The following is a 57,671-nucleotide window of genomic DNA, read 5'->3' on the forward strand; positions in this document are numbered from 1 at the left end:
AATTCCCGCATCTGGTCGTCCAGCGTCGTGGTTTCGGGCACAAAGTAAGGGTCGTTTGCCACCTTTCCGATGTCAAAGCTTGCCAAACGGTCGGTCCCGCCGTCGCTGCTGCCTGCCTGCGCATACATGGCGCGAAAGAGGTCCTTGGCGTGGACAACGCCCACGATGTTTTCCGGCTCGTCCCGGAACACAGGCAGACGGGTGTGGGGGCTTTGCAGACATTGTTTCAGGATTTCCTCTGGGGCGGCATTGGCGTCGATCATCTCGATATTCGATCGGTGCAGCATGATCTCTTCCACCGTCCGGTCGCCCAGATCCAGCGCACCCAAGATGCGGTCGCGGTCTTCCTTTTCGACCACGCCTTCGGAATGACCAAGTTGCAAGGCGCCGGCAATCTCTTCGCGTACAGCCAGAATGTTGCTGTCGGGATCGATCTGCACGCCGAACAGACGCAACACACCGCGCACCAGCAACCGCACCGCGGCCACAATGGGTGAAAACACCGTCACGACGACGCTGATGATCGGCGCGACAGCCGCCGCGGCCTTTTCGGAATTGGTGATGGCGTAGGTCTTTGGCAGCACTTCGGCAAAGATCAGAACCAGCAAAGTCATGACCAGGGTCGCCAACGCCACGCCGCTTTCGCCGAACAAACGGGTGAACAAGGCCGTCGCCAGCGAGGCCGCCAGGATGTTGACAAGGTTGTTGCCCAGAAGAACCGAGCCGATCAGGCGTTCATTGTCATCGGTGATTTCTAGCGCCTTTTTTGCGCCCCGTGATCCCTTGTCGGCCTGCGCCCGCAGTTTTCCGCGAGAAGAGGCTGTAAGCGCCGTTTCCGAACCCGAGAAAAAGCCGGACAAAACGAGCAACAAGAGGATCGCGCCTGACGTAAACCAGAATGCGCTGTCGATCAGAGAAGATGAGGGTTCCATTGGTCCTTGGTGGGTTAGGGTGACGCATCCGTTATGGGGATGCCGCGCTGCTGGATCAAGGGCTTAGCCCCGGTCTTCGTCAGGGTCTTTGCTCAGCGGGTGGTGTTGCAACACCAGTTCCGACAGCCGTTCATCCAGAACATGAGTATAAATCTCGGTCGTTGCAACGTCGGCATGACCCAACAAGGTCTGGATCGAACGCAGATCAGCGCCGTTGGCCAGCAGATGCGTGGCAAAGGCATGGCGCAGGGTATGCGGGGTGACTTTCTCGGGTGAAACGCCACCCTGAACGGCCAGTTCCTTGACCAGCAGAAAAAACCTGTGCCGTGTCAGGTGGCCGGACTTGCCGCGCGACGGAAACAGAAAACGAGACCTTTGACCGCCTTTCTCGACGGTCTGGTCTTCGGCTTCGTCCCGCGCGGTCAACCAGGCAGCCAAAGCATCCCGCGCCGGTGGGGACAGGGGCACCATGCGTTCCTTGCCGCCTTTGCCCATCACCAACAGCATACGCGGATCGCCACGGGCCGAGGAAACAGGCAGGGACACAAGTTCGGTCACACGCATCCCGGTGGCGTAGAGCACTTCCATCAAACAGGTATTGCGTACGCGATCAGCCTTGCTGCGCCCGGTTTGTCGGGCGGCTGCCAGAAGACGGTCGACTTCGGGCACGTCCAGCGTTTTGGGCAGTCGCTTCTGTCGCCCCGGACCTTTGATCTGGATGGCGGGGTTCGTCTCGCTCCAGCCTTCCTCGAACGCAAAGCGGTACAGCTGTTTTATCGCCGACAATCGCCGCGCGCGGGTGGAACGTGACAAGCCCTGTGCCTGGCAGTCGATCAGATAGGCCTCGATCTGACCACGATCTGCCTGATCGAATCCGGATCCCATGCGCTGCAACCAGGACGCAAAGTCTTTCAGATCGCGGCCATAGGCCAGTAAGGTATTTGTCGCCGCGCCAAGTTCCGCTGCCTGGGCCTGTAGAAAGGTCGAAATCCATAGCTCATTTGTCGCCGGAATTGCCATCTTCAACGCTCTTGCAGGATCAACAGGCTCAGCGCAGCACGCCGCGCGGTGTCTTCCAGGCCCCCGCGTCGGAAGGTTGCAATTGCTGCGGTCAGATCCACCAGATTGCCCCGTGCACCATGCGCAAACAGCTGCATGGCTTCCAGTATGGCTTCACCAAGCTGACCGTTGTCCAGTAAGGCGTCAATGTCGTTGGGTACGGGTGCCGCCCATGCAAACCCCTGAGAAACAGCGTCGGCCAACGGAGAAGGAGAAACCGCCCGCCCCGGATCACCCTGCGCCAGCGCCGCAAGAAACAGGGTATCGATCGAGTTGTCCGGTGCTGATTGCGCAGCCTGTTCGTACAGGCCAGACAGCATCAGAATGCGCCAGCGCAGGTTTTCAGTCGCCGGCACCGACAGCGAAACCTTCGACAGACGCTCGGCGAACAATTCGGCGAAGGGCACTTCAAGCCCGACGCTGCGCATCTGCTGCCAGACTGGTGGCAGCGTTTTTCCGATGGCTTCAGCGTTTCGCGTATCCAACGCGCTTTCAAATCGTTGGATGGCCGCGACCCTGTCCCAAACTGCGCCGGACGCTGCCGGGGACCTCTCGGTATAAAGTCCAAGCAATTGATTGGGCGTCAAAGCGCCAATGCGTGTAAGCCGTTCGGCAGCTTCGATCTGCGCTTTCCATCCGGCCACATCCCGAAGATCCGCGTTGGCGAAAGCGCGTGGCAACGAGGCGGAAGGAAGCCGTTCTCCGATCGCTTCGAACAGTCGGAAACTCAATGGATCCGGGTTTTCAGGTTGGGGCAGATAAGCCGCGCCTTCATAGAGTTCAGGGCTTAGAAAACGATCCAGAACCGCCAGCTCTTCCGGCGGCAGGATGTCCAGGGCATGCGCTGCCTCAAGCGTCAACGCTGCCGATGCCCAATCTCCGCGTCGGGCTTTGCAGAACACTTGCGCGGCGTAGTCTTTTGACAGATGCGGTTCGGCGATAAGGGCGGTGCAGCTGCGATCCTCATCACCGGTCAGCAGCGTTGCGTCAAACCAGCGCTGAAACCGATCCTGTGTATCGGTCGGCCCGGCCAGTTGAACCAGCGATTGCACGGGATCAGCCGCGCCCAGTTGCATCAGACGGTCCAGCCGCGCCAGCAGCATAATCTCTTGCGCATCAGGGCCCGCTGGCGCCCGGGTTTCCGACAGAAGCAATGTAAACAACAGGCGTTGCATGGCCGGGTTGTCGCGAACGGGCGTCTTCGCGATCAGCTCCGCCAGCCGGTTCGCATCGCTGCCTTGCCACAAATCCATGGGCAAACCGGTGACGGATGATGCGACCAGGCCTAAAGGTTGCGACAACGCTTCAAGCGGCGTGACCTCAATTTCGGGCAATCCGCCGTTCTGTGCCACCGGCGGTTCCAACAATACGGTTCCGGGCAGGTTTTCCGGCGGATCCGCAAGCCACTCGATCGCGGATAACGGGGTCTGCGCATGTGCCGATCCCGCCAGAAAGACCGCCAACAGCGCCTGTTTAGTTGACATCCAATACGACCGGTTCGCGGATTTCACTTTGAGGCGCAGAAAAATCCGCGCCAAAGAATGGGCCAACATAGGCGTAGGCGACCAGCCCAATGAATACCAGGCAAAGAACATATATCAGGAATTTGATCAGTCGGCCCATGGCCCCACGCTGCCTCAATTTTTGATTTTGGCCAAGTTATAACTGGCATTTTTCCCAAGATCACGTCATTCACGTTTAAATGAGCGAAATTAAGCATAACACACATTCAACAGACACACAGGGTGGTTTTGATCTGCACAAAACCGTGGTTCTGGTGGGGATGATGGGGGCTGGCAAAACTGCGGTGGGTCGCGCGTTGGCCGCACGTCTGGGTGTTCCGTTTCTGGACAGCGATGCCGAGATCGAATCAGCCGCCAACATGACCATTCCTGAAATCTTTGAGCGTGACGGCGAACCTTTCTTTCGCACCAAGGAATCGCAGGTCATCGGGCGCTTGCTGGATGAACAAAAAGGCATTCTTTCAACGGGTGGGGGGGCGTTTCTCCAGCCGGAAAACCGTCGCATCATCGCCGAAAAGGGCGCTGCCGTCTGGCTGCGCGCGGACCTGAATGTTCTGTGGAACCGTGTGCGCCACAAGGACACCCGTCCTCTGCTGCGCACCGCCGATCCCTATGCGACGCTGAAATCCCTCTACGAGGCCCGCGTGCCGGTTTATGCTCAGGCCGATCTGACAGTGGATTCGGATGGTGAGACCTCGATCGAAAATATGGTAGGCCGCGTTGTCGACGCTCTGTTGGCGCGCCCTGATGTTTTGGAACTCAAATAAATGCACCAAACAGTACATGTGGACCTGGGTGACCGATCCTATGATGTTGAAATCGGTCCGGATCTTCTGACGCGGGCGGGGGGCTGGATATCACCACTTTTGGCCCGGCCAAAAGTCGCGGTTCTGACGGATGAAAACGTGGCCGGTCTGCATCTTGAGGCATTGCGCGCCGGGCTGAATGCCGCGGGGATCGAGATGACCGCGCTGGCGCTGCCCGCCGGAGAGGCAACCAAAAGCTGGCCGCATTTCGAGCGCGCTGTCGAGTGGCTGCTCGCAGAAAAAGTCGAACGCCGGGATGTCGTCGTGGCCTTGGGGGGCGGCGTCATCGGAGACCTGGCAGGCTTTGCAGCGGCGGTCTTGCGGCGCGGTGTTCGCTTTGTGCAGATTCCAACGTCATTGCTGGCTCAAGTGGACAGTTCGGTCGGTGGAAAGACCGGGATCAACGCACCACAGGGCAAAAACCTGATCGGCGCGTTTCATCAACCCTCGCTGGTTCTGGCGGATACCTCTGTTCTGGGGACCATGACCCAAAGAGACTTCTTGTCAGGCTATGGCGAGGTCGTGAAATACGGATTGCTTGGCGATGCGAAATTCTTTGATTGGCTTGAGGCGCACGGGCCAAGCGTTTCCTCGGGTGACATGGCGGCCCGGGTACACGCGGTGACGCGCTCGGTGCAAATGAAGGCCGACATCGTCGCGCGGGATGAAACCGAACAAGGTGACAGGGCTCTTCTCAATCTGGGGCACACCTTCTGCCACGCCCTGGAGGCCGCGACGGGTTATTCCGACCGCCTTCTGCATGGCGAAGGTGTGGCAATTGGCTGCGCGCTGGCGTTTGAGTTGTCATCGCGCCTGGGTTTGTGTTCGCAAGAGGACCCAAGCCGGGTGCGCGCGCATTTGCGCGCGATGGGGATGAAGACGGATCTGGCCGATATTCCGGGCGAATTGCCAAGCGCCGAGGCGCTGGTGGATCTTATGGGACAGGACAAGAAAGTCGTGGATGGCCAGCTTCGGTTTATTCTGGCGCGTGGGATCGGAGAAGCGTTCGTGACCTCAGATGTGCCGAAAGATGCGGTTCTTTCGGTCCTGTCGGATGCGCTTGCCACGGCTTGACCTGAAGGCCTAGCGCCCCTGAATGACCATCAGTTCACCGATGTTCTCGCGCGTGATGTAACCCATCATGCGACCACCCCGAGTGACCACAGCGATGGCCGGAGCGCCGTTGTGCAAGTGCTCCAGAACGGTTTCGAGCCCGGTGGTGAGCGAAACCGAGGGGACCGCCGCGTCCATGATCGACGTGGCGGGTGCTGATCTGGGTTGGTCACTTGCCAGCGCAGCAAACAGCCGTTCACGCGTGACGAATCCCAACAGGGCCTGGCTTGAGTCCAATACAGGGAATTCGTGTTGCGTGGTGTGGATCACGGCTTGCGCCGCCGTGCTCAGCGTATCGTCGGGGGAAAGCGCGTGAAACTCGGTGATCATCGCGTCCCGGGCCAGTACCCGGCGCGCTGCGGAGCGCAGGGCGACGTCCTGGCTTTCGGCGTTGGCGGCGATGAACACGAACACGGCGATGAGCACGAGAAACGGGTTGCCTGAACTCAGCCCCAAAAAACCCAGACCCACCGCAACGATCTGACCTCCGACCGCAGCAACGCGTGTTGCTTTGACGCGGTCCATGCGCAGGCACAGAAGGGCGCGGAATACGCGCCCTCCGTCCATGGGGAAGGCCGGGATCATGTTGAATACGGCCAGCAGCAGGTTGATGTAGGCCAGCCTGTTCAGAAACCCGATACCCGGTGAATCGATCTGGGAAAGCGTCTCGATCGGCACTCCCGCTCCGAAGGCGACCAGTATGACCCAGATCACGATGTTCACCGCCGGACCTGCAAGTGCCACAAGCACTTCTTGCATCGGTTTTTCCGGCATCCTTTCAAGTCGGGCCAACCCGCCGATCGGCAACAGTGTTATGTCTGGGGTCTTGATTCCAAAGCGCCGCGCCATGAGGGCATGACCGAATTCATGCGCGACCACACAGGCAAACAAGGCCAGAACAAACAACAGGTTGTCTATAGCGGCCGGCAGGCCACCGGCGGAATAGGCCGCAAAGCCCACCCAGGCCAGAAGCAGGAAAAACGTGACATGGACCCTCAGTTCGGACCCGAGCAACCGGCCGAGAGAAAAGGACCATGTCATGTCGTGTCTCCGAATTTTCTAGAACGGAATCTCGTCGTCGTCGATTCCACCCGATGCCGGTGCCGGGGAACTGGACGGACCGCCGTAAGGATCTCCGTACCCGCTGCCACCGGCTTGGCCGCCGCCGTAACCACCGCCGCTGCCGCCGCCTTCGCTGCGGCTGTCGAGCAAGGTCAATTCACCGCGGTAGGGGCGCAGAACAACCTCGGTTGTATAACGGTCTTGCCCGGACTGATCCTGCCATTTTCGGGTTTCCAGCTGGCCTTCGATATAAACCTTGCTGCCTTTGCGCAGGTATTGCTCTGCAATACGGGCCAGCGGTTCCGAGAAGATTGCGACCGAGTGCCATTCCGTGCGTTCGCGGCGTTCGCCCGTGTTGCGGTCTTTCCAGTTCTCTGACGTGGCAATGCGCAGATTGCAAACCTTTCCGCCGTTCTGGAACGACCGGACCTCGGGGTCGCGGCCAAGATTACCTACCAGAATGACCTTGTTGACTGAACCCGCCATGTAATTCCTCGTTCTGTTTTCGCGTATGTGCGCCGAATCTGGCGCGACTTGTTTCGTGAGACCCTATACGGCCTGCATCATGGATGAAAACAGTAGATACAACAGTGTTGGGCAAGAGTCTTACTTTGGCCTTTACCAAGCTTTCATTTTTCGTGGGAATACCTATAATCCGACTGGTTTCTTATCGAGCAGGATAGGCATTGATGCGTTCTTGGGTTGCTGGGTTTTCTGTTGTCTGCCTTGTGCTGGCCGTTTTGCCTGTGCAGGCGCAAACTCTATCTACCAAAAGCCGCAAGGATATCTTCCTCAAGCAGTCCAAGATTCTGGATTCCCGTGCGGCGACGCAGTATCGCGACTCCGCGAGGTTGAAACCCAAGACATCCCGTGCGCATACCGGCAAGCGATATACTGGCAAGTATCGCGGCCAGTATATGGATCTGGCTAAACAGGCTGCCCGCCTTCACAACATTCCCGAAGACTTGTTCCTGCGCCTTGTTCAGCAGGAAAGCGGATGGAACCCGCACGCGAAGTCTCACAAGGGTGCTCTGGGATTGGCGCAATTGATGCCTCAGACCGCCGAGCTTCTGGGGGTCAACCCGCATGACCCCAAGCAGAATCTCGAAGGTGGGGCCAGATACCTGTCCTGGCAGTATCGCAAGTTCAAATCCTGGCCACTGGCTTTGGCCGCCTACAATGCCGGCCCAAAAGCGGTGGAAAAGCATGGCGGCATACCGCCATACAAGGAAACCCAGAACTACGTGAAGGTAATCTGGGGCGGTTAAACCCGATGCCGCGGCGCAGAACGTCCGGTTCTTGATCAGGCTCAACCAGTCCAACTAATCTGAAAGGGTATCGTCCAGTAACTGGTGAGGTCTCCTCATGCCTGTTGACCACCCTGAGATTCCGCAAGAAACGCTGGCCAATTGGCAGCAACTGGTCGATCTGGTCGCGGAATTGGCGGATGTGCCCGCAAGCCTGATCATGAAAACCGACGCACCGGATCACGCGGTGCTGATCACCTCGGATCATCCCGAAAACCCGTATCCGGTTGGTTTGAGTTTCCAGTTGAATCCCAAACTTTATTGTCAGGGCGTCTTGCAGCGGGACGGAGAGCTGGTGGTTGAGGATGCAGCCTGCGATCCGGATTGGGCCGACAATGACGATCTGGAACATGGGATGACATTTTACATCGGCCTGCCGCTGAAATGGCCCGATGGATCGGTGTTCGGAACGATTTGTGTTCTGGATCGAAAGCAGAACCGGCGTGCCTTGTTGTTCCGCGAAGGGTTGGCGCAGTTCGCACGCATGGTCGAGTCGGATTTGGCTTTGTTGCAAGAGGTTTACCTGCGCCGCGCGCTGGAAGAGAAGCTCAACGAAACCCTGGCGCAGCTTGAAACCCGTGTCGCGGATCGCACCCGTGAACTGCAGGAGACCAACACGGCGCTGCGCGTCCTGCTGTCCAGTCTGGATGACGAACGCAAAGGCCGCGATCACGAAATTTTCGAACAGGTGCGCGGCCGAGTTCTGCCCTATCTGGAAAAGGTTCGAACGCAGCTTTCCGGGGACGAAGCGCAGTATGTCTATCTTGAGTTGGCCGAGAAGAACCTGAACGAGATCACGTCTTCATTGTCGGACAAACTGACGGATGCGTTTGCAGCAATGACCCCGACCGAGATCGAGATTGCGCAGATGGTCATGTTTGGAAAAACAACCAAGGACATCGCCAAGGCCCTGTCCCGAGAAACATCGACAATCGATTTTCACCGCAACAACATTCGCCGCAAGCTGGGCCTTGAAGGGCGCAGCCAGAACCTGCGCAGTCATTTGCTCTCGATTTCGTGAACACGGAATATGGGGTTTTCCCCCATAATCCGCCCCCATTTTTTCGGTCTGAGCCAAGATGCCTTGGCTTGTTACCTTTGGTTGGGACGTGCGGAAAACCTGCACGTGTCCAACAGAGAGGTACACAAAAATGGATCGCAAAGATCTGAAACCAACCATCCTGAACGGGGACAAGGATCATCTGGCGCCGGGGCTGTCTCGCCGGTCTTTCTTTATGGCGGCGGGGGCTGTCGGTGTCGGCGCGACTGCTTCCGTACTGGGCGCAAGATCGGCTCATGCGCAGTCTCAGGCGTGGCTACAGCCGGGCAACAACAACCATGTGATCGATCTGCAAGGCGCAACGGGTCAGGCCAGCACCGGGACGGTTGGCATCGACTATTATGGTCATTGTGCGATCAAGATCACCTCGCCCAATGGCGCAACAGTGCTGTTTGATCCCTGGCGCGATGATCCGTCGGGCGCATGGGGGCTTTGGTTCCGCAACGAATTCCCGCAAATCCCGGTGGATATCACCCTGTCGACCCATTCCCATTTTGATCACGATGCGATTGAACGCCCAAGTTCGACCATGGTGCTGGATCGCATGGTGGGCAATTTTGAGTTTGCAGACGTCAAGATCACCGGTTTTGCCGACAAGCACGCCTGTGTCGCGCCGGGATGGTATGACTGGACCAATGCGCTGGCCGAGTTCGGCGTGGAAGCCTGCCCGCCGAACAATGTGGGCCACATGGATATGGTCGTCTATCTGGTCGAGACCGGCGGCATTCGAACGCTGATCTGGGGCGACAACCGCCACAACCCGCCACAGGAGTTCTGGGACGCGATCGGACGGGTGGATGTTCTGACGCTGCCGGTTGATGGCTCGGAACATATCCTCAGCTTCGATCAGGGCAACGACATCGTATCCAAGCTCAAGCCCAAGGTGATCATCCCCACACATTACCTGAATGACGTCACATCCTATACGTTGACCACTCTGCAATCCGCCGACGACTGGGTGAAGGGGCAGCAGAGTTACAAGATGCTCGACAGTGCCAGCCTTCAGCTTGAAGCCGGTGACATTGCCGGAATGAGCCAGGAATTCATGCATTTCGGCAACAACGTCATGACCGGCTGACGAATTCCCGGGATCGCCACTCACGCCACTCCCAAGCGCCGCCTGTCTCCCCAAGAAACCACGGCGCCAAAAGAAAGGGCCGGTCCCTGACCGGCCCTTTTTCAAGGTTCAGAAACGGGTTTACTCCGCCGCGACTTTGATTACCGGCTCCATCCGGGCCAGAATGTCTTCGGCCAGGTGGCATTTGATCTGGTGCCCATCCGCCAGCGTCTGCACCGGCGGCACATGGGATTCGCACCGACCGTCAGGCACCTCGGATTTCCATCGGCAACGCGTCTGGAACGGACAGCCTGGTGGCGGGTTCATGGCCGAGGGAATATCGCCTTCCAGAACGATATGCTGCTTTTCGATCGAGGTATCCGCAATCGGAACCGCGCTCAGCAGCGCCTCGGTGTAGGGGTGATAGGGCGGGGCAAAGACCTGATCCGTGGTGCCCAACTCTACGACATGGCCCAGATACATCACCATGACCCGGTCACTGAGGTAACGCACGATGGACAGATCGTGGCTGATGAACAGCAGCGTGGTCTTGTGCTGTCGCTGTATCTCCATCAACAGATCCGTCACGGCAGCCTGAACCGACACATCCAGCGCCGAGACGGGTTCGTCCGCCACAACGATACGCGCGTCGCCGGCAAAGGCGCGCGCGATACCCACGCGCTGTTTCTGACCACCGGACAGCTGTCGCGGCATCCTGTCTGCAAAGGCGCGCGGCAGCTTCACCAGATCAAGCAGTTCCAGCATCCGCTTCTTGCGCTCGGCTTCAGAGTTTCCGACACCGAAGATTTCAAGCGCCCGGATGATCTGACGGCCAACGGTCATCGATGGATTCAGCGTGTCGAACGGGTTCTGGAAAACCATCTGAACTTCGCCGATCGTCTTGGCATCGCGTTCTTCGATGGGCACCTGTTCGATGTTGCGGTTGTCTAGTAGGATCTGCCCGTCTGTGGCCGTCTCCAACCCCATAAGGACCTTGGCGAAGGTGGACTTGCCGCAGCCGGATTCCCCCACGATGGCTAGTGTCTCGGATTCGTGCGCCTCGAAGCTGAGCGTTTCGTTGGCCTTCACTACCTTCTTCTCACCGCCGCCAAACAAGGCATTTGCCGCAACCTCGTAATATTTCTTGAGGTTGTCCATTTTCAGAACCGTTCGGCCGATTTCACCCTTTTCTTTCTGATCGGCCAGCGCAAGTGGGGCGTTCCAGTCGATTTCCTGGAATTTAAGGCAGCGGGTGTGGTGCCGGTCATTTCCCGGAACGGCCTCCATCAGGATTTCCTTCGCGTCACAGCGCCCCTCTTCGAAATAGTCGCACCGCGGTCCAAAGTTGCAACCCGGAGGCCGCTCGTGGGGCAATGGGAAGTTCCCCGGAATAGCCACCAGCGGACGCGTGTTCTTGTCTGCCCCCGGCAGCGGTATCGAACGGAACAGCGCCTGTGTATAAGGGTGCTGCATCTCGTCGAACACATCCTTGATCGAGCCGCGCTCGACCGCTTCACCCGAATACATCACGCACAGACGGTCGCAGGTTTCCAGAACCAGCCCGAGATTGTGCGAGATGAACAACATCGAGGTGCCGTATTTCTTGCCCAGATCCTTGACCAGTTCGACCACGGCGGCCTCGACGGTCACGTCCAAAGCCGTTGTCGGCTCGTCCAGGATCAACAGCGCCGGTTTCGACATCAGCGCCATCGCAATCACGATCCGCTGCTGCTGACCACCCGACAGTTGGTGCGGAAACGAATTCAACATCCGCTCGGGGTCTGGCAGGCGAACATCCGTCACCACTTCCAGCGCGCGGGAATAAGCCTCTTCCTGACTTACCCCCTCGTGGATCATCGGCACTTCCATCAATTGTTTGCCGATCTTCATCGCCGGATTCAGCGATGCCATCGGTTCCTGATAGATCATCGCGATTTCATTGCCGCGAATGTCGCGCAACTCTTCGGCCGACATCTCTGCCAGATCGCGGCCCTTGAATTTTATCGTGCCTCCGACGATGCGACCGTTCTTGCCAAGATCCTGCATCACGCCCAGTGCCACGGTCGATTTGCCACAACCGGATTCACCAACCAGCCCCACGGCTTCGCCGGGCTCTACGCTGACCGAGAAATCCATCACGGCGGGGATTTCCCGCAGGCGGGTAAAGAATGAGATGGACAGCTTGTCGATCTCCAGGATCGGGCCGTCATAATCCGCCATTTTGCTCATTTTGCTTACTCCTCACCAAATGCGGGGATCCCCTTCATCTGGCCAAAAATATCCCGGGGGGTCCGGGGGGCTGGCCCCCCGGCCTCGATCACATCAGTCCTTCAGGCTTTCCTCGCGAAGTCCGTCAGCCAGCAGGTTCAGACCAAGAACCAGCGACAGCAGGGCAAAGGCAGGAGGAAGGGCAGGGTGCAGGTAGATCGACAGCAGCTTGCGCCCCTCGTTGATCGTGGATCCCCAGTCCGGGCTTTCCGGCGGAAGGCCCAGTCCGAAGAAGCCCAAAGTCCCCAGAAGAATGGTGGTGTAACCGATGCGCAGACAGAAATCGACGATCAGAGGGCCACGGGCGTTGGGCAGGATTTCCCAAAGCATGATGTACCACGGCCCTTCGCCGCGTGTCTGGGCTGCAGCCACGTAATCGCGGGTTTTGATGTCCAGCGCCAAGCCGCGCACGATACGGAAGACCGTGGGCGAGTTGACGAACACCACCGAGACGAACACCACCAGAATACCGCCGGGGATATCGAACAGGTCCAGATAGGTCGGCAGACCCCAGATCCGGTAGGCCTCGGTATTGATGATGTAGCCACCGGTCGAAATCAGCGACAGATACAGCCAGATCGCAACACCCAGAACACCGATAAGCAATGGCGTGCGGAAATTCGGGCGCGTGTAATAGCGCGAATTCAGCAATACGCCGATGAACAGGATCGGGAACACGAACAACACGGCCGCCATGTAGTTCGGCACCCCGGTCGCCACGATTTCCGGCGTCACCAGCAGGTAGAACAGCAGGATCACGGGGAAGGCGAGGATCAGGTTGGCGAGGAAGGACAGGAACGTATCAAAACGTCCCCCATAGTAGCCGGCGGGAAGCCCCAGCGTAATGCCGACCATAAAGGCGAACATCGTTGCCAGCGGTGCAATCTGCACCACAACCCAGGCCCCCTTGACCATCCGGCTGAATACGTCACGCGCCAGATTGTCACCGCCCAGAAGATACCAGGCATACTCGCCGTCCTCCAGATTTGGCAGAGGCGTTCCCGGCACTTTGTTCTTCATGCCAGAGATCTGTGTCAGCGGGTCATGTGTCACGATCAGATCAAGCGCGCCGAAGATGCCGGTAAAGACCCAGAACATCACAAGGCCAAAGCCGATCATGCCAATGGGACTGTCATACAGTTTGCCGTACAACCCCAACCGTCGTTTGAAGGCGATGGACATGGCGAACATGATGATCAGCGCGACCCATACAGGCAGGAATTGCTGGGAAATGGCGCCGATGATCCCTGCGCCAGTGCCCATCAGGATGCCCAGCACCAGATAAGCCACGGCCAATCCCACGCTGGCAAGGAAACTGTAATGCAGCGCAAGCTGGATCAATCCACGGACACCGCCGCCAGAACTGACGGATCCATCCGGATTCACGACAATCTGCTGTTCAGGCAAAAAGATACTGGCGATGATCCAGACCAGGATCGACAGCAAAAGTGCAGCCAGTGCGATCATCAGAAGCGGGTTCAGGAAGGCGATAGAGCCGGTCCAGGTTAGTGGTTCCATAATCTCACCCTCCTTATGAAATGCGAATGCGCGGGTTGAGGTAAACGTAGCCGATATCCGAGATCAGCTGCGTTATCAGAACCACGAAGACCGACACGACCGAGATCGCCAGCAGAAGCTGGATGTCGTTGTTGCCAGCGGCCTGAACCAGCGCCCAGCCGAAACCCTTGTAGTTGAACAGGGTTTCAACAATCACCACGCCGTTCAGCAGCCATGGGAACTGCAGCATGATAACCGTGAACGGCGCGATCAACGCGTTGCGTAAGGCGTGTTTCATGACGATGTTCGGGAACGAGACACCCTTCAGCCGTGCGGTCCGGATGTATTGCGCCGTCATCACTTCGGTCATCGAAGCGCGGGTCATCCGGGCGATATAGCCCATACCGTACAGCGCAATGGTGAGAACCGGCAGGAAGAAGTTCTCGAATGTCGGGTTCTCCATCGCTTGCGTCGCGGTTCCCTTGAACCATTTCAGCCCCACGGTGGACGAGGTGAAAATCGCGATGAAGATAACGCCCGATACATATTCCGGCGTCGCTGTCGTGATGATTGAGAAGGTCGACAATGATCGATCCAGGGCTGATCCCTCTCGCATACCGGCCAGTACGCCAACGATCAGTGCAGATGGCACCATCAGGACCAAAACCCAGAACATCAGGTAACCTGTATTGCCCAAGCGCTTGCCAACGATGGTTCCGACTTCTTCCTTGAAAACGGTTGAGTATCCCCAATCGCCCTGAAGAACACCACAATATCTTGCCGTGTCCTCTGCCGTCGAACCGGGTCTTGTGCAGGTTCCCACGAACTGGCCATCTTCCAGTGTATTCTGGAACCCGGGCATCACGCCCAACCATTGGCCGTATTTAACGAGTGTCGGCTGCAAGTAGCCGCGGTTTTCCAACCAGGCTTCGACCTGCTCATCCGACATACGCTGGTTGCCCTGCGTTTTCGCCAGCTTTTCAAGGTTCGGGTATAGGTTGGTCAGGAAAAAGACGACGAATGTCAGACATAATGCCGTAAGCAGCATTACTCCGAACCGTCGTAGGATAAATAGTCCCATGGTGGCCCCTGTTGTTCAGGTATTCCGCAGATCATTGGACCATTTTCTGGCCTCGGACGTCCGACCCCGCGTCGGCAAGTCTGCGGCTGGAAAGGGGCGCCCGTGTCAGGCGCCCCTCGTGTGTGGATTGCAGTGCTTAGGCAGCCCAGCCCCACTTGTAGTGATGGTGTTCGAAGGTCACATGCATGTCGGTTCCAACAAGACCCTCTTTCATGTGGCGATAGAGCGAGCGCCAATAGGGCTGAATAGTAACCCCATCTTCCTGAAGCAGTGCTTCGCCACGCGCCATGACTTCGCGACGCTTGTCCGCGTCGGCAATGGCCAGCGCCTCTTCCAGAATGGCGTCAAACTCGGGGCTCGCATAGCCGAACTCGTTCCAGGCTTCGCCCGTACGATAAGCAAGCGCCCAAATCTGAACACCCAACGGACGCGGGTTCCAGTTGGTCGAGCTGAACGGGTACTTGGCCCAGTCGTTCCAGAAGGTATTGCCCGGCAGAACGGTCCGCTTGACTTTGATCCCGGCATCGCGCAGCTGCGCGGCAACGGCATCTGTGGTGTTGCGACGCCAGTCATCGTCGATCGAGATGATCTCGTGCTCGAAATCTCCGAAACCGGCTTCGTCCATCAACGCCTTGGCTGCTGCGGGATCAACCTTTTGCGGCGGAAGCTCGGCATATTCCGGATGCAGCGGCGCCACGTGATGGTTTTCCGCCGGCGCTCCGCGACCGCCATAGCCCAGTTCCAGACAAACTGAATTGTCTACGGCCATCTGAAGGGCCTGCCGGACACGTTTGTCCGCATAAGGCTTCTGCCCGTCGATCTCGGCCAGCTGGTTGGGACGAATAACGATGGTCGCGGCGGTTACCACTTCTGACTTCACATAGCCAAGCCCGTCCATCACATCGATGAATTCACCCACTGATTCATACAGCATGTCGACTTCGTCGGATTCTAGCGCTGCCAACCAGGCAGAGGGGTCGGTTCCGTAGTCGATGTACTCGATACGATCCAGGGCAGGGCGGCCATACACTTCTTCGCCCCACCAGGTGTGATCCGGGTTGCGAACCAGAACGGCTTTAACGCCAACCTCAAGTTCGTCCATCAGATATGGGCCGGTTCCCACATTGTTCAGCAGGTCAGTCTCGCTGAACGAGCTGTGAACAATCGCGCCGGGATAGTCGGCCATGCCCGGAATAAGAGTGATATCCGGCTTTGGCAGGTTGAGTTTGACCGTGGTTGCGTCGACGACTTCGATGACACCCTCACCGGCCTGACCGGTATCCGCGTCAATCAGGGTTGCAAAGCGGCCCGCCATTGAGTTGGTTTCCGAGCTCTTGTCACACCAGCGCGCGATGTTGCGGGCAACGTCGTCAGCCGTGAAATCGTCGCCATTGTTCCACTTGACGCCCGGACGGACATTCAGAGTGTAAACGGTCGCGTCGTCGTTGACTTCCCAGCTTTCCAGCAGCATGCCGCGGAACGAGCCGTCCGAGTTGTACTCGACCAGATATTCCAGCGTGCCGCGCGTCACGTTTGCGATCTGCGACCAGTCATAAGTTCTGGGATCTTTGAGGGCGCGGACTTCCTGCTGCACACGCAGCGTGCCGCCTTCCTGTTTTGCTGTTTCGGCCAAAGCAGGTGTCGGCAATCCGATCATGCCATAGGCCGCTGCGGCAGTAACCCCAAGACTGGTTGCGCGTGTCATGAATTCCCTTCGGCTTAACTTGCCGTCGCGGTATTCCTGAGCGTGCATCGCTGCCGCCCAGTGCACCTTGTCTTCGGTGGATACGGTATTCGTCATGGATGTCTCCCTGTGACACTGATTTTGTTGATTGATTATGGCTCTACGCGACCCGGTTTCTTACGGTCGCCAGAGCGAAGGATTTTGTTTTTTGGACTCTGTTCATCCCCATGTCGTTATTCGGCACCAGATTTCAGATAAGGTCAATGTTCGAAATCGTCATAAGTAGTACAAAAACGACATTCGCGATCAGTTGAAGTCGTGGAGAAGCATTTCTTCTGGCAGCCCAAAGCGATGCCGGTTTCCCCATTGTTTTCTTAGTTTGTTAAGGGAAATTGCAGCAAATCATTAAGTTCTCTTAAGCTTTGAGACTTGGCGGCGCCTTGCTTTTGCAAAGTCAAAAGAGCGGGGTACTAACAAGAGGGATCGACGTGATTCCAGGCCTTCATTCGGGCGCGAAACCAGGTGCGCTGACGCTTGGCGAACTGCCGTGTCGCTATGGTTGCGCGCTCTCGCGCCTGATCCAAAGTCATCGCGCCGTCCAGATATGCCCTGAGTTCCGGCACGCCTATGGCCTTGCAGGCCGGAAGGGTGGGATCGAACCGGTCCTGCATGGCACGCACTTCCTCGATCGCGCCCTGTTCCAGCATCTGGTCAAAGCGGCGTTCTATCCTGTTCAGCAGCCATGCTTTATCAACGTCAAAAACGACCGGTAGGGTCTCGTTCAGCCGAAGTGCCGGTGGGGGCGTTTCGGCTTGCCAGGACAACAGGCTGCGACCTGTGGCGCGCTGCACCTCCCATGCGCGTTGCACGCGGGCACGGTTGTGTATGTCCAGCTTTGCAAGCGTGTCTGCATCGACCCCCTCCAGAAGGTCTGCCATGGGCATCTGATCGGCCTCGGCCCGAACTTCGGGTGGCGTCGCAGGGATTTGGGCCATGCCTTCGGTCAGGGCCGAGAAATACAATCCTGTCCCACCGACAATGATCGGGCGTTGATGCCCCGTTAGCAGGGGCAGGACCTCGCGCAGCCAATGGCCGGTGGAATAATCCTGATCATAGGCGACGTGCCCGTACAACAGATGCGGCGCGCGGGTTTCTTCCTGGGCGGACGGACGGGCCGAGATGACGCGCCAGCAGTCATAAACCTGGCTTGCATCCGCATTGACGATAACCCCGCCATGGCGTTCGGCGATCTCCAGCGCCAGCGCTGATTTCCCGGATGCCGTAGGCCCCGCGATCAGAACCGGCTTGTCGTCCGGAACAGGCGGCAGTTGCCGAAAAAGCAGGTCTGTTGATCGCCGGGTCATGCGCGGTTGCCTCTATCCTCACCAACCGCATTGAACCTGCGGAGCTTTTGCTTCATTTTGCGCCGGAAATTAACCCCGTGCCAGCCCGGAGCGCAACATGAGCCTTTCCCCTTCTTCTGAAACAGCCGAGACCCCGAAAACAAAGTACAATCGGGTCATGTTGAAAATCTCAGGCGAGGCGTTGATGGGGGATCAGGGATTCGGCTTGCACCCGCCAACCGTTCAACGCATCGCGCAGGAAGTGAAATCGGTTCACGATCTGGGCGTTGAGATTTGCATGGTCATCGGTGGCGGAAACATTTTTCGCGGCCTGAGCGGTTCAGCCCAAGGCATGGAGCGGACAACGGCGGATTATATGGGTATGTTGGCCACGGTGATGAACGCGCTGGGGATGCAATCCGCACTGGAAGAGATCGGAGTGTTCACCCGCGTGATCTCGGCCATTCGCATGGACGAGGTGTGCGAACCCTATATCCGCCGCCGGGCTGTTCGGCACCTCGAGAAAAAGCGGGTCTGTATTTTCGCCGCCGGTACTGGCAACCCGTATTTCACGACAGACACCGCAGCCACCCTGCGCGCCAACGAAATGGCGTGCGAGGCGATCTTCATGGGCAAGAACGGAGTGGATGGCGTGTATGACAAAGACCCAGCGGAACATGCTGACGCCGTACGCTATGATACCGTGACCTATGATGACGTGCTGGCCAAACGTTTGCGGGTCATGGATGCTTCGGCCATTGCCTTGGCACGCGACAACAATCTGCCCCTGATCGTCTTCGGACTTGATGAGCCCGGCGGCTTCCGAGGAATTCTCGCGGGCGAAGGGACCTATACCAAGGTTCAGGGTTGAGGCGAGAGGAATCGCCGGACAATTCCGCAAGCTTTCAAAGCCCCGGCGTCGAGCCGGGGCTTTTGCGTTTTGCTTTCGCTTGACGGTTGTGGGCGGCCCTGTCTAAGTATCGGTGTCCTTCCAAGGCGAAGGGCTGCCCCGTGTTTCGTCGGCCAAAGGCCCAAGCACAGGCTGGGCTGGAAGACCTGCCATGATTTCTGAGATGTCCGGAAACATGCGCGGGCATCTCATTGATCTGACTGCACAACTAAGGAGCAATGAGGCATGAGCTCTCTGGATATCGATTTCGTTCGGGCGCAGTTCCCGGCCTTTTCAGAACCCAGCCTGCAAGGGCAGGCGTTCTTCGAAAATGCAGGTGGGTCTTACACTTGCAAACCAGTGATCGACCGGCTGACGCGGTTCTACACGCAGCGCAAGGTTCAGCCTTACGCCCCATATGAGGCCAGCCGCCTTGCGGGCGCCGAAATGGACGGGGCGCGTGCGCGTATGGCTGCCATTCTGGGCGTCGACACGGATGAACTGAGTTTTGGTCCTTCAACCACCCAGAACACCTATGTCCTGGCGCAGGCGTTCCGGCAATGGATGAAGCCCGGCGAGGCAATCGTCGTGACCAATCAGGATCACGAAGCCAACTCTGGCCCGTGGCGTCGTCTGGTCGAGGCCGGGATAGAGGTGAGGGAATGGCAAATCGACCCCGAAACCGGGTCGCTGAACCCTCAGGATCTGGAAAACATGCTGGACGAAAAAGTGCGTCTGGTCTGTTTCCCGCATTGCTCAAATGTCGTTGGCGAGATCAATCCGGTCACCGAGATCACTGCTATTGCGCATGCGGCGGGTGCGTTTGTCTGCGTTGATGGCGTATCCTACGCCCCGCACGGATTTCCGAATGTTGGCGATCTGGGGCCGGATATCTATTTGTTTTCTGCGTACAAGACCTATGGCCCGCACCAGGGGTGCATGGTGGTCCGCCGCACATTGGGTGAGCTGTTGCCCAACCAGGCGCATTATTTCAACGGTGACGTCCTGTACAAGCGGTTCACCCCGGCGGGACCCGATCACGCGCAGATTTCGGCCAGTGCAGGTATGGCGGATTATGTTGAGCTGCTTTGCGCCCACCATGGCGGGCCTGAGGCGGGCGCGGCGGAGCAGGGCGTATTTGTCCACGATCTGATGCAATCACACGAAGAGTCATTGCTGCAACCGGTTCTGGATGCGGTAAAGGATCGAAACGCTGTGCGCCTGATCGGTCCTTCCGACGCCAGTCGGCGCGCGCCCACCGTCGCGCTTTCGTTGAACTGTCCGGCTGAACCGGTTGCGGCGGAACTGGCGCAATATGGTGTCATGGCTGGTGGCGGAGACTTCTATGCGGTGCGCCCCTTGCAGGCGATGGGCGTCGACCCAGCGCAGGGTGTTTTGAGGGTCAGCTTCACCCACTACACCACGAAGCAGGAAATTGATCAGCTTTTAGAGGCTCTTGAGCGCGTTTTGTGATCCACTACTCTTGAGGGTGCGTAGAAATCAAAAAACCTCAAGGGCGTATAGTGAAGCAACAGCAGGCTCCGATCATTTTGTGGTTTCGACGGGACTTGCGTCTGTCGGACCACCCCGCGTTGACTGCAGCGGCCGAAAGTGGCCGTCCGGTCATTCCTTTGTTTATTCATGACCACCTTGTCGAACAGATGGGGGCCGCGCCGAAGTGGCGGTTGGGCTTGGGGTTGGAGGCTTTCACAGCGTCACTGGCCAATATGGGCAGCCGACTGATTTTCCGACGCGGCGACGCACTTGAACAGGTGCAACAGGTCATGGCCGAGACCGGCGCAACCTCAGTCTTCTGGTCTCGCGCTTACGATCCGGCCTCAATCGAACGCGACAAGACGATCAAGTCTGTGCTTACAAAAGAAGGAGTGACGGCAAAGTCATTTGCCGGGCATCTTCTTTTCGAACCCTGGACTGTCGCTACAAAAACAGGAAACCCGTTTCGGGTCTACACGCCCATGTGGCGTGCGGTTCAGGGGCGGGATGTACAATTTCCCGACGCGCGGGTTGCCGATTTGCAGGCCCCGTTGTCGTGGCCCGCTTCTGACAAATTGAGCGATTGGCAGATGGGGGATGCCATGAACAGGGGCGCGGCTGTCGTTCGCCCTCATGTAAAACCCGGCGAACAGGCCGCTCTGGATCACCTCCAGGCGTTTCTTGGGCGACTTTCCCACTATTCCAGCAACCAGGACAGGTTGGATCAGGACGGAACGTCTAACCTGTCGGAATACCTGTCTTTGGGTGAAATCGGGCCGCGTACAGTCTGGCATATGGTCCAAAGGGCCGCGTTGACCGGTACACCCGGTGCCGATGCCTATCTACGTCAACTCATCTGGCGCGAGTTTGCCTATCACCTGATGTATCACACGCCCCAACTGGTGGCTTCCAACTGGAAGCCGGAATGGGACAGTTTTCCTTGGAATACCGATCCGGACCATCCCGAAGTCACCGCGTGGCGGCAGGCCAGAACTGGAATACCTGTTGTCGATGCTGGGCTGCGGCAAATGTATGTGACGGGTCGAATGCATAACCGGGCTCGGATGATTGTCGCAAGCTATCTGACCAAGCATCTTATGACCCACTGGAAAATAGGGATGAAATGGTTTGAGGATTGCCTGATCGACTGGGATCCGGCCTGCAATGCCATGGGTTGGCAATGGGTTGCTGGATCTGGGCCCGATGCATCCCCGTTTTTCCGGATTTTCAATCCCAAGACGCAAGCCGAGAAATTCGATCCCGACGGCAATTATACGCATCGCTGGATTGCCGAAGGTTATTCCGAACCCAGCAAGACCGCCCTGTCGTATTTTGATGCCGTCCCGCGTTCATGGGGGCTGCGTCCGGATGCGGAATACCCCAAACCCATAGTCGAATTGCCCGAAGGGCGGACCCGCGCCTTGCGCGCATATGAAAGCCGAAAATCCCACTAAGGAACTGAAAACTTGCCAGAAACAATTTCGCCGCCTAGCTTTGTACGCGTACCGCAGAGGGGAGAGCGGATGATCCTGACGACGACCGAAGGGCAAAAAGACCTGCCCAGATATTTCGCCCAAGTCTTTAAAATGTTGAACCGGATGGAAACCGGGCGTCTTGATATCAGACTACCCGACGGTCGCACGTTTCGCGCAGAAGGCGCAAAGCCCGGGCCGGTGGCACAGGTCGATATTCACGACGACGATGTCTTTGCGCGCCTGATCCGCGAAGGAGAACTGGGTTTCTCCGATGCGTATCTGGACGGACATTGGAGTACACCCGATCTGCGGTCTTTCATGGATCTTGTGCATCTTGGAACCGAGACCGTTTATGACGGGTTTACGGGCCAGTTTCTGGTTCAGGCTTACGAACGGCTACGGTTCTGGCTGCACAGAAACAACAGGGCCCAAGCTAAAAAGAACATCTCGTATCACTACGATCTGGGTAACGAATTTTACAGTTCTTGGCTGGATGACACGATGACCTATTCCAGCGCGATTTTTGAGTCTGGGCAGGAAAGCCTAGAGAAGGCCCAGATCGCCAAATACGCAAGTCTTGTGGATGAGATGGGTGCCAAACCGGGTGACCATGTACTGGAGATCGGATGTGGCTGGGGCGGCTTCGCGGAATATGCCGCAAAGGAACGAGGTTTGCGTGTCACCGGCCTGACCATCAGTGAGGAGCAATTCAAGTACGCCAAGGAACGTATTGAAAAAGCAGGTTTATCAGATCTGGTTGAATTCAAGCTGCAAGACTATCGGGATGAACGCGGGGTCTATGACGGCATCGCATCCATCGAAATGTTCGAGGCCGTGGGTCAGAAATACTGGCCGGTCTATTTCGAAACCGTTCGTGAGCGGTTGAAGCCCGGTGCTCAGGCAACCTTGCAAATCATCACGGTGGGTGATCATCGCTGGGATTTTTACAAGAACGGCGTTGATTTCATTCAGAAATATATCTTTCCCGGCGGGATGCTACCGTCGCCGACCATCCTGCGTCAGCAGATCGATCAGGCCGGGTTGAAAGTCGTGCATTCGAAAGAATTCGGGAAAAGCTATGATCTGACTCTGCGCCGTTGGTATGAAACGTTCAACGACAAATGGGATCAGATCTCGGATATGGGGTTTGATGAGCGTTTCCGCCGCATGTGGAATTATTATTTGACTGCGTGCGGTGCGGCCTTTGACACGGGCAATTGCGATGTGACACAGATCACAATAGCAAAACCAAGTTAACTCACGGACCGTCACATGCCCACTGCCTCGCGTCTCGTCGCCGCTGTTTGTCTCGTCGTGCTGGCCTTTCTTGTTTCAAGCATGGTTATCGAAAACGGCGAAGAGGGTAAGGACTATGGTTACTTCACCTATGTGAATATGGCTCTTGGTGCGGTCTGTGGTTGGAAAATCATGGGCAAGCGCGCTGGGCGTGGTTGGACAGCGGGCATAAACAACGGCCTGACCGGCGTTGCTTCGCTGGTTTTCTGGGCGCTGTTTGTGCAGGGATGCTACCGCATGTTCGACCTTGCGATGCGCAATCGATATGGCGGCCCGTTCGAAGCTGTGATGGCCATTTTTTCGATTGGTATCGATTATGGTAAGCAGCTTATCTATCCCGAAATTCTGGTTGCACTCGCAATTGGCGCCGTTGTCGCCGGTCTGGCCACGGAACAGGCCAGCCGCAAATGGCGCTGAACCGTTTCGTCACAAGAGAGATTGAATTTGTCTGATTTGTTCTTCTATGGAACGTTGCGGTATCTGCCGTTGTTGCAGCGTGTCCTGGGCCGTCCGCTGAGCGAAATAACGTTTCACGCTGCCAAGCTGTGCGATCACGCGGTTCACGCGGTCCAGGGGCAAGATTTCCCGATGATCCTGCCCGCCAAGGGTGCCGCTGCCAAAGGTCTGCTGGTGCAGGGCCTGTCCTCCGATGATCTGGCCAGACTGGCTTATTACGAAGGATCCTTCGACTATGACCTGAAATCGTTGAATGTCATTCTGGAGGACGGGGGCGAAGCACAGGCGCAGGTCTTTTTTCCGACCCCGGGCGCGTGGCAACCCGGTGAGTTGTGGTCGTTGCAGGGCTGGGCAGACAAATTGGGCGAGGTTACGGCGCTCGCTGCCGAAGAAGAAATGGCCTATTTCGGCAAAGTCGATCCCAAAACCATGGCGCGCAGCGTCCGCGCCATTCAAACCCGCGCCTGGGCAAAGATCATGGCCAAGCAACGACGAACCGGCGATCCGCGGAACATAGCCGAAGACGTGATCGTCCACCGGCACGAACGCGTTTACGTCGACTATTTTGGGATGGAGGAAATAGATCTTCAACACCGGCAGCATGACGGCAGCATGGGTCCCGTGCTGCACCGGGGCGGTTTGATGCAGGGCAGCGCGGTGTCCGTTCTGCCATATGACCCGATCCGCGACACCGTGCTTCTGGTCGAGCAGTTCAGACCGCCGGTGTTTTTGATCGACGATCCAGAGCCCTGGCTTTGGGAAGCGGTTGCCGGGATGATCGACCCCGGCGAAACGCCGGAACAGACGGCACATCGCGAAGCCATGGAAGAAGCCGGAGTTCGATTTGACAGGCTGGAATATGCGGGCGGGGCGTATTCCTCCAGCGGGTCGTCGACGGGTTTCATGTATCTCTATGTCGGGCTTGGCAACTTGACCCAGACAACCATCACCGGTGGCCTGGACACAGAAGGCGAAGATATTCGCAGTCGGATTCTGCCGTTCGACGAATTCATCGATATGACAGACCGTCATCTTTTCAAGGATTTGCAGCTGGTGTCTCTGGCTTACTGGCTGGCCCGCCATCGGGATCGTTTGCGCGCGTGACTATCGCGCTTGTGGTCCCGGCAGTGCGCCTGTAAATCTTCGAAGATACCAAATGACAAGAGGCGACCATGCGCATTGCACGAGATCTTGCTGACGCAGTAGGAAAAACACCGTTGATCCGGCTGCGCCGCATCAGCGAAGAGACCGGATGCGAGATTCTTGGCAAAGCCGAGTTCATGAACCCGGGACAGTCGGTAAAGGATCGTGCTGCTCTTTTTATCATCAAAGATGCCATCGCACGCGGGGATCTGAAACCGGGCGGCACCATCGTGGAAGGCACCGCCGGCAACACCGGTATTGGTCTGGCTTTGGTCGGTGCGTCGATGGGGTTCAAAACGGTTATCGTTATCCCCGAGACCCAATCGGAAGAAAAGAAGGATATGCTGCGTCTGGCGGGCGCACAGTTGGTTCAGGTACCCGCGGCCCCGTATCGCAACCCCAACAATTTCGTGCACTATTCCCGCCGTCTGGCCGAGGAATTGGCGCAGACAGAACCCAATGGCGCAATCTGGGCCAACCAGTTCGACAATGTGGCGAATCGTCAGGCACATGTGGAAACCACAGGCCCCGAGATCTGGGACCAGACAGACGGCGAAGTTGACGGGTTCGTCAGCGCGGTCGGGTCGGGTGGGACATTGGCAGGCGTTGCCGAAGTTTTGCAACCCAAGGGCGTCAAGATCGGTCTTGCAGATCCCATGGGGGCTGGCCTGTATTCGTATTACACAACAGGCGAGATCGCGATGGAAGGTGGGTCAATCGCCGAAGGTATCGGGCAGGTGCGTATCACCAAAAACCTTGAGGGGTTCACGCCGGATTTTTCTTATCAGATCACCGATAACGAAGCGCTGCCCTACATCTTTGATCTTCTGCGTGACGAAGGCCTGGTCATGGGCGGCTCGACCGCGATCAACATGGCAGGGGCGGTGCGCATGGCCAAGGAAATGGGGCCCGGCCATACCATTGTGACCATCCTGTGCGATTATGGCACACGCTATCAATCAAAGCTGTTCAACCCCGAGTTCCTGCGTGAAAAAGAGCTTCCGGTTCCGGATTGGATGACCGAGGCACCGCGCAGCATTCCCGGCGTTTTTGAGGACGTGTGATGCTTGGACAGGTCCGCCTGTTTCTGACCCTGCTATTCCTGTGCTTTGTCGGGTTTTCGAATAGCGCTGTTGCACAGCTGACGGATCGTCAAAGTGAGTATTACCAAGGCTGGGTCAAAACCGCGAGCCGGGCCGAAGCCGTCATCGAGGCGAACCGGGCATCTGACGCTGCGCTGGAGAATTTACGTTCTGAAATAAATGGTTACAGGGACGACTTCAATCGAGCTCGTGGTGCAAATACCGACCGTATAACGACGCTGGAAAGCCAGATAAAAGCGTTGGGGCCCAAACCCGAAGGGGACACGACTGAACCTGAAGACATAGCAAATCTTCGGGTGCATCTTGAAGAACAGCTCAACAGCCTGCGTGTTCCGCGCATCATATCCGAAGAGGCGTATAGCCGTGCGAACGGGCTGATCAGCGAAATTGATCAGATCCTTCGCGCGCGCCAGAAAAAAGAGTTCTTTGAACAGGGCCCGTCGCCGATCAACCCGGCGTATTGGGGTCCGGCATGGGTGGATGTCAAAGAGGCCGTTCAAGGCCTGGTAAACGAAACGATCACGAATTTGCGTTCAGATGTCGTGCGCGAGCAAATCCGTGCACGTGGGCTCGCAATCTTCATACTTCTCGTCATTTCAGCAGTGCTGCTGATCTTTGGCAAACGGTGGTCTGAACTCGGAGGCGACTACCTGAGGTTACTCGGCGGGGCCGGGACGGGGGTTTGGTCGTTCGTAATCTCACTATTGCGAATTCTGTTGCCATGGATCGGTGTGGTGGCCGTGGTCACGGCGATCAGTCTCACAGGCGTTCCGGGTCTGCGGGGCAGCCTTTTGCTTCAGAATGTTCCGTATTGGGCAGCGATCGTGTTTTTCTATGACTGGATTGGTCGCCAGGTATACGTGATCGGCGCGTCGCAAGGGTTCAAACGTCTGTCCGCTGCGCGCATCACTGAACTGCGCGTGTATATCGATCTGCTTGCCCTGATGCTGGTTTTGCACGAATTGGCGTTTTTGTTCGAACGGATCGAAAACATTTCCGACGCGACTCGCGCCGTAGTCAGTTTCCCGGTCATTGTCGCGACGGCTTTGTTGTTGTTGCGAGTACGTCAGATTCGAACAACTGACGGGCCTCCGGATCAAGCTGCCTCGACCCGTTCCGCGGGTTTCAGCCAACTGGTCGAGTTCCTGCGCCGGGCTTTGCTCCTTTTGGGGATCATGTCTCCCTTGCTGGCTATTTTCGGATACACCAATGCGGCCGAAGCAATCGTGTTTCCTGCCGTCAAGACATTGGTGCTGATCGGGGCCTTGGTCATCCTGCAACGGTTCATCAGTCAGATTTACGGTTGGGTCACCGGGCAGGGCGAAGCCGCAGGGGATTCGCTTTTTTCCGTGCTGGTCGGGTTTGCATTGGCCATCTTGGCGCTTCCCATTCTGGCGATCTATTGGGGTGCGCGGGAAACCGATCTGCTGGAAGCATGGTCGCGCCTGCTGCTTGGTTTTGATATCGGTGGTGTCACAATTTCGCCCAGCAATTTTCTGACCTTTGTTGCCGTGTTTGCAATCGGTTATACGCTGACGCGTCTGTTGCAAAGCGGGCTGCGCAATTCGCTTTTGCCGAAAACCAACATAGATCCGGGTGGCCAAAACGCGATTGTCGCTGGTTCGGGATACGTTGGCATATTCCTTGCCGCGTTGGTGGCAATCATGGTGGCCGGTTTTGATCTGTCATCGCTGGCGATCGTCGCTGGCGCGCTGTCTGTTGGCATCGGCTTTGGTTTGCAGACAATCGTGTCGAACTTCGTTTCTGGCATCATCCTTTTGGTCGAGCGTCCGATTTCCAAGGGGGATTGGATCGATGTTAACGGCATGATGGGATATGTTAAGGACATTTCCGTTCGTTCGACCCGGGTCGAGACGTTCGACAGGACGGATGTCATCGTTCCAAACTCTGACCTGATCAGCGGTGTCGTAACGAACTATACCCGCGGCAATACGATCGGGCGGGTGATCGTTCCGGTGGGTGTTGCATACGGAACTGATACGCGTCTGGTAGAAACCATTCTGGGCGAAATCGCCAACAGCCATCCGATGGTTTTGGCCAACCCGGCACCAAGCGTCGTGTTCCAGGGGTTCGGAGCAGATTCCTTAGACTTTGAAATACGGGCGATCCTGCGGGATGTGAATTGGGTTTTGTCGGTGAAATCTGACATGAACCATGAAATCAACCGTAGATTCTCGGAAGCAGGGATCGAGATTCCGTTCGCACAACGTGATGTCTGGCTGCGAAATCCCGAAACCCTGCGGGCATCTGACCCGAGCAAGCAGGAGCCTTCCGCACCTGTGCAGGATAAGCCACGCAAAGTTGCAGAGGCTCCGGCGGATTTGACCGAGGCGGATATGGACCCGGATGCCGGTGATGAGATCTGAGGGGCCAGATCGCAGCACGTGTTGACCTGTGATCACCCGTCGGTGGGTGCATTGATTAAATTGCGCTATTCCCCTGAATTCGTCGAATTGGGGCCTTGCAAATCCGACGGCATTCGTCCAAATATCGCCGGCACGGAGAGGTGGCCGAGTGGTCGAAGGCGCACGCCTGGAAAGTGTGTAGGCGGGAAACCGTCTCCAGGGTTCGAATCCCTGTCTCTCCGCCACCATCACCATTGCGAAACTTGAACTGCACCTGTCCGCGAACGCGATGCACGATTACAAGCTGTCCTGCTGCGCTTCGACCCAGCCGGTGCCTGACCTGCCGCCGAGTTTTTCGACGAGAAAATCCATGAAGATTCGTGTCTTGGGCGTCAGCACGTTCGAGCGCGGATAGATCAGCCACAGCCCTGCATGATCATTCAGCCGCCAGTCAGGCAATACCTGCCTGAGCCGCCCGGAGCGCAGTTCATGGGCCACGCTCCAGAGTGAGTTGATCGAAAGCCCCGCTCCGGCAAGCGTTGCCTCGCGTTGCGCGGTGCCATCATCGACGATGGTTCGGCTGATCATCGCGCGCGGGTTCAGGACCGCCTTCTGACCAGCAGGATCTACCAGTTCGCGCCGGTCGAGATTGGCCCACGCGATGAAGCGATGCGCCGTCAGATCCTCAGGTTTCGAAGGCACTCCGTGCTGCTTGAGATATTCCGGCGCAGCGCAGAGCAGGCGGATGTCATCTGAAAGTTTGCGCCCCTTGAGGCTGCTATCGGCCAGCGGCGCGTTGCGCAGGGCTAGGTCGAAACTGCCCTCGATGGCGTCGAAGGGCTTGTCCGACAGTCGTAGGTCCAGCGTCAGGTCGGGATAGCGTTGATGAAACTCGGGCAACAGCGGCATGATGTGCAACTGGGCAAAACTGCTGGGGGCCGCGAAACGCAAGGTGCCTGTGGGGCCGGTATCCGTGCCTCCGAGGGCAGCGCGCGCTGCATCCGTCTGGGCGAGAATTTCACGCGCATAAGGCAGAAACTCCGACCCTTCCAATGACAACGACACCTTGCGCGTGGTGCGGTGCAAAAGCTCGACGCCAAGTTCGTTCTCAAGCTTGGCCAGCCTGGCACTCGAGACCGCCGGTGCAAGGCCAAGCTCGCGCCCGGCGGCGCTGATATTGAGCCGTTCGGCCGCCATGACGAACAGGCGCAGGCTGTCGGTTTCCAAATTGATTATATCCTAAATACGAAAACTGTACTTATTTTTCACCACCTTTTTCTCGTTCTTGCAAGTGATAAGTGAGGTGCACACCGACACACACCCCAACGGAGACATAAAATGAACGCGATCACCGAGGTGAAGACCGATTTCAACGCGCAGATCATTGAGGCCTTCAATTCTCGCCATGCCACCAAGATCTTCGACCCTGAACGCAAGGTGAGCGACGCTGACTTCGAGACGATCCTAGAGGCTGCACGCCTTTCGCCCACTTCGTTCGGGCACGAGCCCTTCCGCATCCTGATGATCCAGTCGCCCGACAAGCGCGAGCTGTTCCGCGAGTTTTCATGGGGTGCCAATGGGATGATGAACGGGTCGACCGGCCAGCTTGGCACCGCCAGCCATTTCGGCATCATCCTTGCGGCGACGGGCGAACTGATGCGCGCCGGATCGGATTATCTGCAAGACCACTACCGGCAAGTGAAGCAGCTGCCCGAGGAAGTGATCGAGATCTTCAACGGCGCATACGGCAAGTTCCAGGCCGAGGATCACAAGATCACCTCTGACCGCGAGATCACCGACTGGTCGGGCAAGCAGGCCTATATCGTGCTGGCCAACATGATGACCGCCGGTGCGCTGATGGGGATCGACAGTTGCCCGATCGAGGGCTTCGACATGGAGCGGACGACGCAGACGCTGGCCGAACATTTCGGCGTCGATACCGCGAAATGGAAACCGGCGGTGATGTTCGCCTTTGGTCATCGCGCGAAAGATCCTGAATTCCCCAAGACCCGCCGCACGATGCAAGACACCGTCGCTTGGTTCTGACCCCGAAGGAGATACACGATGACCTATTATTCCGTTCTGGACGTCACCCCCACCGCCGAGGACTGGATCCCCGGCTACCTGCCCACCGCCAACGAACGCGTGGCGGCACATGGTGGCAAGTTTCTTGCGCGTACCGCGACCCACGCGCAGATGGAAGGCGAGGATCAGCCCGCCGGGCTGAGGATCATCATCGAGTGGCCTTCGGAAGAGGCGGCCCGCGCCTTCATGGCGGACCCGGCCTATGCACCGCACCTGGCCGCCCGCACCAAGGGCTCGGTCAGCCATCACTACCTGATCGCGGGGCAGGACGACCTCGCCTGAATGCAGCACTGGCCCGGTATGCCGGGCCGGCACCCCCAAGGAGGCGTTCATGACCCGGACCGGAACCGTCAATTACCATGTTCACAAGCCCGCGCCGCAGGCATTCGTGCTGGACGCGGACAGCATCGCTGGCAATCTGGTCTCGCCCGAACTGGCCGCGACCGAGGTGGCGCTGACCGATCTGCGTGCCGGGCGGGCAGGGGCCAGCTTTGTCTCTGATGGGTTCGAATTTGGTGTGGCACCGACGCGGGTGACCAATTTCGAATGCCCCGGCTGGCAGGAGGTCTACGATCGCGAACTGGCCGAGCTGCTGTGCGACCGGATCGGCGCGCGCGAGGTGCTGTTCTTCGACCACACATTGCGCATTGACGACCCGGCAGCCAACCGCCGCCCCGCGCGCAACGTGCACAGCGACCTGAGCCCGCAAGGTGCGCACCAGCGGCTGGTGGACATCCTCGGGCCCGAGCGGGCGCACGATTGGGCGGCGGGGCATTACGCCTTCGTTAACCTGTGGCGGCCGGTGGAAAACCCGATCAACACCGCCCCGCTGGGTTTTGTGCGCCCTGCAACCGTGGACGACGCGGACTGGATCGACATCGACCTGATCTATCCCGACCGGCGCGGTCGTATCCTCGGTCTGGCGGCCAATCCGCGTCATGATTGGGTGTATCTGTCGCGCATGACGCCGGACGAGATCGTCTGGTTCAACATCTACGACAATCGCGGCCGTCCAACGGTGGGCCACAGCGCGATTGATCTTGCCGAAGATCCCGATCGGCAAACCATCCGCAAAAGCCTGGAAAGCCGGGCGCTGGTGCGGTTCTGAGAAAGGCAGAAAATGCTGGACAAATCCAACACGCCAAACTTCGCGCCGCTCAACCGCGCGTTCAACGCGGTGTTCCGCCCTGGCAGGCTGAGCATTGGGCTAGTGGTCCCGCTTGAGGCAAATCGCAACGATCCGGTACCTACTATGACGCGCCATCTGGAGCGTGCCGTGCTGGCCGACGAACTGGGCTTTGCCGCGCTTTGGCTGCGAGACGTGCCCTTCAACGTGCCCTCGTTTGGCGATGCGGGGCAGGTTTTCGATCCTTTCGTCTATCTCGGCGCGCTGGGTGTTGCGACGCGCGACATCGCGCTTGGCGTGGCTTCGATCGTGCTGCCATTACGGCACCCGGCCCATGTGGCCAAGGCGGCAGCCTCGGCCGACCAGCTGTCGGGCGGGCGGCTGCTTCTGGGTGTGGCCTCGGGGGATCGTCCCGAGGAATACCCGGCGCTGAACAAGGATTTCTCTGATCGCGGGGCGCGCTTCCGTGACAGCCTCGCCTATATCCGCGCCATGGCGCAGGATTACCCGCGACTGGACAACCCGCAGGGCGACCTCTCGGGCGGTATCGACATGTTGCCTAAGCCTGCCGCCGGGCGCCTGCCGCTGCTTATCACCGGTGGCAGCCAGCAGACGCCAGAGTGGGTGGCGCGCCACGGTGACGGCTGGATGACCTATCCGCGTGGTGCGGCGGCGCAGTCCCGCGTTGTGGCCGACTATCGAGCGCGCGTGGCACAGGCCGGCTTGCCCGACAAACCAGTGATGCAGTCGCTCTATGTTAATCTGGTGGACCAAGCCGACGCTCCGCCGCGCCCGATCCATCTTGGGTTCAGTGCCGGCACCGATTACCTGCGCCGCTACCTGCACGAGATCCGCGATTTGGGCATCAACCACGTGGCACTGAACCTGCGCTTTAACGTGGCCGGGATCGAACCCACCCTGCACCGGCTGGCCGACGAGGTTCTGCCCGAGTTTCACGACTGATTTCATCCCCAAGGAGGCCTCAATGCCCAAGACTATACTGATCACCGGCGCGACCGACGGCATCGGCCTGTTGACCGCCAAGACACTGGCGGCCGAAGGCCACCGCGTGCTGCTGCACGGACGCAGCTCTGACAAGCTGAAGGCCGCCGCGCAGACGGTTGGCGGCAACCCCGAGACCTTCCGCGCCGATCTTTCCGATCTGGACGAAGCCGCCGCGCTTGCTGACGCCGTGCGCGCCCGGCACGACCGGCTGGACGTTCTGATCAACAATGCCGGTGTCTACAAGACTCCGCACCCGCACCGGGCCGACGGGATGGATGTTCGGTTCGTGGTAAACGCTCTGACGCCCCATGTGCTGACCCGACGGTTGTTGCCGATCATCCCAGCCGAAGGGCGCGTGGTGAACCTTTCATCGGCCGCGCAGGCGCCGGTGGATGTGGATGCGATGCACGGTAAGCGGCAATTGAGTGACATGGAGGCCTATGCGCAAAGCAAGCTGGCGCTCACGATCTGGTCACGGGAAATGGCGCGCGCGCACCCAAAAGGCCCAGTCTTCGTCGCAGTCAACCCTGGCTCTCTTCTGGCCTCAAAGATGGTCCGAGAGGGTTTTGGAATGGCCGGCAATGACTTGGCGATCGGCGCTGATATCCTGCGACGGGCCGCGCTGTCGGACGAATTTGCCGATGCCTCGGGGCTGTATTTCGACAATGACAGCGGGCATTTTGCTGATCCACACTCGGCGGCGGCCGACCGCGATCACGCGGCGCGGGTCAAGGATGCTATCGCGGCGTTGACCGGCGGCGGAGTTTAGATCCGCGATATGCCCGTTGCTCTTGCGCCGGCTTTGAGGTGTTCGGTCCCGCTTGGGCCAGGCACAGTGCTTCGACCTCAGTGGCCATGCCTCCGGCAAGCCAAAGTGGCAGGTGGGCGTCTGGGACCTGCGATGCGCGCAGTTGGGATTACCGGAGCAGGTTTTCGACACCAGACCCACCGCCTTCGTCACTACATCTGATGGGCACCAGATATTATTATCTCTTTGCAGAAATTCCCTCGTTCGCCCGCAAAACTCTGAGGACGAGATTGGTGAAAAGATGCTGGCTCAAAACTCGGACTTTATTGCGTGCACGAGATTTGAAGACGCAGCTATTTGGTTGGAACAGTTGCAAGAAGGCTTTGTAGGTGACTCTAAACGCTAAAGTCCGGCGCCTTTGACAAAACAATGCTACAAGATCTTGTCACCGCATGACGAATGGGTTCGACATTGGCTGTTCCGACGTATTCAGCCAGACGGTTTTGGTCCTTGTGTAATCGTGAATTGCCTCGATCCCGGCTTCCCTACCATAGCCGGATTGATTGTAGCCACCAAACGGAGCAATCGGGGACACTGCGCGGTATGTGTTGATCCAACAAATTCCCGATTTCAGGCGGGATGAAACCCGATGGGCGCGGGCGACATTTTCAGTGAAAACGCCGGACCCAAGCCCGAACTGCGAGTCGTTGGCCAATGTGATCGCTTCCTCTTCCGTATCGAATGGCAGCAGAGACATCACGGGGCCGAACATTTCGACCTTCAGCGTCTCGGTCTCTGGGCTCGTGCATTCCACCAGCGTAGGGGCCATGAAGTTGCCCGGCCGGTCCAGAGGTTTTCCCCCGAAGCGGGTGCGTGCGCCTTGTTCTGTGGCTTTCGCCAAAGTCGCCTGAATTCTTTCCACCTGAGCTGCGGTGCAGAGCGGGCCAATATGGGTGGCCGTTTCCAATGGGTCGCCGATTGCGACGCCCTTCATCTTCTCTTCGATCTTGTCAACAAGCGCTTCCAGTACCGGGCGATGTATCAACCCGCGCGAGCCGGCCACGCAGCTTTGACCCGAGGCGCCGAAATTTCCCGCAATCAAACCATTGGCGGCGCCATCCAGATTGGCATCCTCAAAGACGATGATCGGGGATTTCCCGCCCAGTTCCAAAGTGGTCACCGCAAAGTTCTCAGCCGAATTGCGCACGACATGGCGCGCTGTTTCCGGGCCGCCGGTGAATGCGATCCGGTCCACGTCCGGGTGCCGGGTAAGCGGGATGGCGCAGTTTTCGGCATCCCCCGTTATGACAGAGACGACACCGGGCGGAAAGCCGGCTTCATCGATCAGCCGTGCGAACTCCAGCATCGGAGCGGGCGCAATTTCAGAGGCCTTCAGCACGACCGAACAGCCTGCTGCTATCGCGGGGCCAAGCTTGGTCGCGGTCAGGAACATCTGTGCGTTCCAGGGGACGATTGCGACCACCACGCCAATCGGTTCGCGTTTGGTGAAGACGTGCATGTCCGGTTTGTCGATCGGCAGAACCGCCCCTTCGATCTTGTCCGCGAGCCCTGCATAATATCGATAATAGTCACCGACATAGGCTGTTTGGCTTGCGGTTTCGGCAAGTAGCTTTCCGCTGTCTGTGGTCTCAAGCTGGCCCAGGTGTCCGGCGTTTTCCTCGATCAGTTCGGCAAGTTTGAACAACAATTTGCCGCGTGCGGTTTGCGTCATGTCGCGCCACGCGGGATCATCAAGTGACCGACGCGCGGCGGACACGGCGCGGTCAACGTCTTCGGGTGCGGCGCAGGCGAAACTGGACCAGTCTTGGCCCGTCGCCGGGTTTTGCGAATGCATCACTTGCCCGCGTGCCCCTTCGGTCCACGCGCCGTCGATATAAAGCTGGAAATGTGGTTTCTGATGCATCATCGATCCTTACTGAAACTTTGGCATGACGTCGTCGATGAAACGGGCCAGCGATGCGCGTTTGCGTTCGAAACTCATACCGCTGTCTATCCAAAACGAATACTCATCATAGCCCAGATCTTCGTATCGTTTCAGACGTTCCGTGACCCCATCCGGGGTTCCGACAGTCAGATCGCGCGCCAGGTTTTCCGGAGCCATCATCGTGTTGGCCGCCATCTCTTCATCCGTCAACGTCTGGATCAAGCCCTGCCGGACTGGCCGCTTGTTTTGAAACCAGGCCCCGAAGTAGTTGTAGAAGCGCGACAAATCCCGAGCGGCCTTACCCAGATCATCATCGTCGCTGCCAACGTAAGTGTGATGCAGCAGCATGATCTTGGGGCGCGGCCCCTCATGGTTTGCGCATGCATCTTCAAAGCGGCCCATTAGCGTTTCAATCTCATGCATGCCCTGCCAGAGCGGTGTGACCTGAATGTTAAAGCCGTTCTGCACACCGAATTCATGACTGTTCGGATCCCGCGCTGCGATCCAAATCGGTGGCCCGCCGGGTTGCACCGGTTTGGGGGCCGAGGTGGTAGCAGGGAATTTAAAATACTCTCCATCATGGTCACAGTCACCCTCCCACAGCCGGGGCAAAAGCGGCGCGATTTCCCGCATGCGCTGGCCAGCGTCCCAGGCATCCATTCCCGGCATCATCCGTTCATATTCATACGAATAGGCGCCGCGGGCGATGCCCAGCTCGATACGGCCGCCTGTCATCAGGTCCGCCGCAGCCGTTTCGCCCGCCAGTTTGATCGGATGCCAGAACGGTGCAACAACTGTACCCGTGCCAAGCCGCACATTCTTGGTGTGATGTGCGATATCTACCAAAGACATCAAGGGGTTGGGCGCGATCGTAAAGTCCATCCCGTGGTGCTCGCCGGTCCAGACGGCACGCATTCCCGCCTCATCGGCCATTTTACACAGCGCGATGAATTCTTCATACAGTTTCTCATGGGGTTGATCGGGGCTCAGCCGTTCCATGTGTGCAAAAAGGGAAAACTCCATCCATCAGGTCCTTTCAGAAAAGCTGTGCACGTCGCCTTGCTGCGCACTGCCCAGATACAGTGAGAAGTCGCGGGTTCGGCTTTCCAGCGCGAAACGAGAAATCATGGTGGTGATTGGCGTCGTCGAGTAGGTAAGGGCCGCCAGGTCTTCAATCGCGACGGCCTCAAGCTTGCCATGTTTGGGAAGTTCCGGCGCATTTCCCAATATGTAGACATGATGCGCTGTGGCATCGTCATAGACCGAGTAGACCACGCCGAGACGTGCGTCGATGCCACGATCATGCAGATCCTGCCAAAGGCTGTCGCGCAACTGTCGACGGTCGGACAATGTGACCTGCGGCGGCCTGAAACCGGCATCCGTTTTCTCAAGCAGCACACGGCCTTCGTGTTCGATGATTGCGCCACAGACGGTCCTGCGCCCCGTCGGTTCAAGTGCGCCGCGTTCCAGGCCAAGGCTGAAATACTGCCCGTTCGCGTAGCCCAGCGCCGGGCGGTCGTTGTGGGAATAGGTTTCGACCTGTCCGATCAGAACGCAATGGTCTCCTGCCTCGATCACCCGATGGGTCCGGCAGAAAAATGTCGCGACCGCACCGTTGATCATCGGGATCTCTCGCGCGTCGAGGTCATGGTCGATTTTGGCGAACCGATCACCTTTGAAGCCGGCGAAGGTGTTGGACACATCCTCTTGCCCCTCGGCCAGAACACTCACCGTGAAATGGGTGCAGGTCGAGAATTCGCCGTATGAAGACAAGTTCTTGCCGGGGCAGACGATCAACAGCGGCGGGTCGAGCGAGACCGAAGTGAAGGAATTTGCCGTGAAGCCCAGGGCCATGCCAGAGGCGCTGCGCGTGGTAACGACGGTCACGCCGGTCATGAATTTGCCGAATGCCCGCCGGAGGTCGCGGGGGTCAAGTTCGGTCATGATTGCACCTCGCTTTGAAAGCTGGAAATGGCGGCGTTGACCTGACTTGCATGTGTCATCGGCATCATATGGGCCGCCCCATCGATGATCAGCGCGCGGCCGTTCGGGGTGACTTCGGCCATTTTACGCGACATGTCTGGCGTGGAGTTCGGCTCCTGACTGCCGGTTATGAACAGCGCGGGGCAGCGAAGTTTCCTCAACGCGTCGCGCCGCAGAATTTGGCCTTGGGCAAAAACCGTATAGGCCAGCTTGTAAGCAGTCGGATCCATGGCCGTAAGCCATTCGCAGCAGGCATCACGTTCAGGCGAACCGATGTCACCAAACCACCGGCGCAGCGTGCTGGTTGGGTCAACCGGTGTTTCCCCATCCAGTCCCGCCGCACGTTTCTGAACCGCCAGCGCGGCCTTTGCGCTGCGTTCAAAAACGGCATTCATTGCCACGACGCCGCAAATCCGGTCGGGCGCCTTGGTGGCAAGGTCCAACGCGATCATCGCGCCCATCGAGTGGCCGACAACAAGGGCCGGACCGTTCAGATTGCCCAGCACGTTCTGTGCTGCATCACTGTATTCCGACAGTTCCGTACCGAAAAACCTCAGCGGGCTTTCGCCGTGACCGGGCATGTCCGGTGCCGTCAGGCGCGCTTCCGAGGCCAACCCGTCCAACTGCGCGCCCCAGGCTTCGGCCCGCAGGCCGACCCCGTGCAGCAACAGGATGTCCGGACCTGAGCCTGTCTGGATGGCGGCCAGCCCGCCGATTTCAGACCGCGGCCGGGTTGTCCACGTCATGACCCAAATCCTTGAGATCCTGATACCGGTCGCCGATACGGTGATGCGGTCTGCCCGATGTTGCCGCCCCCAGTACCACCACAATTTCGTCGTCGCGCGGTGCGTCCGGGATCGAGAATTGAACGGTCAGGTAGTGAGACCGCCGCCCGGCATCGTTTTTGTCCATCAATGGCACCATGATCGGCGCATTTGCGGGGCCGCGCGTGTTCGTGAAAGCCAGATAGGATTTCGCGCTGACAGCCTGCCGGTAGTGGTTGCCGAACCGAAGGGTGTGAATAATGCCTGAGGCGTGCTCGACCTCGCCATTCAGCCCGACGACGGCTGCCTTGCCATAGGCTTCGATTGCGTCGCCACTGCCGGCCAACGCGATCATGCGGTCCGTCATCATCTTTCCCAGTAAGGGGCCATATGCGTGGATTTCCGGTTTGAGGTCTTCGACATATCGACCCGCCCAGGGATTGGTGATTACTGCGGCCACGGCGAACATGCGCCATGGGATTTCCGCAGGGCGAAATCCCTCGACAAGAACTTCCTCGTCGTAGGTAACAATCTTGCGTATTTCCGGCTTCATCACACCTCTCCTGTCGCGCTGGGAGAAAGTAGAAACGGGTGTGGTTTTTGACAAATGATTGAATTATGTGCTTTCGCATTAAAAAGATTAATGGCTAACTTGATCAATGGCAAAATTACTTCCGCCCCTGACCTGGTTCCGATCATTCGAGGCGGCGGCCCGGACCCTGAGTTTTACCGCGGCGGCCGAGGAAATCGGCCTGACCCAATCGGCCGTCAGTCAGCAGGTGAAATCCCTTGAAATGCGTCTGGGGACAGCGCTTTTCATAAGGCATCCGCGCAGTTTGGCCCTGACGGATGCAGGGCGGAAACTGCTGCCCGAAGTCGGCAGTGCGCTTGAGGCGCTTGCCGCCGCCGCCGGAAGGGCCGACGCAAGCGCACCAGGAGATGTCCTGACAGTGGCCACATCTGTCAGCGTCGCGCAATGGGTCATCGCCCCAAACCTCGCGGACTTCACCACCCGCAATCCAGAGATCAGCGTGCGGCTGCTCAGCGCAATCTGGCCTGACGATTTTCACGCGTCGCAAGCTGACGTTCAGGTCAGGTTCGGATCGGAAAAACAAGTGGGCAGGGGGGCCGAACGTTTGTGGCCGGACAGGCTTGTCGCTCTTAAGGCGCCGACGCTTGCAGGGGATCCGTTTGACCTTCCATTGATAGAGGCAGTCGGCACTTCAAGCGGATGGAAGACGTGGTTCGACAAGCAGGGCGTACAGCGGCAGCCTGCCGTTTTCGTCGATACGTTCGGCATGGCGCTTCAATTGGCGGTTCATGGCAGCGGTGTTGCCCTGATCAGCGAGTTCCTGGCGAAACATGCGATGATAACCGGTCTTGTCGAAAGCGCACATGACAGCACTGTCGACTGCAACGAAGGGTATTATCTTTCCGCCGATGCCAGCAATCCGGCGGCCGCATTGTTTCGGGACTGGTTGCTTGAACAGATAAGTGTTTGATCAGGCGCGGGTCTAGGATCGTTCGTGCACCACTCAGGGCTTGACGAATACTTTGCGTGGTCGTTTGCACAGACACTCTGCAGGACCGTTTTCCTTGATCAGGATGGTTTCGGTGATCGCAAGCCCCCAATCATCCATCCAGAGCCCGGGCATGAAGTGAAATGTCATGCCTGCTTCGAGGATCGTATTGTCTTCGTCCCGCAGCGAGATCGTGCGTTCGCCCCAGTCCGGAGGATAGCTGAGGCCGACAGGATAGCCACAGCGAGCACCGCGTTCGATCCCCGCACGTTCGAGAGGCGCCGCCAGCGCTTTGGCGATATCCTTCGCGCGATTGCCGGGGCGCGCAGCCTCCAGACCCGCTTCCAACCCTTCAACCAAGGCCGCCTCGGCCCTTTTGAGATAATCAGGCGGTTGACCCAGAAATACCGACCGGCAGAACGGAGCATGATATCGGCGATAGCAGCCAGAGAGCTCGAAGAAGGTGCATTCGCCCGATTTGAACACATCTCCATTCCAGGTCAGATGCGGCGCGGCGGCGTCTGAGCCGGACGGCAAAAGTGGGACGATGGCTGCGTAATCCCCCCAGTCATCACCGACGCCCGTGATTGCGTCATGGTAAATCTGTGCGACTAGCTCGTTCTTGCGCAGGCCAGGTTCAACGCGCTCAAGCACGCCGTCAGTTACAAACTCTGAAATCCGGGCCGCCTTGCGCATCAGGGCGATTTCTTCGTCGGATTTCACGACCCGTTGCCAGTTGACCAAGGCCGTTGCATCGATCAGGGTTGCCCCGGGCAGTTCCGTTGTCAGAGTAATATGGGCTTTGGCCGAGTAGTAATAATTGTCCAGTTCCACCCCAATTCGGCTTTGGCCGTGTCCGCAGTCCGCAATAAGTTTGGCCAGATCCTGCATTGGATGCCGTGTGGTCGACTGCACGAAGTGATCCGCGTATCCGAAAACCCGATCGTCCCCCATCCACACCGTGCGCAGCGCACCGTTTGCATCCTGCCGGCGCCCCCACCAGATCGGGTCCGCGTCAAGAAAGATCAAGGCACCTTGGTGAACGTAAAAAGACCAGCCCTCATAACCGGTGAGCCATCCGATGTTCGAGGGGTCTTCGACAAAAAGGCAGTCAATTCCATTTGCGGCCATCGCCTTTCGGGTCTTGGCAAGACGGCGATCATATTCCGCCCGGCTGAAGGCTGGATCAGGGTGGGTCATTGGCGCCTCCGGTCAACAAAAGACTTTGGTTGACAGAACCCTACCGATCCGCTCACGTCAACGAACGAAAATTCGGGGGGCTGCATGAAAGCCGATATCAATCTACACCGAACGGGCCATAGCACCGGGCCATTCAAGCGGTGTCGTTTCAACGGTTCAGGCTGCGTGCGGCGCTCTACCTCTGAGGCCGCCGGATGAGAGGGTTCGAGCCAGCAGAATTCTCAGCGCGCACCGAACGCGCACAGGTGATGATGAATGCCGCTGGCCTGTCGGCGCTGCTGCTGACCACGGAAACCGACGTGCGTTACTTTACCGGATACCTGACCAGATTCTGGGAAAGCCCGACCCGCCCGTGGTTCCTGATCCTGCCTGTGGCCGGTAAACCGGTTGCGGTTATCCCCTCGATCGGCGCCTCGTTGATGGGGCAAACCTGGATCGACGACATCCGAACGTGGAGCTCACCCGACCTTCAGGATGACGGCGTCTCGCTTTTGACGGATGCCCTGACGGAATTGACACCCCTCAAAGGCCGTATTGGAATGCCCGATGGTCACGAGACGCACGCGCGTATGCCCGTGTCGGATATTGAACGCCTGCGAAACAGGCTCGGTTCGCGCCACATCACCGGAGATCACGGTATTTTGCGCCAACTTCGCATAGTCAAATCCGAGGCGGAAATCGCCAAGATCGAAACCGCATGCGCCATAGCCGGTCGGGCCTTCGCCCGAGTTCCCGAGATTGCTCGGGCAGGCGTGCCTTTGGATGAAGTATTTCGCGGTTTCCAGATACTCTGTCTGGAAGAGGGTGCCGACTGGGTGCCGTATCTCGCAGGTGGGGCAGAGCAGGGCGGTTACTCTGACGTAATATCGCCGGCGTCTTCGTCCCCCTTGGAGGATGGCGATGTACTGATGCTTGATACCGGCTTGGTCTGGGATGGCTATTTCAGTGACTTCGACCGCAACTGGTCGGTCGGCCCAGCAAATCCGGACGTGAAATCTGCTTACGCTAGGCTGATTGAGGCGTCGGATGCTGCTTTCGAGATTGCCCGCCCCGGCGCCACCGCAGCAGAGCTGTTTCATGCCATGAACACCGTGCTGACCAAGGCATCCGAAAGCACAGATGCCGGTCGGTTGGGGCACGGGTTGGGAATGTCGCTGACCGAATGGCCGTCGCTCATCCCGACGGACCAGACAGTTCTTGAGCCAGGCATGGTGCTGACCTTGGAGCCGGGCATTGCCGTTGGTGGCAAGATCTTGGTTCACGAAGAAAACATCGTCGTAACAGACGATGTTCCGCGCTTTATCAGCCCGCGTATCGGGCCGGAGATGATCCAGCTATGACCTACGTGCCTTACACGCTTGACGAGGACGACCCGCAAGCCCCGCCGCTTGGATTGATTGTTCTTCAAGTCGACGAGACGATTGAGCCGGAGTTCAGCACGATTTTCTCGGGCCGGAAAAGCCCGTTGTATGTAACACGGATACCCAGCGGCATTGAAGTGACACCGGAAAGCCTGGCCGAGATGGAAGAGGCCCTGCCGGCGGCGGCGGGATTGCTGCCCAGCGCGCGTCCTTTCCGGGTGGTGGGTTATGGCTGCACGTCCGCAAGTTCCGTCATTGGTTCAGAACGTGTGGAGGAACTTGTCAAACAGTCGTGCAAAACAAAAGAGGTTACGAACCCTTTGCGCGCTGCCACGGCCTGCGCCGCGGATCTTGGCGTGTCCAGGTTTGCGCTGCTGTCGCCTTACATCGAAGAGGTCAACGCACCGCTGCGTGCCGCGTTTTCGGAAAACGGAATAACCATGGATGTTTTCGGGACATTCGGGCAGGCCGAAGAGGCAAAGGTTGCTCGGATTTCGGTGCAGTCCGTGATCGAAGCTGCGACAGAATTGGGATCTGATCCGTCGGTAGAAGCGGTATTCATTAGCTGCACCAACCTTCGGACCATTGAAGCAATCCCTGAGATTCGCAAACGGATTGGTAAGCCTGTTCTTTCAAGCAATCAAAGTCTTGCATGGCATATGGGTCGCCTCAATCTTGCTGATTGAAACAGCAAATATGATATGAATATTCGCAAAAGCGTCATCTAATGTTGCCAAGTGCCTACTGCATGGTCTTAACTGCTGACTACAGATCAATGAAATCCGCAACTCTCGGATAATCATTTGACGCAACAGGGGGTCTTGTGACCGACACAAATACTGATGCCGCGTTTGTTGAATTCCAACGCGTACAAAAATCTTATGATGGCGAGAATCTCGTTGTTAAAGATCTCAACCTTGCAATGCCCAAAGGCGAATTCCTGACCATGCTCGGGCCGTCCGGGTCTGGAAAGACAACCTGCCTTATGATGCTTGCCGGATTCGAAACCGCTACACATGGCGAAATCCTTCTTGACGGGAAGCCCATCAACAATATCCCTCCACACAAGCGTGGGATTGGCATGGTCTTCCAGAACTACGCCCTGTTTCCGCATATGACGGTGGCCGAAAACCTTTCATTCCCCTTGGAAGTCCGCAAATTGGGCAAGTCTGAACGGGATGAAAAGGTTCAGCGGGCCCTGGACATGGTTCAGATGGGTGCGTTTGGTGGGCGACGTCCGGCTCAGTTGTCTGGCGGTCAACAACAGCGAATAGCCTTGGCGCGCGCCTTGGTTTTCGAACCCGAACTGGTGTTGATGGATGAACCCCTGGGCGCACTGGACAAACAGCTGCGCGAGCATATGCAGTTTGAAATCACGCGTCTTGCGCATGAGCTTGGAATTACCACGGTCTATGTGACGCATGACCAGACAGAAGCGTTGACTATGTCGGATCGTGTCGCTGTGTTCGACGACGGCCGTATTCAGCAGCTTGCACCGCCTGATCAGCTTTATGAAGAACCAGAAAACAGCTTTGTTGCCCAATTCATCGGGGAAAACAACACCTTGGAAGGTGTCATCAAATCGATTGATGGCGACACATGCCTTGTCCAACTCGATGATGGCTCTGAAATTGACGCGGTTCCGATCAATGTTCGCAATCCGGGCGAAAGGACAAAGGTGTCAATCCGACCTGAGCGGGTGGAATTCAACAAGGATCGCTTGCACGCCGATGCTCATTTGCTGAAAGCGACTGTCAAAGAATTCATCTACATGGGTGACGTATTCCGTTTCCGCATGTCCGTTGCAGGAAATGATGAATTCATCGTCAAAACACGGAACGCGCCAGACGCAATCCGCCTGACCCCAGGTCAGGAGATCGAGATCGGCTGGCTGGCTCAGGATTGTCGTGCGCTCGACGCATAGGCCAAGTCGCGCGGAACAAGCGCGACCTCACTGAGGGACCGGCTGGTGAAAACCCGTGCATCAGTCGACCACACACATAAACGGGAAGAACTGGGAGTAATTCATGAAGAAAACCAAAACATTGTTGACAGCAGCTGCAGTTGGGGCGGTTGCCGGCGGTGCGTTCGCCGAGGAGATGACGATCGTTTCCTGGGGCGGCGCTTATTCCAAATCGCAGCTGAAGGCGTATCACGAGCCCTATTCTGAAAAGACAGGTGTCACCATCCTGAATGATGACAGCTCGGCCGAAGCGGTTGCAAAACTGCGCGCGATGAACGAAGCCGGCAATATCACCTGGGACGTGGTCGATGTTGTGGCCGCAGACGCAATTCGTCTGTGTGACGAAGGGCTTGCGCTGGAAATCGACTTTGACACCCAGCTTGCCCCCGCGCCGGATGGCACACCTGCCTCCGAAGATTTCGGCGACCTGTTGGTCAGCGACTGCTTTATTCCGCAGATCGTGTACTCAACCACCTTCGGTTACCGTACTGACCTGGTCGGCGATACACCCCCAACCGATATCTGCGCTGTGTTCGATCTGGAAGCTTACCCCGGCAAGCGCTCGTTGGAAAAACGCCCGATCAACAATATGGAATGGGCCCTTTTGTGCGATGGCGTCGCGAAGGAAGATGTCTATGACGTTCTGGCCACTCCGGAAGGTCAGGATCAGGCGCTGGCCAAGCTAGACACCATCAAAGACAGCGTTGTCTGGTGGTCTGCGGGTGCCGACACGCCGCAGCTGCTGGCCGATGGAGAGGTTGTCATGGGTTCTACCTATAACGGCCGTTTGTTCAGCGTAATCGAAGAGCAGAAGCAGCCGGTCGCCATGCTTTGGGACGCTCAGGTGTTCGATCTGGATGGTTGGATCATTCCCGCCGGTCTGAGCGAAGAGCGTCAGAAGCGCGCGCTGGACTACATCATGTTCGCGACCGATACCCAGCGTCTGGCGGATCAGGCCAAGTACATCTCGTACGGCCCGGCCCGTGCATCGTCGGCTCCGCTGGTGGGTAAGCATGCCGAACTGGGTATCGATATGGCACCCCATATGCCAACCGATCCGGAAAACGCCAAGAACACGTTCCTGTACAACTATGAGTTCTGGGCGGACTACCGTGACGACATCGACGCCAAGTTCCAGGCGTGGCTGGCGCAATAATCCAGTTTTGAATTGGTGACACTGTCAGGGGCGGGAAACTGCCCCTGACCCCAAAAAAGCCAAGGGGCAACAATGACCGACGCCACCCAAAACGCGGGCCCTATGCTGGCCGCTGATGGAACACCGCTCAAGCAGTCGCTGGCGCGGTCGCTACGCAGGCAAAAGCTCCGGGCGTTGCTGTTGGTTGCTCCGCTTCTCCTCTTTGTCCTGTTTTCATTCATCGTTCCCATTGCATCGATGCTGTTCAGGTCCGTTGAAAACAGTATCGTGTCGGACACGCTTCCCTTGACCGTGGAAGCCCTGAACAACTGGGACGAGCAGTCAGGTGAGTTGCCGGGTGAGGATGTATACGAGGCCTTTGTCCGCGACATGATTGTTGCGATTGACAACAAAGAGCACACAAGGCTCGGTTCGCGTTTGAACTACGAAGAGACTGGCATGTCTTCGATGTTCCGCAGGTCCGGGCGCCAGATCAAAAAACTGGACCCTGAAACGGATGGGCCGTTCAAGGAAAAATTGATCGAGATTCATGACGGATGGGGAGATCCGCAAACCTGGCGAGTGATCAAGACCCACTCACCAGCGATTACCAATGGTTACTTCCTGAATGCCGTCGATATGCGCAGAACCCCGGAAGGCGCACAGGCCCAACCCGAAGACAAGCAGATCCTGATAAAGCTTTTTGGACGTACTCTGTTCATGTCGCTCGTAATAACAGGTGCTTGTATCCTGCTTGCTTATCCTGTCAGTTATTTGTTGGCGACACTTCCGATGCGGGTATCGAACCTGTTGATGATACTTGTCCTTTTGCCCTTCTGGACGTCCCTTCTGGTTCGAACGTCCGCCTGGAAGGTCATGTTGCAGCAACAGGGGGTTATTAACGATACCCTCGTTTGGTTGGGGCTGGTCGCTGATGACGCTCGCCTGATCATAATCAACAACCAGATCGGCACCATCATCGCGATGACACACATCCTTTTGCCGTTCATGATCTTGCCAATGTATTCGGTGATGCAGACCATTCCGCCGTCTTACACGCGTGCGGCCAAATCCATGGGTGCAACGAACTGGACGACGTTCTGGCGCATCTACTTCCCGCAATCCGTGCCCGGAATCGGTGCCGGTTCGATCCTCGTGTTCATTCTGGCGATTGGGTACTACATCACGCCCGAGATCGTGGGCGGCACCAAGGGCGTCTTCATCTCGAACCGGATTGCCTATCACATCTCGTCCTCACTGAACTGGGGGCTGGCTGCGGCCTTGGGTACGATCCTTCTGGCGGTCGTGCTGTTGCTCTACTGGGTCTACGACAAGATCGTGGGCATCGATAACGTGAAGTTGGGATAATCAAGATGGCAGCACTGACACCGATATCCCGCAAACCCATGTCCATGGTTTTACCCAGTGTCGCACTTGCCGGGGCATTTGCCGGCATTTTTGTCGGGGCCGGAAATGGTTCGGTCCTTCTGGGCATACTGGGCGGAGCCGTCCTGATCGCGGGGCTGGCCTGGGTCTACATAAATATCGTGAAGAACGAAAACCTCGCACGCTTGATCAATATCATCGGATTCGGTGTCGTGGGTTTTTTAGTGGCCGGGTTGATGGGCGGTGTATTGGGGCTGCTCGGCGGCTGGTTTTTCGCCTGGTTTATCTATTGGTTGTACGAGGGGCGGTATAGGCGCAAGCTGCTGCCGTATCTCACGGCACAACAGGTTTTCTATCACTACCTGTTTCGCGTGATCTGTGGTGCGATCTTCGTCTTTCTGATCACGCCGATTCTGGTGGTGTTGCCGTTGTCTTTCAACGCGCAGGACTTCTTTACCTTCACGCCCGAGATGCTGCGGCTTGATCCGGAAGGCTATTCGCTGAAGCATTACCGAGATTTCTTCACCAACAACGAATGGCAACGCAGCTTCAAGAATTCGCTGATCATCGCGCCGATTGCGACGGTTATCTCGGTAACGTTAGGAACGCTGGCCGCGATCGGGCTCAGCCAGTCTCACGTTCCCGGACGCCGTGCGATCATGGGAATTCTGATTTCGCCGATGATTGTTCCGCTGATCATCTCGGCGACGGGTATGTTCTTTTTCTACAGTGATATCGGACGTTTCCTCGAAGGTACACTTGGCATGAACAAGAACTTCGTAGGCTATCTGAAAGTTATCCTGGCCCACGCAGTGCTGGGTATTCCCTTTGTGATCATCACCGTGACGGCGACCTTGGTGGGCTTTGATCGATCTCTGACACGGGCGGCGGCCAATATGGGCGCAGGGCCCGTTAGGACCTTCTTCAAGATACAAATGCCGTTGATATTACCGGGCGTAATCTCGGGCGGCCTGTTTGCCTTCATCACATCGTTCGACGAAGTGGTCGTGGTCTTGTTTGTGGGCTCCGCCTCGCAAAAGACATTGCCGTGGCAGATGTTCACCGGCCTGCGGGAACAGATCAGTCCAACCATTCTGGCGGTTGCGACAATCCTCGTGGTCCTGTCCATTGCCTTGCTGACGACGGTCGAACTGTTGCGGCGCCGGTCAGAACGTCTGCGGGGTCTTTCGCCCGCTTGACGCAGCAAACCGTCTGATCTAACGATTCACCTGTTCATCTCTGCTGCGATGGCGTCGCGGCGACTACGGAGGTGATCGGCTCTCGGACCCCGAGACCGCCTGTCCTGAACGCCGGGACATGTGGCCGGGAAATGCACGCCCGGCATAGATGAGAGACCAAGGATGACTGACATTTCTAACCGCCCTCAGTTCTTCACCTGCCATAATGGCGACAAGGCCCCGTTGCCGTTCAGCAAATCCGAATATGACCGCCGTCTTGGCAAGCTGCGCGCGATCATGGCCCAGCGGGATATCCCGGTGGTGTTGCTGACATCGATGCAGAACATCGCCTATTATTCAGGCTTTCTGTACTGTGCGTTCGGGCGCCCTTATGGCTGTGTTGTAACCCAAGACAACTGCACCACCGTTTCCGCCAATATTGATGCCGGGCAACCCTGGCGCAGGTCGGTTGAAGACAATGTGATCTATACGGACTGGAAACGCGACAACTACTGGTGGGCAGTTGCGAGCCTGATCGGGAATGCAAAGCGGATCGGCATCGAAGGCGACCACATGACGCTTGCGGCGCGCGACACGGCGCTGAACATGCTGGACGAGCCAGAGTTGGTTGACATCGCGGCCGACACCATGGCCGCGCGGATGATCAAATCCGCTGAAGAGATCGAATTGATCAAGGGTGGAGCGCGCACGGCCGATGTGGGTGGTGCTGCGATCCATGCCGCTATCCGCGAAGGCGCGACCGAAATCGAAATCGCGATGGCTGGTCGAGACGCGATGGAAGTGGAAATCGCGCGGGCCTATCCGGATGCCGAATACCGCGACACATGGGTTTGGTTTCAATCGGGTTTGAACACCGACGGCGCGCACAACCCGGTCACCAAACGCGCGTTGCAAAAAGGTGATATCCTGTCGCTGAACACCTTTCCGATGATCTCGGGCTATTACACCGCCCTGGAGCGGACCCTGTTTCTAGGTGAGCCGGATGCCGACAGCCTGCGCCTGTGGAAGGCCAATGTGGCCGCGCATGAACTTGGACTGAGCCTGATCAAACCCGGTGCCACATGTTCCGGTATCACCGCCGAGATCAACCGGTTCTTTGCCGACGAAGGCCTGCTTCAATATCGTTCCTTCGGCTATGGGCACTCGTTTGGTGTTCTGAGCCACTACTATGGTCGCGAAGCCGGTCTGGAACTCCGCGAAGACATCGACACAGTGCTGGAACCCGGCATGGTGGTCTCGATCGAGCCGATGCTGTGGATCCCCGAAGGCCAGCCCGGTGCAGGCGGTTACAGGGAACACGATATTTTGGTGGTGGGCGAAGACGAAGCCGAAAACATCACAGGCTTCCCCTACGGGCCGGGACACAACATTATCGACGCCTGAGGTTTTGGGTGGAGCTTCCGCTCCACCCGCTTTTCACGCACGTCGGGCACGTTCGTGAAAAATGAAACCCAGAAAATTCAACAGAAGCTGCGCCGCCAGAATCTGAGTGCTTTCAGTGGGGTCGTAGGCGGGGGCCACCTCGACCAGATCGATGCCCAACACGTCACCCCTTTTTGCCAGCCCCTGAAGGATTTCCAGAACGTCGTAGTACAAGAACCCTCCGTGGCTTGGAGTGCCGGTTCCGGGCGCGATCGAGGGGCAGAACGCATCGATATCGATCGTTACATAGTACCGTTTGCCTTCGGGAATGCGGTCAAGAACAGCCTCTGTTCCCAATCTGCGAACCTGCCGCACGGACAGGATGTCCGATCCGCGCGCGCGCGCGTCGTCATACCCTTCCTTGGCAGTGGACGACACGTTTCGAATGCCCAGCTGGGTCATCCCTGAAACATAGTCTTTCTCGATCGCGCGGCGCATGGGATTTCCGTGCCCGTTGGTGACGCCGTGACGTTCATCTACAAAGTCCAAATGCGCATCGATTTGAACAACATGGATCGGGCCGTTTTCAGTGCAGTCGCTTTCAAATGCGGAAATGCAGGGGATGTTGACCGAATGATCACCGCCAATCACCAGCGGAAGTGCCCCGGCCTCGAGAATTTTTTGCACGCCAAAGGCTATGTTCTTGTGGCTGGTCTGGGTCTTGGTGTGGACAATATCCGCATCGCCCAGGTCGACGATCCGAACCGAGCTGTCCAGATAGGTCGCGTCATCCTCATGATCATAGGCGCCGGCATGGCCAAAACTGAAAAGTGTCGATGCCTCTCGCACGGCCCGAGGACCAAAACGCGCGCCGGGGCGCCACTGAGTTCCAAAGTCGAACGGCGCGCCGAGCACGCAAACGTCGGCGTCAATTTTGTCCCAGTTCTCGACATATGGAGATTTTGCGAAGGTCGATATTCCGACAAAAGGAAGATTCAGTCGCCCGGACGCATATCCATGTTCCTGCACTTTTGGTCCTTTCGATGGTTAAGCCATTTTTTGCATGTGAACATGAGGACACGCCGTATTGAAACCAAATTCTCTTTGAACGGCTACTTCTGGGGGGACCAGAGGAAAATTTCCTCCAGAAGGGCGGGCTGTTTGCGTTCAAAGCTGATCCGGCCCAGCCCATCAGAGCGCTTTAAGATCAGTCAATAGATAATCCCGCTTGGTGTAACTTTCCTTCGTTTCCCATTCTCAAAGAACGTATGAAGGGTCCTCTTCGGCCTCAGCGATGCTCTGGCAGGTTTTCCTGTGCGGAAAGACGGTTTTGGATCCTTCCGGGCCAGAAAATCATAAGCGTTAACAAAAATATCGATTTGATATAATGTTGTGGGGTTATTGATTGTTAACGCGCGGGTATTCGTGTGGCACAGACACTTTATGAAAAATATGGCGGTTTTAAAACGATCAGCCGGGTCGTGATGACCTTCTATGAAATGGCGCTGGATTCGGATGAGATCGGCCATCATTTCGAAGACATTGATATGCCGCGCCTGATCGACCATCAAACCAAGTTCGTTTCGTCCTTGATCGGCGGGCCGGCATCCTTCAGTGATGACAGGATCGAAGCAGTTCATCGGCATCTAAACATTTCGCACAACGAGTTCGACGTCATGGCCGAGCTGTTTGGCGACGCGCTGAGTCAGCATGGCATGTCCGATGGAGACATCAAAACTGCGCTGACCGCAATCGAAGGCAAACGTTCGATCATAGTCACTCGGAACGCGGCATGAGCATTCTGGCGATAAACGAGCAATTGCTCCGTGCGATCGGAGTCGGCGTCGCCGTGGTGCGCGCATCCGACCTGCAATTCGTTTTTCACAACGGGCCTTTCACGGAATGGTTCGGCACTCCTGAAAAGGGGAGTACCCTAAGCGACGTTCTGTCGGATCTCGACCCTAAGGAACTTGAGGATGTAAAGCAGTCAGGCCTTCGGTACTCGGTCGAATTGCAGATAAAGCCGAAACGCAGGACCTTGATCTTTGCTGTCACGGTCTCATTGGCCAATGGCTTGTCCGAGCAGGTGCTGATTGTGGAATGTCAGAACATCACCCGCATTCGCGAACTGGAAAGCATGATCGACAGCTATTCCACCATGGTCGAGCGCAACACCCGAGAGCTTGAGCGCGAAAAGGAAAGAGTGGAACGGCTGTTGCTGAACCTGATGCCCCGAGCAGTGTATGAAGAGTTCAAGACGTTCGGCGTTGTCACGCCGCAGCTGTATCAGCAGGTTTCAGTGGTGATGCTGGATTTTGTCGGGTTCACGGATTTTGCGGCCAAGACCGACCCGACGGTCACCTTGAGTGAATTGAACGACATCTTCACGGCCTTTGACCGGATCGTGGAACAATTCGGGTGTGAGCGGATCAAAACGATCGGAGATGCTTATCTGGCCGTGTCAGGTATGCCAGATCCAACACCGGATCATGCGACCGCCGTGGCGCATTGTGCGGTAAGGTTCCTGCGCTATCTCGAACGCCGCAACGAAAGCCATCCGCATAAGTGGCAGGCCCGGATCGGATTGGGGATGGGTGCGGCGGTTGGATCGGTCGTGGGCATCCAGAAATATGTCTATGACGTGTTTGGCCCTGCCGTAAACATCGCGTCCCGGTTGCAGGTCTTTGCCAACCCCATGAACATCGTGGCCCCGGAAGAGATGAAATATGCCCTGATTGACGAGTTTCAGGTCTCGGAGCTTGGGTGCGTTGATATCAAGGGCATGGGTGAGATGGATCTGATCAATGTGACATCGGGCTTGAGTATGCCTCAGGGCAGTCGTTCGTTCTGACCGCGTCACTCGTCCTGGGGGATCAGGCCCAAACCGCGCAGGTAGATGCCGATACCGCTTTCCAGCAAATCTTCGGGAGGAAAAGGCGAAGTTGCGCCGGTATTTCGGGCATACAGCTCGACGACTCCGTGGCTCATCGCCCAGATATGGGCGCTGAACATCGACGCGGGCGGGCGCTTGTCAGGCGGAATATGTTGGGACAAGTCCGCTGCCGCTTTTTCAAGAACGGCCTTCGCCCGGTTGGCTGCCAAGGACAGTTCGGGTGTCCGGTTCAGGGAAATCCCGCTTTCGAACATGGCGATGTAATGCCCGGGATTTTTGCGCGCAAAGGCCAGATATGCACGCCCCGTTGCTTCAAAAGCGGCAAGGGCTGAAGGCTGTCCCTCGTCATAGGCGTATTGCATCAGGTCTGCGAACATCTCAAACCCCTGCCGTGCGGCTTCGGCAATCAGGTCCTCGCGCCCTTGAAAATGACGATAGACGGCGGCAGGCGTGACACCGGCGGTTTTGGCCGCCTCGGACAGCGTGAAACCGGTCGGGCCCTTGTCTTCGATCAGGGACAAGGCAGCCTCGATCAGGGCTTGCTTCAGGTTTCCGTGGTGATAACCGCGTTTCGTCATCCCGGCCTCAGTTGCATTGATTGCGTGTTGGAAGACAAGGACATAGACCACCGACGCATTGTCGTCCAATACATGATCGTGAAGCCATCGACGGGGCAGGGCAGAGAGACAATTTATGCCTCCCACATATCCGGGCCACCGCAGATACGGGCATCAATCTCGCCGATACTCTTCTTGTCCTTCTCATCATAGTCCAAGGCATGCAGAACCGTTCGGATGGCCGCAAGGCGCGCGCGTTTTTTGTCGTCAGAACGCACAATCGTCCACGGGCAGGCATCAGAATGCGACCGGGTCAGGGTTTCCGAGATCGACTGCGTGTATTCATCCCATTTGTTCAGCCCTGCGACGTCGATCGCGCTGAGCTTCCAATGCTTCAATGGGTCGTTTTCGCGCGCCAGAAAACGGTTCAGTTGTTCCGCGCGCCCGACATTGAGCCAGAACTTGAACAAATGGATGCCGTCATTCACCAGGCCCGTTTCAAGCGGCAGGACTTGACGGAAGAACCTCTCACGCTGTTCCTGGGTGCAGAAGCCAAAGACATTCTCGACGACACCTCGATTGTACCAGCTGCGATCAAAGAACACGATCTCTCCAGCGGCGGGCAGATGCGGGATGTAGCGCTGAAAATACCATTGGCTGCGTTCGGCGTCTGATGGTTTGGCCAGCGCAACGTTGCGCGCGCCGCGCGGGTTCAGGTTTTCGCGAAACCGTTTGATGGTGCCACCTTTGCCGGCGGCATCGCGACCTTCGAATATGATGGCAACCCGCTGGTCGGTTTCCTTGACCCAGGATTGCATTTTGACCAATTCAATCTGAAGCAGGTCCATCTGCTCATCATAATCTTTGGTCTTCATTTTTTCGGAATACGGGTAGGTCGGGTTCAGAATATCGCCCTTTTTCGCGTTTTGAATCTCTTCCCGTACAGATTTGGGCGCGTCTTTCTGAAAATACTTCTCGATAGAGCCTTTTCCTGACCGGGCCATATGTCACCTCGCGATAAAATCCATATCTGACTATGGATTAGAGCGTGGGTTAACGCAAACCCGCGCGCTGCGCCGCGCGATCTATCGCGGCGGCAACCTCGGGCGCTGCGACCACCTGTGGCATATGGCCGACACCCGGTAGCTCGATCAACTCGGCCCCGGGGATCTGTTCGATCAGGCGTTCAGAATGCCATTCAAGACCAACGGTGTCGTCGGCCGTTCCGTGGATGATTTCCGTCGGAACGGAGATCTCGCTATATCTGGGTTGCAGACGGGTAATTTCGTCCAGCAGGTTGGCGCGCTGCTTGGCGTTTGCATGCATCGAGCCACGCCGGATCGTCAGCCCGGGCCCGAAATGTTCCGCATAACCTTCGGGCGCCGTTTGCGGTGCAAAAACTTTGTCCAACGCCTGTGTGACGTACCATTCGGGCACGAAAGAGCTGATCAAGGGCAAGGCCAGCAGATTGCCCGCCGTGGTTGACGCAAGCCGGTTGAACCCATCCAAGGGCGTTTCCCATGGGATAGCGGCCGGGGCGATCAGAACCAGAGCCGAGATATTCTCGGGTCGGGTCACGGCCCAGGCCAGCGAGACCGATCCGCCATAGCTCTGCCCGGCCACGATGGGTTTTTCCGCACCAAGCTGAGCCGCCGCCCGTTGCAGGATATCCGCCTGTTCAATGATGGTTTCGCCATCCGGATTGAAGCTTTCGGAATAGCCCAGGCCCGGTCGGTCAAAAACGATCACGCGGTATGACTTGGCCAGAATGGGGGCCAGCGCGAAGGTCATGTCGCGCGTGTTCCCGCTGGAACCATGGATCAGAACGACATCAGGGCCGTCCCCCATGACCACGGCGTGCACGGCGATGCCGCCCACATCCAGAAACCGACCCTCGGGGGGGAAAGCCGCCTCGGCCAGCGCTTCGTTCCGGGCGCTGCGCCAGGTTGTCAGTATGACAAGGCCCAGAACGGCCAAGCCAAGGGATATCAGGGCTTTAGTGGCCAATTTTCGTTATGTCGAAAGGCGTGGTCTGATAGATTTCGTTGATCCAGTTGCCGTACAGCAGATGTGCATGACTGCGCCACCGGTTCTGCGGCGTTTTGGATGGATCATCATCAGGGTAATAGTTTATCGGCACGTTGATAGGCGTGCCGTTGCTGACGTCCCGATCATATTCCTGTTTCAGCGTATCACTGTCGTATTCGAAGTGATTGAATATATACAGCGCGCGATGGCCGGGATCTTCGACCAGACAGGGGCCGACATCGTCGCTGCCCAACAGGGTCCTCAGCCCGGGTGCGCGATCGATTTCATCCTGTTTCATTTCCGTCCATCGACTGACCGGAACTACGCAGTCATCCGAGAAACCGCGCAGGAACGGAGACGCCGGATCCAGGTTGCGATGCCGGAAACACCCAAAGGCTTTTGCGTCCAGCATGTGTTTTTTGACTCCGTGAAAATGGTTGATCATCGCCATCCCGCCCCAGCACACACCAAAGGTGGAATGTACGTTGGTTTGGGTCCAGTCGAAGATCTCGCTGATTTCGTCCCAATAAGTGACATCATGAAATTCCAGATGTTCGATCGGGGCGCCGGTGATGATCAGGCCGTCGAATTTCTGATCCTTGATCTCCTGAAACGGGCGATAGAACTCGGACATATGCTCGGCGGCGGTGTTCTTGGTCCGGTGTTCGGTCATGCGGATCAAAGACAGATCGATCTGCAACGGGGTCGCCCCAATCAGACGCGCGAACTGGTTTTCGGTCTGGATTTTCTTGGGCATCAGGTTCAGCAAACCGATGCGCAGCGGGCGGATGTCCTGACGCATTGCCTGATCTTCGTCCATGACCATGACGCCCTCTTTGGTCAGGACGTCAAAAGCAGGCAATTCCGATGGGATTTTGATGGGCATGTGTCAGGCTTCTAAGAGATCAGTGAAAACTGATAGTTAGGCGTTATTGCGCGTGGTCTCAAGTGTGTGCTCGATCAACTCATCGAAATCGGCGGCATCGCGGATTTTTCCGATGTCGTTGGCGGCAATCGTCACGCCCCAGTTGTTCGCCATGGCCTCGTAACGCGGCTGGCGGTGCGCCAAGGCCTGTGCATAGGTCCAACGGACGAAATCATCGGGATCCACATCCGCTTCTGAACAGCCTTGCAGGTCCAGATAATCTGTCCAGGCCTTGGTCAGGAATTCCGCCTGATAGGACATCGGCTTTGGGGCTTTGTCAAAACGGCGTACAAGCTCTGCCGTGTGTTCCTCATCCCCCTTCAGCCAGATCATCAGGGTGTGTTGCGAAAGTTCGGACAGTACCCGATCGTTCGGATCTTCGGGGTCTACCCATTCGCAGATCGATCCACCGGTGTCGCAGATGAAATGGGGGTATTTGTACAAACGCTCGGCCCGGTCGATGAAATACTCGGTATCCAGCAGCGCGTGTATTTCGGCCAGCCGAAACTGTTCCTGCCTGCGGCGGTATTCCGGCATCTCCAATCCGCCAAGGGCAGGGTTGCCCGGTTTGCCCAGATATGCTGCGACCGGAGTCAGATTCGCGAACGAGATATTCGAGCCGATGTAAATGGAATCCGACAGGAGCAGGTCACGCAAGAACGGGACTTTCATCGCCTCGGCCTTCGCATTGTCGGTGATGTACTCGCCCATGTACCGGGTGCCGATGCGATAGTCGATCGAGTAGTGAAACCAGTTCCCCGAGTCCCGAAGTATGTTCGAGACATATGTCTTGCCCAGACCGGACATGCCAAAGAACAGCACCTTCTTGCGGCTTGCCGTGCGCCAGTCTTTGGCTGAATTGTAGATCATCTTGTGCTGTCCCTTTTTTGCCTTTGCTAAATCGGGCAGCGCACGGCGTCAATCACGGCGGCCAGCTCGGTTCAATACCAGAAGACCCATGGCAAGGATGACAAAGCCGAAATAGGCATTCGGCGGCAGCGCTTCGTTCCGCAGTATTGCGCCAAGCACGATGGCGACAGGAGGGATGACAAGCGTCACCAGCATCAGGTTGCCGCTGCCCGCCATCGCCAGAACTCGATAGTACAAAAGATATGCCCCCGCTGTTGCCACAATGGCGTAATAGCCAATCGCAGCCCAGGTAATCGCGGGCAGAGCAAGTTTTGGCACCCCGTCCGTCATGAGCGCCAGCGGCAGGATCAGCACAGTCGAACCGGTCAGCATTCCTGCTGCCGCGACTACGGGATGAAGGTCAGACAGATGATGCCGCGCCCAAGCCGCCGCAAAAGCATACGACAGCGTTCCGGCCAACACGGCAAGCTGCGCTGTGTTTTGCAGGCTGAAAGACGTGAAGGTCTTTATTCCAATGGTGATCGAGACACCGAGAAAACCCAAAACGACTCCGATAACCCGGGCTTGTGTCAAACGCTCATCTTTGAAAAACAGCGCCGCAACCAGAACGCCAAAGATGGCTGTGGTCGCGTTCAGAATGGCCGTAAGACCAGAATCGATGTAAAGCTGACCCCATGCCATCAAGCTGAACGGGATGACATTGTTCAGCAATCCCATGATCAAAAATGCACCCCAGATGCGCACAGAGCGGGGCAGCGAAAGCCCCTTGCCCCATGCCACCAGCCACAGCACGAGCATCGCCCAGAACGTGCGGTGCAGAACCGATGTCATAACGGGAATGGAGTCCAGAGCGATCCGGATGGCTACAAAGGATGCGCCCCAGATCACGGCCAGGAGAAGAAGTTCGACCCAGGCGCGCTGAGAAAGTTGTTTTTGCGTGTTCATGGCCGCACAATTTCATTCATTCGACAGATATACGACCCGAAACCTGCGCATAAAAAAGACCCCGCTGAAACAGCGGAGCCTAAGATGAAAACACCTTGGATTTAGTTCAGAGCGTAAGTGATCTGAAACCCAACACTCCAGGCGCTGTTGCCGCTGAAGTTGGCTGTTTGCCCAAAGGCGCCATCTGCCGTTGCATCACCGATGTCAGTGTAGCGTACGCCACCGGAAATTTTGGCATTCTCCAACGAATATGTTCCGCCCAGACCAATGCTCCAGAACCCGTCAGTCGGGCCGAGGTTGGATACAGGAGTACCCTGAGAAGACTCATAGCCTAGTGTTACAGCACCGCTGAACTCTTCCGAGAATTGATACCCCAAGCCCAACGAATAGGTGAAGGTCGCATCGTCGTAGTCAACAAGGTTGCTGGTCGGCGGGTAGTTTGGCGGGTTGTACACCAGCTGTGGCCAGTCGACCCAACGAACAGAACCAAACAACAGCGTTTTAGGCGCGACGCCCGTCTGGAAGTCCAGGTTGATCGACTGGGGCGTCTCAATTTCGCTGTTTGTGTTGAAGGTGGCCACGGTCCCGGGTGGAATCGGAGGGAACGGTGGTGGGTTCAGAGATTCTGTTTGCGATAGATCGTGGCTGATCTTGGAG

53 protein-coding genes and 1 tRNA gene (2 of these 54 cut by a window edge) are annotated in these 57,671 nt (G+C 57.4%); 29 read left to right on the top strand and 25 right to left on the bottom strand.

The window, feature by feature from the left end:
- The 3 genes from GS614_RS00535 to GS614_RS00545 form a co-directional block, all read right to left on the bottom strand.
- Positions 1-932 carry the 5' portion of an HlyC/CorC family transporter gene (locus tag GS614_RS00535; protein WP_171231770.1) on the bottom strand. Its footprint begins 376 nt before the window's first position, so 932 of the gene's 1,308 nt are visible here — the first part of the coding sequence; its start codon is at positions 930-932; its stop codon lies off the left edge, out of view.
- Between the two features lie 63 nt (positions 933-995).
- Entirely contained in the window at positions 996-1,952 is a 957-nt protein-coding gene (locus GS614_RS00540; protein ID WP_171725261.1) for a site-specific tyrosine recombinase XerD, read from the bottom strand.
- 2 nt (positions 1,953-1,954) lie between these two features.
- A complete protein-coding gene (locus GS614_RS00545) occupies positions 1,955-3,475 on the bottom strand; it encodes a hypothetical protein (protein WP_171725262.1) in 1,521 nt (506 codons plus the stop codon).
- A 218-nt stretch (positions 3,476-3,693) separates the two neighbouring features.
- Between GS614_RS00545 and GS614_RS00555 the strand changes: the two genes are divergently transcribed.
- Complete coding sequence (locus tag GS614_RS00555; RefSeq protein WP_171116289.1) at positions 3,694-4,281, top strand: shikimate kinase; 588 nt, start codon at positions 3,694-3,696, stop codon at positions 4,279-4,281.
- Positions 4,282-5,394, top strand: a complete 1,113-nt coding sequence (aroB, locus tag GS614_RS00560; RefSeq protein WP_171231767.1) for a 3-dehydroquinate synthase — start codon at positions 4,282-4,284, stop codon at positions 5,392-5,394.
- A 9-nt stretch (positions 5,395-5,403) separates the two neighbouring features.
- Here the strand turns inward: aroB and GS614_RS00565 are convergent, their stop codons facing one another.
- The gene (locus GS614_RS00565; protein WP_152457763.1) at positions 5,404-6,474 is read right to left on the bottom strand and encodes a site-2 protease family protein; all 1,071 of its coding nucleotides are present in this window, start codon (positions 6,472-6,474) and stop codon (positions 5,404-5,406) included.
- An 18-nt stretch (positions 6,475-6,492) separates the two neighbouring features.
- Positions 6,493-6,981, bottom strand: coding sequence for a single-stranded DNA-binding protein (gene ssb, locus GS614_RS00570; protein ID WP_171725263.1), 489 nt, complete (start codon positions 6,979-6,981; stop codon positions 6,493-6,495).
- Positions 6,982-7,184: 203 nt separating this feature from the next.
- Here ssb and GS614_RS00575 point away from each other — a divergent pair, with 203 nt between their 5' ends.
- From GS614_RS00575 to GS614_RS00585, 3 genes are all read left to right on the top strand, one after another.
- Positions 7,185-7,763 (top strand): lytic transglycosylase domain-containing protein, encoded by a 579-nt coding sequence (locus tag GS614_RS00575; RefSeq protein WP_171228609.1) that lies wholly within the window; start codon positions 7,185-7,187, stop codon positions 7,761-7,763.
- A gap of 97 nt (positions 7,764-7,860) precedes the next feature.
- The gene (locus GS614_RS00580) at positions 7,861-8,823 is read left to right on the top strand and encodes a LuxR C-terminal-related transcriptional regulator (RefSeq protein WP_171725264.1); all 963 of its coding nucleotides are present in this window, start codon (positions 7,861-7,863) and stop codon (positions 8,821-8,823) included.
- 130 nt (positions 8,824-8,953) lie between these two features.
- Positions 8,954-9,940 (top strand): MBL fold metallo-hydrolase, encoded by a 987-nt coding sequence (locus GS614_RS00585; protein WP_171725265.1) that lies wholly within the window; start codon positions 8,954-8,956, stop codon positions 9,938-9,940.
- A gap of 120 nt (positions 9,941-10,060) precedes the next feature.
- Here the strand turns inward: GS614_RS00585 and GS614_RS00590 are convergent, their stop codons facing one another.
- The 5 genes from GS614_RS00590 to miaA all read right to left on the bottom strand — a co-directional run bounded on the left by GS614_RS00590 (position 10,061) and on the right by miaA (position 17,813).
- On the bottom strand, positions 10,061-12,148 hold the full coding sequence (locus GS614_RS00590) for an ABC transporter ATP-binding protein (RefSeq protein WP_152457768.1): 2,088 nt from the start codon (positions 12,146-12,148) through the stop codon (positions 10,061-10,063).
- 93 nt (positions 12,149-12,241) lie between these two features.
- A complete protein-coding gene (locus GS614_RS00595; RefSeq protein ID WP_152457769.1) occupies positions 12,242-13,705 on the bottom strand; it encodes an ABC transporter permease in 1,464 nt (487 codons plus the stop codon).
- Between the two features lie 13 nt (positions 13,706-13,718).
- Positions 13,719-14,765, bottom strand: a complete 1,047-nt coding sequence (locus GS614_RS00600; protein ID WP_152457770.1) for an ABC transporter permease — start codon at positions 14,763-14,765, stop codon at positions 13,719-13,721.
- A gap of 136 nt (positions 14,766-14,901) precedes the next feature.
- The gene (locus GS614_RS00605; RefSeq protein WP_152457771.1) at positions 14,902-16,566 is read right to left on the bottom strand and encodes an ABC transporter substrate-binding protein; all 1,665 of its coding nucleotides are present in this window, start codon (positions 16,564-16,566) and stop codon (positions 14,902-14,904) included.
- A gap of 353 nt (positions 16,567-16,919) precedes the next feature.
- On the bottom strand, positions 16,920-17,813 hold the full coding sequence (miaA, locus tag GS614_RS00610) for a tRNA (adenosine(37)-N6)-dimethylallyltransferase MiaA (RefSeq protein ID WP_171116271.1): 894 nt from the start codon (positions 17,811-17,813) through the stop codon (positions 16,920-16,922).
- Between the two features lie 97 nt (positions 17,814-17,910).
- Here miaA and pyrH point away from each other — a divergent pair, with 97 nt between their 5' ends.
- From pyrH to GS614_RS00655, 9 genes are all read left to right on the top strand, one after another.
- Positions 17,911-18,663 (top strand): UMP kinase, encoded by a 753-nt coding sequence (gene pyrH / locus GS614_RS00615; RefSeq protein WP_152457773.1) that lies wholly within the window; start codon positions 17,911-17,913, stop codon positions 18,661-18,663.
- A gap of 264 nt (positions 18,664-18,927) precedes the next feature.
- Positions 18,928-20,154 carry an aminotransferase class V-fold PLP-dependent enzyme gene (locus tag GS614_RS00620; protein WP_171725266.1) on the top strand — a complete coding sequence of 409 codons (1,227 nt, stop codon included), beginning with the start codon at positions 18,928-18,930 and terminating at the stop codon, positions 20,152-20,154.
- 50 nt (positions 20,155-20,204) lie between these two features.
- Entirely contained in the window at positions 20,205-21,629 is a 1,425-nt protein-coding gene (locus tag GS614_RS00625; RefSeq protein WP_171725267.1) for a deoxyribodipyrimidine photo-lyase, read from the top strand.
- Positions 21,630-21,698: 69 nt separating this feature from the next.
- Positions 21,699-22,907: a cyclopropane-fatty-acyl-phospholipid synthase family protein gene (locus GS614_RS00630; RefSeq protein WP_171231760.1), complete on the top strand. Its 1,209-nt coding sequence runs from the start codon at positions 21,699-21,701 to the stop codon at positions 22,905-22,907.
- Between the two features lie 15 nt (positions 22,908-22,922).
- Positions 22,923-23,363, top strand: a complete 441-nt coding sequence (locus GS614_RS00635; RefSeq protein ID WP_171725268.1) for a TrgA family protein — start codon at positions 22,923-22,925, stop codon at positions 23,361-23,363.
- A 27-nt stretch (positions 23,364-23,390) separates the two neighbouring features.
- A complete protein-coding gene (locus GS614_RS00640; protein WP_171725269.1) occupies positions 23,391-24,506 on the top strand; it encodes an NUDIX domain-containing protein in 1,116 nt (371 codons plus the stop codon).
- Positions 24,507-24,574: 68 nt separating this feature from the next.
- Entirely contained in the window at positions 24,575-25,609 is a 1,035-nt protein-coding gene (locus GS614_RS00645; protein WP_171168440.1) for a cysteine synthase A, read from the top strand.
- Complete coding sequence (locus GS614_RS00650; protein WP_171725270.1) at positions 25,609-28,035, top strand: DUF3772 domain-containing protein; 2,427 nt, start codon at positions 25,609-25,611, stop codon at positions 28,033-28,035. The genes GS614_RS00645 and GS614_RS00650 overlap by 1 nt, the downstream gene beginning before the upstream one ends.
- A 134-nt stretch (positions 28,036-28,169) precedes the next feature.
- Positions 28,170-28,259: transfer RNA gene (locus GS614_RS00655), tRNA-Ser, on the top strand.
- A gap of 52 nt (positions 28,260-28,311) precedes the next feature.
- Here GS614_RS00655 and GS614_RS00660 read toward each other — a convergent pair.
- Positions 28,312-29,241, bottom strand: coding sequence for a LysR family transcriptional regulator (locus GS614_RS00660; protein WP_171725271.1), 930 nt, complete (start codon positions 29,239-29,241; stop codon positions 28,312-28,314).
- Positions 29,242-29,352: 111 nt separating this feature from the next.
- Here GS614_RS00660 and GS614_RS00665 point away from each other — a divergent pair, with 111 nt between their 5' ends.
- The 5 genes from GS614_RS00665 to GS614_RS00685 are packed head-to-tail and all read left to right on the top strand — an operon-like array spanning position 29,353 to position 32,999.
- Positions 29,353-30,060: an NAD(P)H-dependent oxidoreductase gene (locus GS614_RS00665; protein WP_171725272.1), complete on the top strand. Its 708-nt coding sequence runs from the start codon at positions 29,353-29,355 to the stop codon at positions 30,058-30,060.
- Between the two features lie 18 nt (positions 30,061-30,078).
- Complete coding sequence (locus GS614_RS00670) at positions 30,079-30,381, top strand: DUF1330 domain-containing protein (protein WP_171725273.1); 303 nt, start codon at positions 30,079-30,081, stop codon at positions 30,379-30,381.
- Between the two features lie 49 nt (positions 30,382-30,430).
- Positions 30,431-31,207 (top strand): CmcJ/NvfI family oxidoreductase, encoded by a 777-nt coding sequence (locus tag GS614_RS00675; protein WP_171725274.1) that lies wholly within the window; start codon positions 30,431-30,433, stop codon positions 31,205-31,207.
- Positions 31,208-31,219: 12 nt separating this feature from the next.
- Positions 31,220-32,188 (top strand): LLM class oxidoreductase, encoded by a 969-nt coding sequence (locus GS614_RS00680; protein ID WP_171725275.1) that lies wholly within the window; start codon positions 31,220-31,222, stop codon positions 32,186-32,188.
- Between the two features lie 22 nt (positions 32,189-32,210).
- Positions 32,211-32,999 (top strand): SDR family NAD(P)-dependent oxidoreductase, encoded by a 789-nt coding sequence (locus tag GS614_RS00685; protein ID WP_171725276.1) that lies wholly within the window; start codon positions 32,211-32,213, stop codon positions 32,997-32,999.
- Positions 33,000-33,423: 424 nt separating this feature from the next.
- Here the strand turns inward: GS614_RS00685 and GS614_RS00695 are convergent, their stop codons facing one another.
- Genes GS614_RS00695 through GS614_RS00715 form a run of 5 tightly spaced genes read right to left on the bottom strand, consistent with a single transcriptional unit; the run spans position 33,424 to position 38,223 of the window.
- The gene (locus GS614_RS00695) at positions 33,424-34,902 is read right to left on the bottom strand and encodes an aldehyde dehydrogenase (protein WP_171725278.1); all 1,479 of its coding nucleotides are present in this window, start codon (positions 34,900-34,902) and stop codon (positions 33,424-33,426) included.
- 9 nt (positions 34,903-34,911) lie between these two features.
- Positions 34,912-35,946, bottom strand: a complete 1,035-nt coding sequence (locus GS614_RS00700; protein WP_171725279.1) for an LLM class flavin-dependent oxidoreductase — start codon at positions 35,944-35,946, stop codon at positions 34,912-34,914.
- A 3-nt stretch (positions 35,947-35,949) separates the two neighbouring features.
- Positions 35,950-36,867 carry a flavin reductase family protein gene (locus tag GS614_RS00705; RefSeq protein WP_171725280.1) on the bottom strand — a complete coding sequence of 306 codons (918 nt, stop codon included), beginning with the start codon at positions 36,865-36,867 and terminating at the stop codon, positions 35,950-35,952.
- Positions 36,864-37,652: an alpha/beta fold hydrolase gene (locus GS614_RS00710; RefSeq protein ID WP_171725281.1), complete on the bottom strand. Its 789-nt coding sequence runs from the start codon at positions 37,650-37,652 to the stop codon at positions 36,864-36,866. Before GS614_RS00710 ends, GS614_RS00705 begins: the two co-directional genes overlap by 4 nt.
- Positions 37,624-38,223 (bottom strand): amino acid synthesis family protein, encoded by a 600-nt coding sequence (locus tag GS614_RS00715; protein ID WP_171204647.1) that lies wholly within the window; start codon positions 38,221-38,223, stop codon positions 37,624-37,626. The genes GS614_RS00710 and GS614_RS00715 overlap by 29 nt, the downstream gene beginning before the upstream one ends.
- A gap of 106 nt (positions 38,224-38,329) precedes the next feature.
- Between GS614_RS00715 and GS614_RS00720 the strand changes: the two genes are divergently transcribed.
- Positions 38,330-39,172, top strand: coding sequence for a LysR family transcriptional regulator (locus GS614_RS00720; protein WP_171725282.1), 843 nt, complete (start codon positions 38,330-38,332; stop codon positions 39,170-39,172).
- A gap of 33 nt (positions 39,173-39,205) precedes the next feature.
- Here GS614_RS00720 and GS614_RS00725 read toward each other — a convergent pair whose 3' ends face one another.
- Positions 39,206-40,390 (bottom strand): M24 family metallopeptidase, encoded by a 1,185-nt coding sequence (locus GS614_RS00725; protein WP_171328629.1) that lies wholly within the window; start codon positions 40,388-40,390, stop codon positions 39,206-39,208.
- 194 nt (positions 40,391-40,584) lie between these two features.
- Between GS614_RS00725 and GS614_RS00730 the strand changes: the two genes are divergently transcribed.
- The 7 genes from GS614_RS00730 (at position 40,585) to GS614_RS00760 (ending at position 48,817) form a co-directional block, all read left to right on the top strand.
- On the top strand, positions 40,585-41,730 hold the full coding sequence (locus tag GS614_RS00730) for a Xaa-Pro peptidase family protein (RefSeq protein WP_171328627.1): 1,146 nt from the start codon (positions 40,585-40,587) through the stop codon (positions 41,728-41,730).
- A complete protein-coding gene (locus GS614_RS00735) occupies positions 41,727-42,437 on the top strand; it encodes an aspartate/glutamate racemase family protein (protein ID WP_171328625.1) in 711 nt (236 codons plus the stop codon). Before GS614_RS00730 ends, GS614_RS00735 begins: the two co-directional genes overlap by 4 nt.
- A 137-nt stretch (positions 42,438-42,574) precedes the next feature.
- Positions 42,575-43,675: a polyamine ABC transporter ATP-binding protein gene (locus GS614_RS00740; protein ID WP_171725283.1), complete on the top strand. Its 1,101-nt coding sequence runs from the start codon at positions 42,575-42,577 to the stop codon at positions 43,673-43,675.
- A 103-nt stretch (positions 43,676-43,778) separates the two neighbouring features.
- The gene (locus GS614_RS00745; protein WP_152457797.1) at positions 43,779-44,870 is read left to right on the top strand and encodes an extracellular solute-binding protein; all 1,092 of its coding nucleotides are present in this window, start codon (positions 43,779-43,781) and stop codon (positions 44,868-44,870) included.
- Positions 44,871-44,942: 72 nt separating this feature from the next.
- Positions 44,943-46,217, top strand: a complete 1,275-nt coding sequence (locus tag GS614_RS00750; RefSeq protein WP_152457798.1) for an ABC transporter permease — start codon at positions 44,943-44,945, stop codon at positions 46,215-46,217.
- Positions 46,218-46,222: 5 nt separating this feature from the next.
- Positions 46,223-47,434 (top strand): ABC transporter permease, encoded by a 1,212-nt coding sequence (locus tag GS614_RS00755; RefSeq protein ID WP_152457799.1) that lies wholly within the window; start codon positions 46,223-46,225, stop codon positions 47,432-47,434.
- Positions 47,435-47,596: 162 nt separating this feature from the next.
- On the top strand, positions 47,597-48,817 hold the full coding sequence (locus tag GS614_RS00760) for an aminopeptidase P family protein (RefSeq protein ID WP_171725284.1): 1,221 nt from the start codon (positions 47,597-47,599) through the stop codon (positions 48,815-48,817).
- A gap of 33 nt (positions 48,818-48,850) precedes the next feature.
- Here the strand turns inward: GS614_RS00760 and speB are convergent, their stop codons facing one another.
- A complete protein-coding gene (speB, locus tag GS614_RS00765) occupies positions 48,851-49,825 on the bottom strand; it encodes an agmatinase (RefSeq protein ID WP_171725285.1) in 975 nt (324 codons plus the stop codon).
- Between the two features lie 398 nt (positions 49,826-50,223).
- Here speB and GS614_RS00770 point away from each other — a divergent pair, with 398 nt between their 5' ends.
- Positions 50,224-50,592: a group 1 truncated hemoglobin gene (locus tag GS614_RS00770; RefSeq protein ID WP_152457802.1), complete on the top strand. Its 369-nt coding sequence runs from the start codon at positions 50,224-50,226 to the stop codon at positions 50,590-50,592.
- Positions 50,589-51,647 (top strand): adenylate/guanylate cyclase domain-containing protein, encoded by a 1,059-nt coding sequence (locus GS614_RS00775; RefSeq protein ID WP_171116220.1) that lies wholly within the window; start codon positions 50,589-50,591, stop codon positions 51,645-51,647. The genes GS614_RS00770 and GS614_RS00775 overlap by 4 nt, the downstream gene beginning before the upstream one ends.
- Before the next feature lie 5 nt (positions 51,648-51,652).
- Here GS614_RS00775 and GS614_RS00780 read toward each other — a convergent pair whose 3' ends face one another.
- The 7 genes from GS614_RS00780 to GS614_RS00810 form a co-directional block, all read right to left on the bottom strand.
- Positions 51,653-52,267: a TetR/AcrR family transcriptional regulator gene (locus tag GS614_RS00780; RefSeq protein ID WP_152457804.1), complete on the bottom strand. Its 615-nt coding sequence runs from the start codon at positions 52,265-52,267 to the stop codon at positions 51,653-51,655.
- A gap of 113 nt (positions 52,268-52,380) precedes the next feature.
- The gene (gene ppk2 / locus GS614_RS00785; protein ID WP_152457805.1) at positions 52,381-53,250 is read right to left on the bottom strand and encodes a polyphosphate kinase 2; all 870 of its coding nucleotides are present in this window, start codon (positions 53,248-53,250) and stop codon (positions 52,381-52,383) included.
- 49 nt (positions 53,251-53,299) lie between these two features.
- Positions 53,300-54,253, bottom strand: a complete 954-nt coding sequence (locus GS614_RS00790) for an alpha/beta fold hydrolase (RefSeq protein ID WP_171168397.1) — start codon at positions 54,251-54,253, stop codon at positions 53,300-53,302.
- On the bottom strand, positions 54,243-55,160 hold the full coding sequence (gene metA, locus GS614_RS00795) for a homoserine O-succinyltransferase (RefSeq protein WP_171328616.1): 918 nt from the start codon (positions 55,158-55,160) through the stop codon (positions 54,243-54,245). Before metA ends, GS614_RS00790 begins: the two co-directional genes overlap by 11 nt.
- A gap of 36 nt (positions 55,161-55,196) precedes the next feature.
- On the bottom strand, positions 55,197-56,069 hold the full coding sequence (locus GS614_RS00800; RefSeq protein ID WP_152457808.1) for an ATPase: 873 nt from the start codon (positions 56,067-56,069) through the stop codon (positions 55,197-55,199).
- A gap of 48 nt (positions 56,070-56,117) precedes the next feature.
- Positions 56,118-57,014 carry a DMT family transporter gene (locus GS614_RS00805; RefSeq protein WP_171725286.1) on the bottom strand — a complete coding sequence of 299 codons (897 nt, stop codon included), beginning with the start codon at positions 57,012-57,014 and terminating at the stop codon, positions 56,118-56,120.
- 101 nt (positions 57,015-57,115) lie between these two features.
- Positions 57,116-57,671, bottom strand: partial view of an OmpP1/FadL family transporter gene (locus tag GS614_RS00810; RefSeq protein WP_171725287.1) — the 3' portion only. 605 nt of this gene lie beyond the right edge of the window; 556 of the gene's 1,161 nt are visible here — the last part of the coding sequence; its start codon lies beyond the right edge, outside the window; its stop codon occupies positions 57,116-57,118.

Source organism: Ruegeria sp. HKCCD6604, from assembly GCF_013110635.1.
Lineage (GTDB): Bacteria > Pseudomonadota > Alphaproteobacteria > Rhodobacterales > Rhodobacteraceae > Ruegeria.

What these genes read in the sequence shown, in the direction of transcription:
- GS614_RS00540 (WP_171725261.1), bottom strand. Translation starts at nt 1,952, where the DNA reads ATGGCAATTCCGGCGACAAATGAGCTATGGATTTCGACCTTTCTACAG.
- GS614_RS00545 (WP_171725262.1), bottom strand. Translation starts at nt 3,475, where the DNA reads ATGTCAACTAAACAGGCGCTGTTGGCGGTCTTTCTGGCGGGATCGGCA.
- GS614_RS00555 (WP_171116289.1), top strand. Translation starts at nt 3,694, where the DNA reads ATGAGCGAAATTAAGCATAACACACATTCAACAGACACACAGGGTGGT.
- aroB (WP_171231767.1), top strand. Translation starts at nt 4,282, where the DNA reads ATGCACCAAACAGTACATGTGGACCTGGGTGACCGATCCTATGATGTT.
- GS614_RS00565 (WP_152457763.1), bottom strand. Translation starts at nt 6,474, where the DNA reads ATGACATGGTCCTTTTCTCTCGGCCGGTTGCTCGGGTCCGAACTGAGG.
- ssb (WP_171725263.1), bottom strand. Translation starts at nt 6,981, where the DNA reads ATGGCGGGTTCAGTCAACAAGGTCATTCTGGTAGGTAATCTTGGCCGC.
- GS614_RS00575 (WP_171228609.1), top strand. Translation starts at nt 7,185, where the DNA reads ATGCGTTCTTGGGTTGCTGGGTTTTCTGTTGTCTGCCTTGTGCTGGCC.
- GS614_RS00580 (WP_171725264.1), top strand. Translation starts at nt 7,861, where the DNA reads ATGCCTGTTGACCACCCTGAGATTCCGCAAGAAACGCTGGCCAATTGG.
- GS614_RS00585 (WP_171725265.1), top strand. Translation starts at nt 8,954, where the DNA reads ATGGATCGCAAAGATCTGAAACCAACCATCCTGAACGGGGACAAGGAT.
- GS614_RS00590 (WP_152457768.1), bottom strand. Translation starts at nt 12,148, where the DNA reads ATGAGCAAAATGGCGGATTATGACGGCCCGATCCTGGAGATCGACAAG.
- GS614_RS00595 (WP_152457769.1), bottom strand. Translation starts at nt 13,705, where the DNA reads ATGGAACCACTAACCTGGACCGGCTCTATCGCCTTCCTGAACCCGCTT.
- GS614_RS00600 (WP_152457770.1), bottom strand. Translation starts at nt 14,765, where the DNA reads ATGGGACTATTTATCCTACGACGGTTCGGAGTAATGCTGCTTACGGCA.
- GS614_RS00605 (WP_152457771.1), bottom strand. Translation starts at nt 16,566, where the DNA reads ATGACGAATACCGTATCCACCGAAGACAAGGTGCACTGGGCGGCAGCG.
- miaA (WP_171116271.1), bottom strand. Translation starts at nt 17,813, where the DNA reads ATGACCCGGCGATCAACAGACCTGCTTTTTCGGCAACTGCCGCCTGTT.
- pyrH (WP_152457773.1), top strand. Translation starts at nt 17,911, where the DNA reads ATGAGCCTTTCCCCTTCTTCTGAAACAGCCGAGACCCCGAAAACAAAG.
- GS614_RS00620 (WP_171725266.1), top strand. Translation starts at nt 18,928, where the DNA reads ATGAGCTCTCTGGATATCGATTTCGTTCGGGCGCAGTTCCCGGCCTTT.
- GS614_RS00630 (WP_171231760.1), top strand. Translation starts at nt 21,699, where the DNA reads ATGATCCTGACGACGACCGAAGGGCAAAAAGACCTGCCCAGATATTTC.
- GS614_RS00635 (WP_171725268.1), top strand. Translation starts at nt 22,923, where the DNA reads ATGCCCACTGCCTCGCGTCTCGTCGCCGCTGTTTGTCTCGTCGTGCTG.
- GS614_RS00645 (WP_171168440.1), top strand. Translation starts at nt 24,575, where the DNA reads ATGCGCATTGCACGAGATCTTGCTGACGCAGTAGGAAAAACACCGTTG.
- GS614_RS00650 (WP_171725270.1), top strand. Translation starts at nt 25,609, where the DNA reads ATGCTTGGACAGGTCCGCCTGTTTCTGACCCTGCTATTCCTGTGCTTT.
- GS614_RS00665 (WP_171725272.1), top strand. Translation starts at nt 29,353, where the DNA reads ATGAACGCGATCACCGAGGTGAAGACCGATTTCAACGCGCAGATCATT.
- GS614_RS00670 (WP_171725273.1), top strand. Translation starts at nt 30,079, where the DNA reads ATGACCTATTATTCCGTTCTGGACGTCACCCCCACCGCCGAGGACTGG.
- GS614_RS00675 (WP_171725274.1), top strand. Translation starts at nt 30,431, where the DNA reads ATGACCCGGACCGGAACCGTCAATTACCATGTTCACAAGCCCGCGCCG.
- GS614_RS00680 (WP_171725275.1), top strand. Translation starts at nt 31,220, where the DNA reads ATGCTGGACAAATCCAACACGCCAAACTTCGCGCCGCTCAACCGCGCG.
- GS614_RS00685 (WP_171725276.1), top strand. Translation starts at nt 32,211, where the DNA reads ATGCCCAAGACTATACTGATCACCGGCGCGACCGACGGCATCGGCCTG.
- GS614_RS00695 (WP_171725278.1), bottom strand. Translation starts at nt 34,902, where the DNA reads ATGCATCAGAAACCACATTTCCAGCTTTATATCGACGGCGCGTGGACC.
- GS614_RS00700 (WP_171725279.1), bottom strand. Translation starts at nt 35,946, where the DNA reads ATGGAGTTTTCCCTTTTTGCACACATGGAACGGCTGAGCCCCGATCAA.
- GS614_RS00705 (WP_171725280.1), bottom strand. Translation starts at nt 36,867, where the DNA reads ATGACCGAACTTGACCCCCGCGACCTCCGGCGGGCATTCGGCAAATTC.
- GS614_RS00710 (WP_171725281.1), bottom strand. Translation starts at nt 37,652, where the DNA reads ATGACGTGGACAACCCGGCCGCGGTCTGAAATCGGCGGGCTGGCCGCC.
- GS614_RS00715 (WP_171204647.1), bottom strand. Translation starts at nt 38,223, where the DNA reads ATGAAGCCGGAAATACGCAAGATTGTTACCTACGACGAGGAAGTTCTT.
- GS614_RS00720 (WP_171725282.1), top strand. Translation starts at nt 38,330, where the DNA reads ATGGCAAAATTACTTCCGCCCCTGACCTGGTTCCGATCATTCGAGGCG.
- GS614_RS00725 (WP_171328629.1), bottom strand. Translation starts at nt 40,390, where the DNA reads ATGACCCACCCTGATCCAGCCTTCAGCCGGGCGGAATATGATCGCCGT.
- GS614_RS00730 (WP_171328627.1), top strand. Translation starts at nt 40,585, where the DNA reads ATGAGAGGGTTCGAGCCAGCAGAATTCTCAGCGCGCACCGAACGCGCA.
- GS614_RS00735 (WP_171328625.1), top strand. Translation starts at nt 41,727, where the DNA reads ATGACCTACGTGCCTTACACGCTTGACGAGGACGACCCGCAAGCCCCG.
- GS614_RS00745 (WP_152457797.1), top strand. Translation starts at nt 43,779, where the DNA reads ATGAAGAAAACCAAAACATTGTTGACAGCAGCTGCAGTTGGGGCGGTT.
- GS614_RS00750 (WP_152457798.1), top strand. Translation starts at nt 44,943, where the DNA reads ATGACCGACGCCACCCAAAACGCGGGCCCTATGCTGGCCGCTGATGGA.
- GS614_RS00755 (WP_152457799.1), top strand. Translation starts at nt 46,223, where the DNA reads ATGGCAGCACTGACACCGATATCCCGCAAACCCATGTCCATGGTTTTA.
- GS614_RS00760 (WP_171725284.1), top strand. Translation starts at nt 47,597, where the DNA reads ATGACTGACATTTCTAACCGCCCTCAGTTCTTCACCTGCCATAATGGC.
- GS614_RS00775 (WP_171116220.1), top strand. Translation starts at nt 50,589, where the DNA reads ATGAGCATTCTGGCGATAAACGAGCAATTGCTCCGTGCGATCGGAGTC.
- GS614_RS00780 (WP_152457804.1), bottom strand. Translation starts at nt 52,267, where the DNA reads ATGACGAAACGCGGTTATCACCACGGAAACCTGAAGCAAGCCCTGATC.
- ppk2 (WP_152457805.1), bottom strand. Translation starts at nt 53,250, where the DNA reads ATGGCCCGGTCAGGAAAAGGCTCTATCGAGAAGTATTTTCAGAAAGAC.
- metA (WP_171328616.1), bottom strand. Translation starts at nt 55,160, where the DNA reads ATGCCCATCAAAATCCCATCGGAATTGCCTGCTTTTGACGTCCTGACC.
- GS614_RS00800 (WP_152457808.1), bottom strand. Translation starts at nt 56,069, where the DNA reads ATGATCTACAATTCAGCCAAAGACTGGCGCACGGCAAGCCGCAAGAAG.
- GS614_RS00805 (WP_171725286.1), bottom strand. Translation starts at nt 57,014, where the DNA reads ATGAACACGCAAAAACAACTTTCTCAGCGCGCCTGGGTCGAACTTCTT.